Annotated in this window: 50 protein-coding genes (2 of these 50 running past the window's edge); 26 read left to right on the forward strand and 24 right to left on the reverse strand. The window is 70.2% G+C overall.

Features of this window, described 5'->3' with window-relative positions; all coding sequences use genetic code 11:
• From H4W31_RS36930 to H4W31_RS36950, 5 genes are all read left to right on the forward strand, one after another.
• Positions 1–110 carry the end of a LacI family DNA-binding transcriptional regulator gene (locus H4W31_RS36930; RefSeq protein WP_225945876.1) on the forward strand. The gene continues 925 nt to the left of window position 1, outside the view, so only the last 110 of its 1035 coding nucleotides appear in the window; the start codon falls outside the window, past its left edge; it ends in the stop codon at positions 108–110.
• A gap of 416 nt (positions 111–526) precedes the next feature.
• Complete coding sequence (locus tag H4W31_RS36935; RefSeq protein ID WP_192770831.1) at positions 527–1465, forward strand: alpha/beta hydrolase fold domain-containing protein; 939 nt, start codon at positions 527–529, stop codon at positions 1463–1465.
• Between the two features lie 204 nt (positions 1466–1669).
• Positions 1670–3865 (forward strand): discoidin domain-containing protein, encoded by a 2196-nt coding sequence (locus tag H4W31_RS36940; RefSeq protein ID WP_192770832.1) that lies wholly within the window; start codon positions 1670–1672, stop codon positions 3863–3865.
• A gap of 220 nt (positions 3866–4085) precedes the next feature.
• The gene (locus H4W31_RS36945) at positions 4086–4577 is read left to right on the forward strand and encodes a SigE family RNA polymerase sigma factor (protein WP_225945877.1); all 492 of its coding nucleotides are present in this window, start codon (positions 4086–4088) and stop codon (positions 4575–4577) included.
• A gap of 18 nt (positions 4578–4595) precedes the next feature.
• Complete coding sequence (locus H4W31_RS36950; RefSeq protein ID WP_192770833.1) at positions 4596–5459, forward strand: hypothetical protein; 864 nt, start codon at positions 4596–4598, stop codon at positions 5457–5459.
• Between the two features lie 56 nt (positions 5460–5515).
• Here the strand turns inward: H4W31_RS36950 and H4W31_RS36955 are convergent, their stop codons facing one another.
• The 4 genes from H4W31_RS36955 to H4W31_RS36970 form a co-directional block, all read right to left on the reverse strand.
• On the reverse strand, positions 5516–7591 hold the full coding sequence (locus H4W31_RS36955; RefSeq protein ID WP_192770834.1) for an ABC transporter ATP-binding protein: 2076 nt from the start codon (positions 7589–7591) through the stop codon (positions 5516–5518).
• A 13-nt stretch (positions 7592–7604) separates the two neighbouring features.
• A complete protein-coding gene (locus H4W31_RS36960) occupies positions 7605–8525 on the reverse strand; it encodes an ABC transporter permease (RefSeq protein WP_192772695.1) in 921 nt (306 codons plus the stop codon).
• Between the two features lie 2 nt (positions 8526–8527).
• A complete protein-coding gene (locus H4W31_RS36965) occupies positions 8528–9487 on the reverse strand; it encodes an ABC transporter permease (protein WP_192770835.1) in 960 nt (319 codons plus the stop codon).
• Positions 9488–9562: 75 nt separating this feature from the next.
• Positions 9563–11368 carry a peptide ABC transporter substrate-binding protein gene (locus H4W31_RS36970; protein WP_192770836.1) on the reverse strand — a complete coding sequence of 602 codons (1806 nt, stop codon included), beginning with the start codon at positions 11366–11368 and terminating at the stop codon, positions 9563–9565.
• A 282-nt stretch (positions 11369–11650) separates the two neighbouring features.
• Here H4W31_RS36970 and H4W31_RS36975 point away from each other — a divergent pair, with 282 nt between their 5' ends.
• From H4W31_RS36975 to yaaA, 4 genes are all read left to right on the forward strand, one after another.
• Positions 11651–12796 carry an ROK family transcriptional regulator gene (locus H4W31_RS36975; RefSeq protein ID WP_192770837.1) on the forward strand — a complete coding sequence of 382 codons (1146 nt, stop codon included), beginning with the start codon at positions 11651–11653 and terminating at the stop codon, positions 12794–12796.
• A 12-nt stretch (positions 12797–12808) separates the two neighbouring features.
• Complete coding sequence (locus H4W31_RS36980) at positions 12809–14278, forward strand: M81 family metallopeptidase (protein WP_192770838.1); 1470 nt, start codon at positions 12809–12811, stop codon at positions 14276–14278.
• The gene (locus H4W31_RS36985; RefSeq protein ID WP_318783633.1) at positions 14275–15267 is read left to right on the forward strand and encodes an ROK family protein; all 993 of its coding nucleotides are present in this window, start codon (positions 14275–14277) and stop codon (positions 15265–15267) included. The genes H4W31_RS36980 and H4W31_RS36985 overlap by 4 nt, the downstream gene beginning before the upstream one ends.
• 68 nt (positions 15268–15335) lie before the next feature.
• Entirely contained in the window at positions 15336–16133 is a 798-nt protein-coding gene (gene yaaA / locus H4W31_RS36990) for a peroxide stress protein YaaA (RefSeq protein ID WP_192770839.1), read from the forward strand.
• Positions 16134–16185: 52 nt separating this feature from the next.
• Here the strand turns inward: yaaA and H4W31_RS36995 are convergent, their stop codons facing one another.
• The 3 genes from H4W31_RS36995 to H4W31_RS37005 all read right to left on the reverse strand — a co-directional run bounded on the left by H4W31_RS36995 (position 16186) and on the right by H4W31_RS37005 (position 18114).
• Entirely contained in the window at positions 16186–16509 is a 324-nt protein-coding gene (locus tag H4W31_RS36995) for a plasmid stabilization protein (protein WP_192770840.1), read from the reverse strand.
• A gap of 38 nt (positions 16510–16547) precedes the next feature.
• Positions 16548–17396 (reverse strand): glucose 1-dehydrogenase, encoded by an 849-nt coding sequence (locus H4W31_RS37000; protein ID WP_192770841.1) that lies wholly within the window; start codon positions 17394–17396, stop codon positions 16548–16550.
• Between the two features lie 184 nt (positions 17397–17580).
• On the reverse strand, positions 17581–18114 hold the full coding sequence (locus tag H4W31_RS37005) for a MarR family winged helix-turn-helix transcriptional regulator (protein ID WP_192770842.1): 534 nt from the start codon (positions 18112–18114) through the stop codon (positions 17581–17583).
• Positions 18115–18223: 109 nt separating this feature from the next.
• Here H4W31_RS37005 and H4W31_RS37010 point away from each other — a divergent pair, with 109 nt between their 5' ends.
• The 4 genes from H4W31_RS37010 to H4W31_RS37025 all read left to right on the forward strand — a co-directional run bounded on the left by H4W31_RS37010 (position 18224) and on the right by H4W31_RS37025 (position 23578).
• A complete protein-coding gene (locus H4W31_RS37010; RefSeq protein WP_192770843.1) occupies positions 18224–20548 on the forward strand; it encodes an LLM class flavin-dependent oxidoreductase in 2325 nt (774 codons plus the stop codon).
• 34 nt (positions 20549–20582) lie between these two features.
• Positions 20583–21131: a GNAT family N-acetyltransferase gene (locus H4W31_RS37015; RefSeq protein ID WP_192770844.1), complete on the forward strand. Its 549-nt coding sequence runs from the start codon at positions 20583–20585 to the stop codon at positions 21129–21131.
• A gap of 121 nt (positions 21132–21252) precedes the next feature.
• Entirely contained in the window at positions 21253–22332 is a 1080-nt protein-coding gene (locus H4W31_RS37020) for a cupin domain-containing protein (RefSeq protein ID WP_192770845.1), read from the forward strand.
• A 1-nt stretch (position 22333) separates the two neighbouring features.
• Positions 22334–23578: a flavin-dependent oxidoreductase gene (locus H4W31_RS37025; protein ID WP_192770846.1), complete on the forward strand. Its 1245-nt coding sequence runs from the start codon at positions 22334–22336 to the stop codon at positions 23576–23578.
• A 27-nt stretch (positions 23579–23605) separates the two neighbouring features.
• On the opposite strand, the gene H4W31_RS37030 is transcribed toward H4W31_RS37025, so the two are convergent.
• The 3 genes from H4W31_RS37030 to H4W31_RS37040 all read right to left on the reverse strand — a co-directional run bounded on the left by H4W31_RS37030 (position 23606) and on the right by H4W31_RS37040 (position 27430).
• A complete protein-coding gene (locus tag H4W31_RS37030) occupies positions 23606–24505 on the reverse strand; it encodes a hypothetical protein (protein WP_192770847.1) in 900 nt (299 codons plus the stop codon).
• A 208-nt stretch (positions 24506–24713) separates the two neighbouring features.
• Entirely contained in the window at positions 24714–26252 is a 1539-nt protein-coding gene (locus H4W31_RS37035) for an alpha/beta hydrolase (protein ID WP_192770848.1), read from the reverse strand.
• Between the two features lie 146 nt (positions 26253–26398).
• The gene (locus tag H4W31_RS37040; RefSeq protein ID WP_192770849.1) at positions 26399–27430 is read right to left on the reverse strand and encodes a medium chain dehydrogenase/reductase family protein; all 1032 of its coding nucleotides are present in this window, start codon (positions 27428–27430) and stop codon (positions 26399–26401) included.
• Positions 27431–27583: 153 nt separating this feature from the next.
• Between H4W31_RS37040 and H4W31_RS37045 the strand changes: the two genes are divergently transcribed.
• From H4W31_RS37045 to H4W31_RS37055, 3 genes are all read left to right on the forward strand, one after another.
• Positions 27584–28231, forward strand: a complete 648-nt coding sequence (locus H4W31_RS37045) for a TetR/AcrR family transcriptional regulator (protein ID WP_192770850.1) — start codon at positions 27584–27586, stop codon at positions 28229–28231.
• Positions 28232–28540: 309 nt separating this feature from the next.
• Positions 28541–29317, forward strand: coding sequence for a hypothetical protein (locus tag H4W31_RS37050; protein ID WP_192770851.1), 777 nt, complete (start codon positions 28541–28543; stop codon positions 29315–29317).
• A gap of 26 nt (positions 29318–29343) precedes the next feature.
• Positions 29344–30192, forward strand: a complete 849-nt coding sequence (locus H4W31_RS37055) for a hypothetical protein (protein WP_192770852.1) — start codon at positions 29344–29346, stop codon at positions 30190–30192.
• A gap of 152 nt (positions 30193–30344) precedes the next feature.
• Here H4W31_RS37055 and H4W31_RS37060 read toward each other — a convergent pair whose 3' ends face one another.
• Both H4W31_RS37060 and H4W31_RS37065 read right to left on the reverse strand, forming a co-directional pair.
• Positions 30345–31283, reverse strand: coding sequence for an NADP-dependent oxidoreductase (locus H4W31_RS37060; protein WP_192770853.1), 939 nt, complete (start codon positions 31281–31283; stop codon positions 30345–30347).
• A gap of 51 nt (positions 31284–31334) precedes the next feature.
• Positions 31335–31973, reverse strand: coding sequence for an HD domain-containing protein (locus H4W31_RS37065; RefSeq protein ID WP_192770854.1), 639 nt, complete (start codon positions 31971–31973; stop codon positions 31335–31337).
• Positions 31974–32422: 449 nt separating this feature from the next.
• Between H4W31_RS37065 and H4W31_RS37070 the strand changes: the two genes are divergently transcribed.
• Together H4W31_RS37070 and H4W31_RS37075 are read left to right on the forward strand one after the other, a co-directional pair.
• Positions 32423–33487, forward strand: a complete 1065-nt coding sequence (locus H4W31_RS37070; protein WP_264084268.1) for a GlxA family transcriptional regulator — start codon at positions 32423–32425, stop codon at positions 33485–33487.
• 15 nt (positions 33488–33502) lie between these two features.
• Positions 33503–33847 (forward strand): hypothetical protein, encoded by a 345-nt coding sequence (locus H4W31_RS37075; protein ID WP_192770855.1) that lies wholly within the window; start codon positions 33503–33505, stop codon positions 33845–33847.
• A gap of 389 nt (positions 33848–34236) precedes the next feature.
• On the opposite strand, the gene H4W31_RS37080 is transcribed toward H4W31_RS37075, so the two are convergent.
• Both H4W31_RS37080 and H4W31_RS37085 read right to left on the reverse strand, forming a co-directional pair.
• Positions 34237–34578 carry a cupin domain-containing protein gene (locus H4W31_RS37080; protein ID WP_192770856.1) on the reverse strand — a complete coding sequence of 114 codons (342 nt, stop codon included), beginning with the start codon at positions 34576–34578 and terminating at the stop codon, positions 34237–34239.
• Between the two features lie 24 nt (positions 34579–34602).
• Positions 34603–34875 carry an antibiotic biosynthesis monooxygenase family protein gene (locus H4W31_RS37085; protein WP_192770857.1) on the reverse strand — a complete coding sequence of 91 codons (273 nt, stop codon included), beginning with the start codon at positions 34873–34875 and terminating at the stop codon, positions 34603–34605.
• Positions 34876–35017: 142 nt separating this feature from the next.
• Here H4W31_RS37085 and H4W31_RS37090 point away from each other — a divergent pair, with 142 nt between their 5' ends.
• The 3 genes from H4W31_RS37090 to H4W31_RS37100 all read left to right on the forward strand — a co-directional run bounded on the left by H4W31_RS37090 (position 35018) and on the right by H4W31_RS37100 (position 37430).
• Positions 35018–35467, forward strand: a complete 450-nt coding sequence (locus H4W31_RS37090) for a hypothetical protein (RefSeq protein ID WP_192770858.1) — start codon at positions 35018–35020, stop codon at positions 35465–35467.
• Positions 35468–35647: 180 nt separating this feature from the next.
• Complete coding sequence (locus H4W31_RS37095; protein WP_192770859.1) at positions 35648–36178, forward strand: hypothetical protein; 531 nt, start codon at positions 35648–35650, stop codon at positions 36176–36178.
• Positions 36179–36509: 331 nt separating this feature from the next.
• A complete protein-coding gene (locus H4W31_RS37100) occupies positions 36510–37430 on the forward strand; it encodes a hypothetical protein (protein ID WP_192770860.1) in 921 nt (306 codons plus the stop codon).
• Positions 37431–37483: 53 nt separating this feature from the next.
• Here the strand turns inward: H4W31_RS37100 and H4W31_RS37105 are convergent, their stop codons facing one another.
• Both H4W31_RS37105 and H4W31_RS37110 read right to left on the reverse strand, forming a co-directional pair.
• On the reverse strand, positions 37484–40471 hold the full coding sequence (locus tag H4W31_RS37105; protein ID WP_192770861.1) for a glycoside hydrolase family 3 protein: 2988 nt from the start codon (positions 40469–40471) through the stop codon (positions 37484–37486).
• An 86-nt stretch (positions 40472–40557) separates the two neighbouring features.
• The gene (locus tag H4W31_RS37110) at positions 40558–42567 is read right to left on the reverse strand and encodes a glycoside hydrolase family 31 protein (protein WP_192770862.1); all 2010 of its coding nucleotides are present in this window, start codon (positions 42565–42567) and stop codon (positions 40558–40560) included.
• A 405-nt stretch (positions 42568–42972) separates the two neighbouring features.
• Here H4W31_RS37110 and H4W31_RS37115 point away from each other — a divergent pair, with 405 nt between their 5' ends.
• From H4W31_RS37115 to H4W31_RS37125, 3 genes are read left to right on the forward strand one after another with little or no spacing between them, the layout of a single operon-like run.
• Positions 42973–44274, forward strand: coding sequence for an ABC transporter substrate-binding protein (locus tag H4W31_RS37115; RefSeq protein WP_192770863.1), 1302 nt, complete (start codon positions 42973–42975; stop codon positions 44272–44274).
• The gene (locus H4W31_RS37120) at positions 44271–45254 is read left to right on the forward strand and encodes a carbohydrate ABC transporter permease (protein WP_318783634.1); all 984 of its coding nucleotides are present in this window, start codon (positions 44271–44273) and stop codon (positions 45252–45254) included. The genes H4W31_RS37115 and H4W31_RS37120 overlap by 4 nt, the downstream gene beginning before the upstream one ends.
• Positions 45254–46153 (forward strand): carbohydrate ABC transporter permease, encoded by a 900-nt coding sequence (locus tag H4W31_RS37125; RefSeq protein WP_192770864.1) that lies wholly within the window; start codon positions 45254–45256, stop codon positions 46151–46153. The genes H4W31_RS37120 and H4W31_RS37125 overlap by 1 nt, the downstream gene beginning before the upstream one ends.
• A gap of 45 nt (positions 46154–46198) precedes the next feature.
• Here H4W31_RS37125 and H4W31_RS37130 read toward each other — a convergent pair whose 3' ends face one another.
• The 3 genes from H4W31_RS37130 to H4W31_RS37140 form a co-directional block, all read right to left on the reverse strand.
• Positions 46199–46981, reverse strand: coding sequence for an ABC transporter ATP-binding protein (locus H4W31_RS37130; RefSeq protein WP_192770865.1), 783 nt, complete (start codon positions 46979–46981; stop codon positions 46199–46201).
• 25 nt (positions 46982–47006) lie between these two features.
• Positions 47007–47795 carry an ABC transporter permease gene (locus H4W31_RS37135; RefSeq protein ID WP_192770866.1) on the reverse strand — a complete coding sequence of 263 codons (789 nt, stop codon included), beginning with the start codon at positions 47793–47795 and terminating at the stop codon, positions 47007–47009.
• 197 nt (positions 47796–47992) lie between these two features.
• Positions 47993–49003: an ABC transporter substrate-binding protein gene (locus H4W31_RS37140; protein WP_192770867.1), complete on the reverse strand. Its 1011-nt coding sequence runs from the start codon at positions 49001–49003 to the stop codon at positions 47993–47995.
• Positions 49004–49456: 453 nt separating this feature from the next.
• Here H4W31_RS37140 and H4W31_RS37145 point away from each other — a divergent pair, with 453 nt between their 5' ends.
• Together H4W31_RS37145 and H4W31_RS37150 are read left to right on the forward strand one after the other, a co-directional pair.
• The gene (locus tag H4W31_RS37145; protein WP_318783635.1) at positions 49457–50200 is read left to right on the forward strand and encodes a GntR family transcriptional regulator; all 744 of its coding nucleotides are present in this window, start codon (positions 49457–49459) and stop codon (positions 50198–50200) included.
• 37 nt (positions 50201–50237) lie between these two features.
• Complete coding sequence (locus H4W31_RS37150) at positions 50238–51173, forward strand: DUF6282 family protein (protein ID WP_192770869.1); 936 nt, start codon at positions 50238–50240, stop codon at positions 51171–51173.
• Positions 51174–51197: 24 nt separating this feature from the next.
• On the opposite strand, the gene H4W31_RS37155 is transcribed toward H4W31_RS37150, so the two are convergent.
• The 5 genes from H4W31_RS37155 to H4W31_RS37175 form a co-directional block, all read right to left on the reverse strand.
• Complete coding sequence (locus tag H4W31_RS37155; RefSeq protein WP_192770870.1) at positions 51198–51938, reverse strand: anti-sigma factor; 741 nt, start codon at positions 51936–51938, stop codon at positions 51198–51200.
• Positions 51935–52561 carry an ECF RNA polymerase sigma factor SigK gene (gene sigK / locus H4W31_RS37160; RefSeq protein ID WP_192770871.1) on the reverse strand — a complete coding sequence of 209 codons (627 nt, stop codon included), beginning with the start codon at positions 52559–52561 and terminating at the stop codon, positions 51935–51937. The genes H4W31_RS37155 and sigK overlap by 4 nt, the downstream gene beginning before the upstream one ends.
• Before the next feature lie 75 nt (positions 52562–52636).
• A complete protein-coding gene (locus H4W31_RS37165; RefSeq protein WP_192770872.1) occupies positions 52637–54181 on the reverse strand; it encodes a HoxN/HupN/NixA family nickel/cobalt transporter in 1545 nt (514 codons plus the stop codon).
• Positions 54178–55476, reverse strand: a complete 1299-nt coding sequence (locus tag H4W31_RS37170) for a tetratricopeptide repeat protein (protein ID WP_192770873.1) — start codon at positions 55474–55476, stop codon at positions 54178–54180. Before H4W31_RS37170 ends, H4W31_RS37165 begins: the two co-directional genes overlap by 4 nt.
• 69 nt (positions 55477–55545) lie before the next feature.
• Positions 55546–56976, reverse strand: partial view of a DUF4331 domain-containing protein gene (locus H4W31_RS37175; RefSeq protein ID WP_192770874.1) — the 3' portion only. 279 nt of this gene lie beyond the right edge of the window; the window shows 1431 of its 1710 coding nt (coding positions 280–1710); its start codon lies beyond the right edge, outside the window — the gene reads right to left on this strand; it ends in the stop codon at positions 55546–55548.

Raw genomic sequence — 56976 nt, forward strand, 5'->3', positions numbered from 1 at the left:
TCGAGTTGCTGCTGGCCCGGACCGCCGATCCGGACCGTCCGGTGCGGAACGTCACGGTGCCCGTCGAGCTGATCCCACGCGGCTCCGGCGAACTCCGGCCGCCGCCGTGAGGACCGGCCACCGACGCCCGCCCGGCGATCCTGCGGATAACGTTATCCGCCGCCGACCGGACCGCCCCGTCGACCGGACCGCCCCGCCGACCGGACCGCCCCGCCGACCGGACCGCCCCGCCGACCGGACCGCCCCGCCGACCGGACCGCCCCGCCGACCGGACCGCCCCGTCGACCGGACCGCCCGATTGACCGGGAACCGGCCCCGGGGACGCGGCGGCTTCCGACGGGTGGGGGCTGTACTCGGTGGGCCCGTCGGCGAAGACTCGTAGCGGCTACGAGTCACCGACGTCGAAGGGAGAACCGGCCGCCATGCACGCCACGCCACTGACGCCGCTGCACGCCGTACCGGGCGCCACCGGGAAGCCGTACCCGTTTCCCACCTCCGCCCGCGCGACACCGGTCGGGGGCGGCCGGTGATCCCCGACCTGGCCTACCGGCCGGCCGAGCCGACCGACCACAGGGGACATCTGCTGGACCTCTACCTGCCGGCGGATTCACCGGGCGACCGGCCGCTCATAGTCTGGACCGGCGGTTCCGGCTGGATGCGGGACGACGGCAAGGACAGCGCCGGTCCGATCGCCGCGATCTTCACCGCCCGGGGCTACGCCGTGGCCGGGGTGAGCATCCGGTCCAGCGGCCAGGGTGCCTTTCCGGCCCAACTGCGGGACATCAAGGCGGCTATCCACTGGCTACGCAGCCACGCCCGGCGGTACCGGCTCGATCCGGAGCGGTTCGCCGTCATGGGCGATTCGTCCGGCGGCTGGACGGCGGCGATGGCGGCCCTGACCGACCACGACGCTCCGGCGCTGGCGAGTCGGGTCCAGGCCGCGGTGGCGTTCTACCCGCCGACCGACTTCCTCCGGATGGACGAGCAGATGCTGCCCGGCGCCTGTCGGGAGTTCAACCGGGACCTGGGCATCACCGGCTGCCACGACGATTCCCGGTCGCCGGAGTCGCTGTTGCTCGGCGGTGCCATCCGGACCCGCCCGGAGGCGGCCGCCGCGGCGAACCCGGTCCGGTACGCGACGCGCTCCGCTCCACCGTTGCTCCTGCTGCACGGCCAGGCCGACCGGTTGGTGCCGCACGGTCAGAGCGTGCTGCTCTACGAGGCGCTGCGGGACGCCGGTGCCACCGTCACGTTCCACTCGGTTCCGGGCGCCGGCCACGACTGGCGGGCGGTGCTGGATCCGACCAACCACGACGCCCACCGGGTGTACCGGGCCCGCTCCGGTCGTGAGCAGGTCACCATCGGTCGTCCCGGTCCCGGCTGGGACGACGTCGACCGGTTCATCCGGGACGCCCTGGCGGTACGCCCGCAGGACACCGCCGACCGGGGCGGGCCACGTCCCTGACGGGATCGACACCTGCACACCGGCCGTCGGGTGGGCGTATTCGCAGGTCGTACGAGGTCGGGTGATTTCTCCGGCCGGCCGTCGACCTGACATTGACAGCGTTCGCTGATTGGTTCAGAGTATCGAAGAGAGCGCTCTCTCGTCAGTTCGTCACAGGCCCGCAACCTGCCCGTCACGTTGCGGCCCTCACCTATGGGAGCACTGATGAATAGCGCTCTGTCCCCGCCCCACGTCCGACCACAGTGGCTCAGCCGATGGCGTGCCCTGACCCTGTCGGGCACGATCCTGGCCCTGCTCGGCGGCTATCTCGCCGTCACCGGTACGTCGGCCGACGCGGCCGAGACCCTGCTGTCCCAGGGCCGGGCCGCCACCGCCTCGTCGACGGAGTCCGCCGCCACCCCGGCGTCGGCCGCGGTCGACGGTAACGCCGGCACCCGCTGGTCGAGTGCCTTCGCCGAGCCCCAGTGGTTGCAGGTCGACCTCGGTGCCGTCGCGCCGCTGAGCCGGATCGTGCTGACCTGGGAGGGCGCCTACGCCCGCGCCTTCACCCTCCAGACGTCGACGAACGGTTCGGCCTGGACGACCGTACACACCACCACCAACGGCAGCGGCGGAACGCAGGAGATCGCCGTCACCGGCAGCGGCCGGTACGTCCGGCTCAACGCCACCGCGCGGGCCACCGCGTACGGCGTCTCGCTCTGGGAGTTCCAGGTGTACGGCGAGTCCGGAACCAGCGCCTGCGGCACCGGCAACGCCGCACAGGGCCGGCCGGCGACCGCGTCGTCGACCGAGTCCGCCGCCGCCTACCCCGCCTCCTCGGCGGTCGACGGCAGCACCGGCACCCGGTGGGCCAGCCTCGCCGCCGATCCGCAGTGGTTGCGGGTCGACCTCGGCTCGACCCAGTCGATCTGTGGCGTGACCCTCAACTGGGAGGCCGCGTACGCCACCGCGTTCCAGATCCAGACCTCGGCCGACGGCTCGAGCTGGACGACGGTGCACAGCACGACCAACGGCACCGGCGGGACCCAGGTCCTCACCGTCGCCGGCTCCGGCCGGTACATCCGGATCCTCGGCACCCAGCGCGGAACGGCGTTCGGCTACTCGCTCTGGGAGTTCGCGGTGCGGACCGGCACCGGACCCGGCAACCCGCCGACCACGCCACCGCCGACCACCCCGCCCCCGACCACGCCACCACCGACCACGCCACCGCCGGGCGGCAGCGTGCTGCTGTCGTACCAGAAACCGGCAGTCGCCTCGACCAGCCAGAACGACGGCGCCTGCTTCGAGTGCCTCCCCGCGCGGGCCTTCGACAACGATCCCGCCAGCCGGTGGGCGACCAGCGCGACCACCGGGTGGGTCGATCCGGGCTGGATCTACGTCGACCTCGGCGCCACCGCCACGATCAGCCAGGTGGTGCTGCAATGGGATCCCGCGTACGCCGCCGCGTACCAGATCCAGGTCTCGCCGAACGCCAGTACCTGGACCTCGATCTACTCCACCACCACCGGCCGGGGCTTCAAGGAGACGCTGAACGTGACCGGCACCGGCCGCTACGTCCGGATGTACGGCACGGCCCGGTCGAGCCAGTACGGCTACTCGCTCTACGAGTTCAAGGTCTTCGGTACCGGCGGTAACCCGACCGCACCGCCGCCGATGCCCCCCGACCCGACGTTCCCGGCGAACCAGCTGGTCTGGAGCGACGAGTTCAACGGCGCGGCCGGCAGCAAGCCCGATCCGGCGAAGTGGACGATCGATCCCGGCACCGGCCAGAACAACGAGATCCAGTACTACACGAACAACAACAACGCCTCGATGAACGGCACCGGGGCCCTGGTGATCGAGGCACGCCGGGAGACCGCCGGTGGCCGGGACTACACGTCGCACCGGATGAACACCGGCGGCAAGTTCACCGTCCAGTACGGCCGGATCGAGGCCCGGGTCCAGGTGCCGAAGGGCAACGGCCTGTGGCCCGCCTTCTGGATGATGGGCGCCGACTTCCTCACCGGGCGTCCGTGGCCGTACAACGGGGAGATCGACATCATGGAGGTGCTCGGCCGGAACACCTTCGAGGGCTACTCCACCCTGCACGCACCGCAGTACAACGGCGGCGCGGGGTACGGGCAGAAGTATCCCGCCCCGGGTGGCGTCGACTTCGCCGCCGGTTTCCACGTCTGGGCCGCGGAGTGGGACAGCCGGGGCATCACGTTCAAGGTGGACGGCCAGACGGTCTTCTACGCCAGCAAGGAGACGGTGGAGTCGACCCGTGGCCCGTGGGTCTTCGACCACCCCTTCTACCTGATCCTCAACCTCGCCGTCGGCGGTGACTTCCCGGGACCGGTCGACGCGACCACGCCGTTCCCGTCCCGGATGCTCGTCGACTACGTGCGCGTCTACCGCTGAACGGCGGGTGGCCGGTACGGCGCACCGGCCGCCCAGCACCGCCCTCCCCGCACCGCCCTTCCGTCATCGTCCGCCCGGCACCAGCCGCCCACGATGTCCACCGCCGTGCCACCTCGACCACCGTCCCCGGTACCGGGGAACGAACTCCGCAGCCGTGCAACCTTCGACGGGGCGGGTCCGGTCGTACCGGCAACACGAGCGGGAGGAACGGAGGCTGGACTTGCAGAAGGCTGAGGAAGACGATTTCCACACGTTCGTCGCGGCCCGGATGGACCGGTGGCGGCGCAGTGCCTTCCTGATGTGCCAGGACTGGCACATGGCCGACGACCTGGTGTCGATCACCGTCACCAAGCTGTTCCGGAACTGGCGCAAGGTGAACCGGGCGGACAATCCCGACGCGTACGCCCAGCGGGTACTCAGCCGCTCCTGGCTCACCGAACGACGCCGGCCGTGGCGCCGGGAACGCCTGCCGGACGGCCTTCCCGAGCCCCGGTGGTCGCCGCCGGATCGGGCCGACGACCGCGAGTCGCTGGCGGAGCTGCTGCGATCGCTGGGTCCACGGCAACGGGCGGTACTCGTCCTGCGCTTCTACCTCGACTACTCGGTCGAGGAGACCGCCAGGATCATGCAGGTGTCACCGGGCACCGTGAAGAGCCAGTCCGCGCGTGGACTCGTCGCGCTGCGCGCGCTGTCGGCGTCGATCCGCAACTGAGAGAGGGGATCAGCGGAGATGAACCAGCAACTCTTCGACGAGGTCGTCGGTACGCCGCCGCCCTCCACCGTCGACGTCGTCGCCATCGTGGCGCGGGAGAGGCGGAGAAGCGCCGTACGGCGGATCGGCGGGACCATGGCGGCGGTGCTCGGACTGGCGGTCTCGGCCGGAATCGTCGCGGCCGGCCAGCACGGACCGGCCGGGGTGGCTCCGCCGCCCGTCGCGGCGGACAACCGGTTCCAACTGGTCGCGAACGACCGCGACTCGGCCCAGTTGACCGCGAAGCGGCTGGCCGAGGCGCTCGACGCCGCGCTCAGGAACGCGGCGCCGGACGCCCGGTGGATCCGTTCGAACATCTTCTCCGACGCCGCCCCGGACGGGCAGCCGCCCCGACTGTTCACCGACAACACGCTGAAGCAGCACGAGCAGATGTTCAGTGGCGGTACCGGGGTGCTGGCCGACGGCCGCAGGGGCATGCTCGCGCTGCACATCCTCAGGTTCGAACCGGTGACCGGAAAGCGCTGCGACGAACCGAAGTGTGTCGCGGCGCGGGCCCTGCCCAGGGAGGATCCGAACAAGAAGCGCGAGCTCTTCCTCAGCTGCCGGGGCGAGACCGGCTGCACCGAGCGCACCGGCCCGAACGGCGAGCGGATGACGATCCGGACCGACTTCACGAAGCTGAAGCGGTTCCCCGGTCCCTGGAAGGCCGCCAACTTCCAGGTGTACGTCGAACTCGTCGACGGCCGGCTACTGAACCTCGTCAGCACCAACGAGTACGGCGTGGGAGAGCGGGAGTCCACCCTGCAACAGCAGGACCCGCCGCTGACGTCGGCACAGCTCACCCAGATGGCGATCGAGGTGACCGGCCGGATCAGGGCCTAGCCCCGACACTGCCGCGCGGCCCGGCCGATGGATTCCGAATCGGTCGGGCCGCCCGGTCACGCCTGGCGCAGCGGGAAGTGACAGGCGACCTGGTGGACATCGCCGGCCAGCGGTGGCTCCGTCTCGCAGATCTCCTGCGCCAGCGGGCACCGGGTGCGGAACCGGCACCCGGTCGGCGGGTTCAGCGCACTGGGCAGCTCACCCTGGATGGTGACGCTCTCGCGTGGCCCGGCGAGGTCCGTGCTGGCGGACGGAACGGCGTCGATCAGCGCCTGCGTGTACGGGTGCCGGGCGGACCTGACCACGTCGTACGCGGGACCGACCTCGACGAGCTTGCCCAGGTACATCACGCCGATCCGGTCCGCCATGTAGTCGACGACGGAGAGGTCGTGGCTGATGAACACGTACGCCAGGCCCAGTTCGCGCTGGAGGTCCCGCATCAGGTTGAGCACCTGCGCCTGGATCGACACGTCGAGCGCGCTCACCGGCTCGTCGCCGACGATCAGTCGAGGTTGCAGGGCCAGGGACCGGGCCAGCCCGATGCGCTGCAACTGGCCGCCGGAGAACTCGTGGGGATACCGCTCCAGCACCCGCCGGGAGAGTCCCACCTGGTCGAGCAGCGTACCGATCCGGGCCCGGCGCGCGGCCGTGTCACCCACCTGCTGGATCTCCAGCGGTTCGGCGAGGATGGCGTCGACCCGCATCCGCGGGTTCATCGCCGCATAGCTGTCCTGGAACATCAACTGGACCTGGCGGTGCATCCGGCGGCGGTCGCGCCGGGGCAGCCGGGCGATGTCCGTGCCGTCGAGGACGATCTGACCGTCGGTCGCCCGCTCCAGCCCGACGACCAGCCGCCCCACGGTGGACTTGCCGCAGCCGGACTCGCCCACCAACCCGAACGTCTCGCCGGGACGGACCTCGAACGAGACGCCCGCCACGGCGCTGACCCGCCCGGAGGTCCGGCGCAGCAGACCACCCGTCGTCGCCTCGTAGTCCTTGACCAGACCCCGGACCTCCAGGATCGGCTCCGGCGCCGGCCCGGAGGCGTCCGCCGCCGGCGCCGACACCGGCGCCGTCCGGGCCGCCGGGGCGGCGGTGGTCAGGGTGACCGGGTGCAGGCACGCGTGCTGGTGGCCGCCCGTCGACAGGGTCACCTCGGTGGTACGGCACTCGTCGGTCACGAACCGGCAGCGGGGGGCGAACCGGCATCCGGTCAGCGGTCGGGACAGGTCCGGTGGCAGCCCGGGAATGCTGTAGAGCCGCTCGTGTACGCCCGGTTCGCGCACCGCCGACTCCGGCAGCGCCTCCATCAGCGCCTCGGTGTAGCGGTGCCGGGGCGTCCGGAACAGCTCACCGGTGGCGGCGGTCTCCACCACCCGGCCCGCGTACATCACCGCGACCCGGTCCGCCCGGCCGGCGATCACACCCAGGTCGTGGGTGACCAGGATGACCGCCATCCCGAACTCTTCCCGCAGGTCGTCGATGAGTTCGAGGATCTGGCGCTGGGTGGTCACGTCGAGCGCGGTGGTCGGCTCGTCGGCGATGAGCAGGCGCGGCGAGCAGATCAGGGCCATCGCGATGGCGACCCGTTGCCGCATCCCGCCGGAGAGTTCGTGCGGATAGTTGTCGACGATCTTGTCCGGCCGGGGCATCCCGACCCGGCGCAGGATGTCGATCGCCCGCTCCCGGGCCTGCGCCTTACCGACCCCTTCGTGCACCCGCAACGGCTCGGCGACCTGGGTACCGATCCGCATCGTCGGGTTGAGCGAGGTCAGCGGGTCCTGGAACACCATGCCCATCCGGACGCCACGGATCCGCCGTACCTCGTCGGTCGGCAGGGACCGCAGGTCACGGCCCTCGAAGAGGATCTGTCCGCCGACCACGCTGCCGCCCGGGGGCAGCAGGCCCATCACCGACAACGCGGTCATCGTCTTCCCGCTGCCCGACTCGCCGACGATGCCGAGGGTCTCGCCGGGGCGGACCTCCAGGCTGACGTCGTCGAGGGCGTGCACGGTGCCGCGACGCAGCGCGATGTCGGTGTTGAGGTTCTGCAGTCGCAGCAGGGGCTGACTCTCCCCCGCGTTCCGGGTCGCCTCGTGGTTCCGGACGGTTGGCTCGATCGGTGCGCTCATTTCCCTGCTCCTGCTAGCGTCGCCGGAGGCGGACCTCGAAGGCGTCCCTCAGCCCGTCGCCCATGAAGTTGAAGGCGAGCACGATGAGGATGATGGCGATTCCGGGCGGGTACAGCAGCCACCAGTGACCGCTGTACGTGTCCGCGAGACCGTCGGAGAGCATCCCACCCCAGTTGGCCGCCGGCGGCGGAACGCCGAGGCCGAGGAATGACAGGTAGGCGACGTAGAGGATGGCGTCGGCGACCTGGAAGGTCGCGTTGACGATCACGGTTCCGATGGCGTTCGGGACGATGTGCCGACGTACCGCGCGGCCACCCGTACCGCCCATCGAACGCATCGCCTGGATGTACTCGCGGGAACGCAGGCTCAGCGCCTCGCCACGGACCAGCCGGGCCGGGCCCAGCCAGGCGAAGGCGCCGATGATGAGGATCAGCATCGGCACGCTCGGGGTGACGATGGCGGCCAGCAGCATGAAGAGGAACAGCGACGGGATCGACATCATCGCGTCGACGACCCGCATCATCGCGGAGTCCACCCAACCGCCGGCGAATCCGGCGACGGCTCCCCACAGCGTGCCGAGGAAGGTGGCGAGGATGCCGGCCGCGAGCCCGACGATGATGGAGGTCTGTCCGCCGAGCATGAGCCGGCCGAGCTGGTCGTAGCCGACGCCGTCGGTGCCGAGCGGGTGCCCCTGTTCGCCGGGTCCCAGGTGCACCGCCGCGAGATCGGTGTGCACCTGGTCGGTGTGGTAGACCAGCGGCCCGAGGAAACAGACCCCGGCCAGCAGGATGAACAGGCCCAGGCCGACCAGGGCGAGCCGGTTCTCGCAGAAGACCGACACCCCCTGGCGCCACAGGCCCCGGACCGGTACGTCGTCGGCGTCGACCGTGGGCGGTGGCGCACCGACCGGTACGCCGGGCACCTCGGGCAGCATGGTCACGAGGTCCTCCCCCGAAGTCGGACCCGGGGGTCGACGGCGGCGTAGAGCAGGTCGGCGAGCAGCGCACCGAGCACCGTCGCGACCGAGATGATCAAGGTGACCCCGAGCAGGATCGGGAAGTCGCGCTTCAGCGCCGCCTGCCAGAACAGCTGACCCATTCCGGGGAAGTTGAACAGCGACTCCACCACCAGGGCCCCGCTGAACAGCGCCGGCAGGTACATCCCGAGCAGGGTGATCACGGGGAAGAGACCGTTGCGCAGGGTGTGCAGGACGACGACCCGGCGCTCCGACAGCCCCTTGCTCCGCGCGGTACGCACGTAGTTCTCGTTGAGGTTGTCCACCATGGAGGAGCGGATGTAGCGGGAGTACACCGCGATGGTGACGATCGCGAGCGTGACGGTGGGCAGTACGAGCCCGGCCGGCTCGGCGAGCATCTCCCCCAGGGTGAAGCCCTGCGGCGCCTCCGGCGGCAGGATCGGCCAGACCTGCGAGAAGAGGATGATCATCATCAGGCCCATGAAGAAGATCGGGGTGGCGTACGCCAGCAGTGACAGCGAGGTGATGGTGTAGTCGGGCCACCGGTTGCGACGTACCGCCTGGATCACGCCGAGCGGGATCGCCACCACGACGGCGAGCAGGGTCGACAGCAGCGACAGCACCATGGTCTTCGGCAGCCGCTGGGCGATGGCCTCGGTGACCGACTGGTTGAGCTGGAACGAGTAGCCGAGATCTCCGTGCAGCAGGCGCTGTACGTACATCAGGTACTGCTGGACCCAGGGCCGGTCGTAGCCCATCTCGTGGTTGAACGCCGCCAGTTGCTCCAGCGTCGCCTCCTTGCCCAGCGCGGAGCGAGCGGCGCCGCCCGGCAGCAGGTGCAGGATGATGAACGCGATCACCGTGACGAGCACGATGACGATGAGGGCCTGGCCCAGGCGTGTGATGAGGTACCGGACCACTGGGCGGCTCCTCCCCCTCCTCGAAGGGCTCCGGTGGCGCGGTCAGGCGCCACCGGAGCCGGGACGGTCAGTGGGTCAGTTCTTCCAGGACCAGTCCTGGAAGTAGAAGTAGTTCATCGGGTCCTGCGGCTCGACGCCCTGCAACCCCGACTTGTACGCCGAGATCTGGTACACCGGGTTCGGCATCCAGAGCACCGGCAGGTCCTTGGCGAGGAAGTCGTTGTACGCCTTCAGCGCGCTCTCGTCGGCGGAGAACTGGGTCGCCTCGATCAGCCGGTCCGCCTCGGGGTTGCTGTAGCTGCCCAGGTTCACCGGCGCACCGGTGGAGAAGAGCCGCTCGCCGCTGGCGAAGACCGGGTAGTACCAGCTGCCCTGCGAGCCGAAGAAGGACATGTCCCACGAGCAGGTTGCCTCGGTCGGCTTGCAGGCCGGGGTGACCGCGACCGAGTCGGGCACCTCCTTGATGGTCAGCTCGATGCCGAGCTTGGCCATCTGCGACTTGATCTCGGCGAACATCTTGGTGGTCGCGGCGAACCCGCTCTGGCTGGTGACCGTGAACGCCAGCGGCGTGCCGGCGGCGATGCCCTCGCCACACTGGTTCTCGGCGGCACCCGGTGTCTGGCAGACGGTCTTGCCGTCCGGGGTCACCTTCCAGCCGTGGCCTTCGAGCAGTGCCTTGGCCTTGGCCGGGTCGAAGGAGTAGGCGCACCCGCTGGCATCGGTGGTGCCCGGCTTGAGCGGCACCGGGCCACAGCTCGGGGCGGCCATGCCGGACCAGATGACCTTGTTGATCGTCGGCTGGTCGACGAGCATCTGCATCGCCTGGCGCAGGTACGGCTGCTTGAACAACACGCCCGTCTTGGGGTTGTTGAAGTTCAGCTGCAGGTAGGTGGTGGACCAGCCGTACCAGGGTGCGACCTTGTAGTCCTTGGACTCGAGGTACGACTGCTGGGACAGGTTGGCCGGCGGGATGTACCCGTAGTCGATCTCACCGGCGCGGAGCACGTTGAACTCCGCGTCGTCACTGGTGAACGGCCGCAGGACGACCTTGGCCAGCTTCGGCTTGTCCGAGCCCGAGTAGGTCGGCTGCGCGGCGAGCACGACCTCGCCGTTCGGCACGTACTTGTCCAGCTTCCAGGGGCCGCTGGTGACCTTCCACAGCTCGTTGGTCGCGTACGACTTGGGGTCCTTCGACGCCGTGGTGAGGAAGTCGAAGACCTTCTTGGCGCCCTCGGGGGTGCTGGCGAGGTTGCCGACGGTCGCCGTCGCGGAGTCCTTGTCCCAGGTGTGCTGGGGCAGCGGGACGATCCGGTTGAGCTGGTTCCCCACGAACCACGCGGTGTTGTAGGCCTGCGTCGTCGTGATCGAGAAGGTCTTCTCGTCGACGATCTTCCAGTCGGCGATGTTGTCCGGGAAGCCACCGGCCCGGTACGACGCCCACTTGTCCTTGTTCGCGGTGACCAGGTCCCACCAGAAGTCGATGTCCTTGGTGGTGACCGGCTTGCCGTCGGACCACGTGTTGTCCTTCAGCGTGATCGTCAGGGTCTTGCCACCGTTGCTGACCACGGGCGCCTCGGCCATCGAGCGCGCGGAGTTGATGTTGTACTGCGCCGAGCCGTCCAGCTGGTACTCGTACAGGTGCCGGTACAGCGCCGTCGTGAAGGTGGCGTTCTCGCCCTGGGTGAATCCGGGGGCCGAGATGGGCAGGATCCAGTTGGGGGTCCGGAAGGCGACCGTGACGGTGTCCTTCCCCTGACTCCCGCCCTGGGCGCCCTTCGAACCGCTGTCGCCGCTGCAGGCGGCCAGTCCCGCGCCGATGGCGAGCACGCTGGCTATGGCCACGGCGCCGCGCAGGGCGCGCCGGTGGAATCTGCTCCTCATGAGTCTCCTCGATTGATCTACACGGGCCCCGCGTCGTCGGGCGTCAGAGGCGTCGCGTCCAGCCGCCTGGTGCTGCTCAAGCGGTCGATGCGGAGAATGTATAGCGAGCAAAGTTAGGAGTCAACGAAACTAACTCAGTTTGTTCGCCAACTTCGGTCAGGTTACGATCGAAGTCGTCGAAGCATCTCCGGATGACCTTCGCCGCGACCCCTGCTCGAACCCCGGCCACCGCACCCGACAAGCTGAAGCGGCGCCGGACGACCGGCCCTAAGGAGGAGAGGCATGTCGGATCCGATCTCCGCCACCCTGCGGGACCAGACGCTCAAGCTGCTGGCCAACGGCGAGGCCACCTCCCGTGCCGATCTCGTCGAGGCGCTCCAGGTGGCCCCCTCGACCGTCACCGGCGTCGTTCGGCGACTGCTGGAGGAGGGCGCGATCCTGGAGGAGGGCGTGGGCCGCTCCACCGGCGGGCGACGGCCCCGGATCCTTCGCCTACGCGAGATCGCCGGGGTCTTCGCCGTCTCGGAGCTGGGCGCCCAGCACGCCCGGATCGGCCTGTGCACCCCCGACGGGCGACTGGTCACGGCCGAGGAGGTGGCCATCGACATCGCGGCCGGGCCCGCCGAGGTCTTCGACGCGGTCGCGCAGGCGTTCGGCCGGATCCAGGCGACGACCGCCCCCGGCCAGGCGCTGCTCGGGATCGGCGTGGCGCTGCCGGGACCGGTCGAGTTTCCCCGTGGCCGGCTGATCGGCCCGGCCCGGATGCCCGGCTGGAGCGGTGTCGACGCACAGGTCGAGCTGAGCCGACGCTTCCACGTGCCGGTGGTCGTCGACAACGACGCCAAGGCCGCCGCGATCGGCGAGCACACCGCCCGGGACCGGGAGACCGGGGACATGATCTACGTCAAGGCCGGTACCGGCATCGGCGGCTGCCTGGTCACCGGTGGGCAGGTCTACCGGGGCGGTCGCGGGCTCAGCGGCGACGTCACCCACGTACGGGTGGCGGACAGCGGCGAGCGGCACTGCTCCTGCGGCAGCCGGGGCTGCCTGGAGACCGTCGCCAGCGGTGCCGCCCTGGCCTCCCAGTTGGCCGAGCGGGGCCTGCCGATAACCACCACCCATGACGTCATCGCCGCGGTCACCGACGCCGAACCGACGGCGGTGACGTTGGTCCGGCACGCCGGTGGGCTGCTCGGGGTCGCGCTGTCCGGCCTGGTCAACTTCCTCAACCCCGACGCCGTCGTCATCGGTGGAGCACTGTCCAGCCTCGACGTCTACGTGGCCGCCGCCCGGGGGATGCTCTACGAGCGTTGCCTGCCGTCGATGACCCAGTCCATGTCCATCGAGGCCAGCGTCGTGGGCCCGGATGCCGCCCTGGTCGGCCTCGGGCGCCTGGTACGCACGGCGGCCGACGTCCGTCCCAGCTGAGGAGCTCCATCAGTGCCCCGTTCCCTCCGGATCGCCATCGGCGGCATACACATCGAGTCCAGCACCTTCTCGCCGCATCTGAGCACCGCCAGCGACTTCGAGGTGACCCGTGGCGATGCGCTGACGGCCCGCTACGCCTGGCTCTCGCCCCTCGCGCCGTGGGCCGCCGAGATCGAGTGGGTTCCCCTGGTGCACGCCCGGGCCCTGCCCGGCGGCGCGGTCGACGCCGCGGCCTACGACGCCTGGTCGGCGGAGATCCTGGACGGCCTGGCCCGGGCGGGCACCCTGGACGGCGTCCTGCTGGACATCCACGGCGCGATGAGCGTCGTCGGCCGGGACGACGCCGAGGGTGACCTCGTCACCGCGATCCGATCGGTGATCGGGCCGGAGCCGTTCGTGTCCGCCGCCATGGACCTGCACGGCAACGTCTCACCCGTGCTGTTCGCCGGCTGCGACCTGCTCACCTGCTACCGCACCGCGCCCCACGTCGACGTCTGGGAGACCCGCGAGCGCGCCGCCCGCAACCTGGTGGACGCGCTGCGCCGGGGACAGCGCCCGCACAAGGCCCTGGTGCACGTACCGGTCCTGCTGCCGGGCGAGATGACCAGCACCCGGGTCGAGCCGGCCCGCGGACTGTACGGGCGGATCGCCGAGGTCGAGGCCCGGGACGGGGTCATCGACGTCGCCATCTGGATCGGCTTCGCCTGGGCCGACCAGCCCCGCTGCCGAGGCGCGGTCGTCGCCACCGGCACCGACGCGGCGGCCGCGACCGAGGCCGCCCGGGAACTCGGCGAACAGTTCTGGGCGGCCCGGGAGGAGTTCACCTTCGTCGCCCCCACCGGCCCGATGGACGAGTGTCTCGACACGGCCCTGGTCGCGGTCGCGGATCCCGCCCGGCGCCCCTTCTTCATCAGCGACTCCGGCGACAACCCGGGAGCCGGCGGCGCCGACGACGTCACCTTCGCACTGTCCCGGCTGCTGGCCCGGCCCGAGATCCGGGACGGCTCGGTCCGGGCGGTGTTCGCCTCGCTGGTCGACCCGGAGGCCGTGGCGCAGGTCGCCGACCGGTCACCCGGCACGCCGGTCGAGGTACCCGTCGGTGGCCGCATCGACCCGCGGGATCCGGGGCCGCTCCCGCTCGCCGGTGTCCTCGAGGCGGTCGCCGAGGACCCCGACGGCGGCCGGTGCGTGAGCATCCGCGTCGGGGGGCTCAGCGTGTTCGTCACGTCCCGCCGGATGCAGTACCGGCAGTTGGCCTCGTACGCCCGGTTGGGTGTCGCGGTCGACGAGGTGGACCTGGTCGTGGTGAAGATCGGCTACCTGGAACCCGAACTCTTCGACGCCGCCGGCGACTGGCTGCTCGCCCTGACCCCGGGCGGCGTCGACCAGGATCTCGAACGGCTGCCGTACGCGCACCTGGTGCGGCCGATCTTCCCGCTGGACCGTGACTTCGTCGCGGACCTGACCGTGGCGACCCGGTGACCGCTCCGACCCGGTCCGGCGGGCCGATCTCGACGGGCTGCGTACTCGCCGTCGACGTCGGCGGGACCACCATGAAGGGCTCGCTGTTCGACGAGGACGGCCGGATCCGGCACACGGTGGTCGTACCTTCGCGGGCGGACGCGGACCGCGATCCGGTGGACGCGGTACGGGCCCTGTGCCGCCGGCTCCGGGACGACGCGCTCGCCCTCGACGCCCCGCCCGTCGGGATCGCGGTGGTGACCCCGGGCATCGTCGACGAGGCCGCCGGGATCGTGCGGTACGCCTCGAACATCAGGTTCCGCGACGTGCCGCTGCGGGCACTGGTCCGCGACGACCTCGGACTGCCGGTCGCGATCGGGCACGACGCCCGGGCGGCCGGCGTCGCCGAGGCGGTGGCGGGGGCCGCCCGTGGGTTGGACAACTTCCTGCTCCTACCGCTGGGCACCGGCATCGCCGCCACCGTGGTGGTGCACGGCGAACCCGTGCCCGGTGCGACCTCGTCGGCCGGCGAGGTCGGCCACATGCCGGTGTACCCCGGCGGGGAACCCTGTCCCTGCGGGCAACGGGGCTGCCTCGAGGTGTACGCCTCCGCCGGTGGGCTGGCCCGGCGCTACGCCCGGCTCGGCGGCACCCCGGAACTGGACAGTCGGGCGATCGCCGCGGCCACCGCCACCGATCCGCTGGCCCGGTCCGTCTGGGACACCGCCACGCACGCCCTGGGGACCGCGCTGGCCACCCTCACCCTGACCCTCGACCCGGCCCGCATCGTGCTCGGCGGTGGACTCGCCGAAGCCGGCCCGCAACTCTTCGACCCGGTGCGCGACGCGCTGCGCTCGGCGCTGGCCTGGCGGGCCGCGCCCGAGGTGCTTCCGTCCGCCTTCGGAGCCGTGGCCGCGCAGGTGGGCGCCGCCGTCCTGGCCCGACGCGCGGCGGGGCTGGCCGTACCCGAGGGTTGGGCCGCGCCCGTCTCCGAACCCGTCGCCGGCTGAGTCGGGGCGTCGCCGGCCGGGCCGGGTCACCGAGATCGCCGCCCGGGCCGTGCGTAGGCTTGCCGGTTGTGCTGATCCTGCTGCCTCCCTCGGAGGGAAAGACCGCGCCCCGGTCCGGCCGCCCGGTGGACCTGGACTCGCTGAGCCAGGGTGCGTTGACCCCGGCCCGGGAACGGGTCGTGGACGCGCTGGTCGCGCTCTGTTCGGGCGGGGACCGGGAGCGGGCCCGGGGCGTGCTTGGGCTGGGCCCGGGGCAGGACGAGGAACTGGATATCAACGCGGGTCTGCGCACCGCTCCGACGGGGCCCGCCGCCAAGATCTACACCGGGGTGCTCTACGACGCGCTGGGCCTCAACACCCTGACCGGCGCCGCCCGGGCCCGGGTCCGGCGCTCCGCCCTGATCTTCTCCGGGCTCTGGGGAGCGATCCGGGTCGACGACCGCATTCCGGCGTACCGCTGTGCGATCGGGGTCAACCTGCCCGGGGTGGGCGGGCTGGGATCGTACTGGCGGAAGCTGCTGGAGCCGGTGCTCGCCGAGGCCGTCGACGCCGGGCCGGTCCTCGACCTCCGCTCCAGCGGGTACGCGGCGACGTGGCGCCCCACCGGTCGGCTGGCCGAGCGGACGGTGGCCGTACGGGTGCTGCACGAGCAGGTGGTGAACGGCGAGACCCGGCGTTCCGTGGTCAGTCACTTCAACAAGGCGACGAAGGGGCGACTGGTCCGGGACCTGATGCTGGCCGGAGCGGCACCCCGCTCCCCCGGCCGGCTGGTCGAGGCGCTGCGCGACCTGAAGTACACCGTCGAGGAGCAGCCGTCCGCCGCCGGCCGACCGCGTCAGCTCGACATGGTCGTCGCCGAACTCTAGGACGACGGAAGTCGAGCACGGTGGGCACGACGGCGGAGGTCCGGGCCTCGCCTCAGTGGGCCAGCGCCTTCTCCAGTTGGGCCTTGCTCATGGTCGAGCGGCCCTTGATGTTCCGCTTCTTGGCCTCGTTGTAGAGCTGCGCCCTGGTGCGGCCCTGCGCACCCGTGTGGGACCGCTTGCCGCCCCGGTGTCCGGACGAGACGTCCTTGATCGACAGGTTGCTGGCCGTCTTCGCCTCGCCGGAGCGCGCACGTTCCTTGTTGACGGTACGCGCGGCGATCTCCTCGGCGCGCTCGGTGGACTCGCCGCGCTTCTTCGCACTGGCCTTGATGTGCTTGTACTGCCGTTCCCTCTTCGGGCTGGACCCTGCCGGCATGACCGGCTCCTTTCTCCTCGGGGGGTCGTGACGACGGATCAGAGGATGGGCTTGCCGCCGGTCACCGGGATCATCGCGCCGGAGATGTAGCTGGCCTCGTCCGAGGCGAGCAGGACGTACGCGGGTGCGACCTCTTTCGGCTGGCCGGGGCGGCCCAGCGGAGTGTTCCTGCCGAACTTCTCGACGTGCTCCGGCGGCATGGTGGACGGGATCAGCGGGGTCCAGATCGGGCCGGGCGCGACGCTGTTGACCCGGATGCCCCGGTCGCCGAGCAGTTGGGCGAGGCCGGCGGTGAAGTTCGCGATCGCGCCCTTGGTGGTCGCGTACGGCAACAGCGTCGGGCGGGGCATGTCGGAGTTGATGGAACTGGTGTTGATGATCGACGCCCCGGCGCCGAGATGCGGCAGTGCCGCCTGTACGAGCCGGAACATCGCCGTGATGTTGATGTCGAAGGTGCGCTGCCACTCCTCGTCGCTGATCTCTTCGACGGTCTCGTGCGTCATCTGGTACGCGGCGTTGTTCACGAGTACGTCGATCCGACCGAACTCCTCGACCGCCCGGTCCACGATCGTCCGGCACATCGCCGCGTCGCCCACGTCTCCCGGCACCAGGACGGCCTGTCGACCCGCCTCCTCGACGAGCTTGGCGGTCTCCCGGGCGTCGTCGTGCTCGTTCAGGTACGAGATCAACACGTCGGCGCCCTCGCGGGCGAACGAGATGGCCACCGCCCGGCCGATACCGCTGTCGCCCCCGGTGATCACGGCCTTCTTGCCCGCCAGGCGTCCGGAACCCCGGTAGGACTCCTCGCCGTGGTCGGGTTTGTGCCGCATCGCGCCCAGGGTGCCGGGTGGTTGCTGTGCCGGCTCGGACTGCTGGGTGTCGGCCATCGGGCTGCTCCTTCCCGCCGGGTGCTGGCGCCTCGCCGCAGGTGCGCCGTCGCGATCCCGTGGACGGACCGGCGAGCACGAGCACCCGGAGTATCTCCACCTTGGCCGCAGAACGGCCCGGTACGGGCCAAACTGCCCGGGCCCGATGGCCGCTAAACCCGGCCCCGCGCGACCGGAAGCCGGGTCAGGGAACGAACTGGTCGGCGGGGGGATCCAGGACGTCCCGCACCGCGACACAGGGATCCGTGCCGGGTGCGGCGGCGTGGATCGCCTCCGCCGCGCGGCCCGCGGCGTCCCGGAACGCGCCCTGCTGGTCCTCGGGAAGCCCGGCGAGCACGTGCTGCTCGGCGAGCCCGACCCGGCGTTCGGCGTCCGCCAGCACCGCGCGTCCCCGCTCGGTGGCGACGACCCGCCGGGCCCGCCGGTCGCGGGGATCCAACTGCCGCTCGATCAGGCCGGCGGACTCCAGGTCGTCGATGAGGTAGGTGAGCACGCTCCGGTCGATCGCCAGCCGGGTCGCGAGGGCGCCCTGGGTCGGCACCTCGTCGTGTACGACCACGGTGAGGATGTGGTAGCCCCGGCTGCCGTGCGGCAGGTCCCGGAGCGTCTCCTCGACGCGTTCGTGCCAGCGGCGCAGCACCATCCCGAGCGACCAGCCGAGATTCGTGGCCGACCGGCGGGCCTCCGGGAGGGCGGCGTCATCTCCATCGGCGGACATACCCCGAGCCTAGCAGTGGTCTGTTGGCCACCATATGAGTTGGCCGACAAAAGATTTGCTGGCTAGACTTCTTGTTGCGCCAACTATCACCGTGGGCAAGGAGAGGGCAATGCCCGATTACGGCCATGAGCTCCTGTTCGGCACGTTCCTCACGCCGAGCGCGAACGATCCGGACCGGGTCGTGGCGCTGGCCGAGCTGACCGAGTCGGCGGGACTGGACCTGGCCACCTTCCAGGACCACCCCTACAACCCGGACTTCCTCGACACCTGGACCCTGCTCAGTTGGGTCGCCGCCCGCACCGAGCGGCTCCGCGTCTCGGCGAACGTGCTGAACCTGCCGCTGCGCCCACCTGCCGTACTGGCCCGCGCGACGGCGAGCCTGGATCTGCTCTCCAACGGACGGTTCGAACTCGGGCTCGGCGCCGGAGCGTTCTGGGACGCCATCGAGGGCATGGGCGGAGGCCGGCTGTCCGCCGGGGACAGCGTGGCGGCGCTGAGCGAGGCGATCGACGTCCTGCGCGGCGGCTGGGACACCTCCACCCGAGGACCGCTGCGACTGCGGGGCGACCACCATCGCGTACCGGGAATGCGCCGTGGCCCGGCGCCGGCACACGACATCGGCATCTGGCTGGGGGCGTACAAGCCGCGGATGCTGGCGCTGACCGGCCGCAAGGCCGACGGCTGGCTGCCGACCCTGGAATATCTGAAGTCCCCGGACCGGGTCACGGCGAACCGCCTCATCGACGAGGCGGCGACCTCGGCGGGACGGGACCCACGGCAGATCCGGCGGCTGCTCAACCTCTTCCAGGTCGACTTCTCCGCCACCGACGGCGGGGTCCTGCGGGGAACGCCCGCGCAGTGGGTCGATCAACTGCTCCCACTCGTCCTCGACGAGGGGTTCAGCGCCTTCATCATCGGCCGGGACGACCCGCGCCTCATCCAGACCTTCGGCCACGAGGTCGCCCCCGCGCTGCGCGAGGCCGTCACGAAGGAGCGTACGACGACCGCCGCTGCGACCGGGCCGACCGTTGCCCTGGCCCGACACCGACCCGGCGTCGACCGCGCCGCGCTTCCCGCTTCGCTGGCCAACGGGGCGGTCGAACCGGGCGACCCCGAGTACGAGCGGGTCCGGCACAGCTACAGCCGCCAGGGTTCACCGGCGGTCGTGATCCGTCCCCGCGACGCCGCCGAGGTGATCGACGCGGTGACGTACGCGCGCACCCAGGACGTACCCCTCTCGGTACGCAGCGGCGGCCACGGCATCAGCGGCCGGTCGACCAACGACGGCGGCATCGTGCTCGACCTGTCGAGGATGAACCGGGTCGAGGTGCTCGACCGGGCGACCCGACGGATCCGCCTCGAACCCGGCGCCCGCTGGGGTGAGGTCGCCCAGCGGCTCGCCCGCGACGGCCTCGCGATGAGCTCCGGGGACTACGGCGACGTCGGCGTCGGCGGGCTCGCCACCACCGCCGGGATCGGCTTCCTGGTCCGCCGGTTCGGCCTGACCATCGACCACGTCGTGGCCGCCGAGATCGTGCTCGCTGACGGCACCCTGGTACGCGCCGACGGCGAGCACCACGCCGACCTGTTCTGGGCGATCCGGGGCGCCGGCGGCAACTTCGGTGTCGTCACCGCCCTGGAACTGGAGGCGTACGAGGTCGGCAACGTCGTCCACGCCCAACTCGCCGTCGACGCGACCCGGGTCGCCGAGCTGCTCCGCCGCTGGGGCCGGCTGGTCGAGGACGCGCCACGGGAACTCACCAGCTTCCTCGCGCTCTTTCCCGGCCGCCGGCAGAACCCGCCGATGGCCCAGGTCACCCTGGTCTACGCCGGAGACGACATCGAGGCGGCCGAGAACGCGCTGACCCCGTTCCTGGAGATCGGCCCGATCCTCGACCAGCAGGCGCAACTGGTGCCGTACCCGGCGATCGTCGCCCCGGCGCACAACCGGCACCACGGCCAGGGCCTGGCCGACGTCCACAGCGGCCTGCTGCGGCACGTCACCCCGGAGGCGGCCGACTCCGTCGAGACGATGATCCGTTCCGGTGACGTACTGGTCATGCAGTTCCGCTCGGTCGGCGGCGCCGTCAACGACGTGCACCGGGACGCGACGGCGTATCCGCACCGGACCCAGAACTTCTCGGTGCTCGCCGCCACCGTGCCGGATCGCCGGGCCCGGCTCGACAAGCTCTGGTCCGACCTGTCCGGGCACCTCGACGGGATGTACCTGAGCTTCGAGAGCGACACCCATCCGGCTCGGCTGCTCGACGCCTTTCCCGAGCCCACCCTCGGCCGGCTCCGTCGGCTCAAGGCCGCGTACGACCCCGACAACGTCTTCGACCGCAACTTCCCGATCCCCCCGGCGACCGGCACGGACCCGGACGAGGACGCCGACCGCGCCGGAGAGCCCCGTCGGGCGGTGGTGGTTGAATGACCGCCTCTGACCACGCCACCGCTGGGGAGAAGCCGTGACCCTGACGAGTCGTCTCGCCCGCCGGGCGGACCTGCCCACCCTGCTGCCCCTGATCGCGGCCGCGATCGCGGAGTTGCAGAAGGGGTTCCTCGACGACGCGCAGATCGAGTCGAGCCGGTCGATCATGGGCATCGACACCCAGCTCATCGACGACGGGACCTACTTCGTGGTCGAGTTGGACGGGCAGATCGTGGGCTGCGGCGGTTGGAGTCGACGGGCCACCCTCTACGGCGGCGACCACTCCCAGGGCCGGGACCCGGCGCTGCTGGATCCAGCCCGGAACCCCGCCAAGGTCCGGGCGATGTACACCGATCCCCGGTTCGCCCGACGGGGCGTCGGTCGGTTGATCCTCTCGCTCTGTGAGGCCGCCGCCGCTGCCGAGGGGTTCGGCGCGCTCGAACTCATGGCCACGCTGTCGGGCCGGCCGCTGTACGAGGTCGCCGGGTTCGTACCGATCGAGCAGGTCGAGGACCCGGCCGGCGGTACGCCCGTACGACTGGTCCGGATGCGCAAGCCGATCTCCGCTCCGGTCGCCCACAAGTAAAGATCTCCGTCGATTTTTCTCTCCAGCAGAATCATTGGCGGATGTCGTTCTGTGTGGCGGGCATCTCTCCCTATAGTCGTCGCAAGCGCGCCGGCACCGGACCCACGGGAGAGGACCGACCATGGCCACGAGACGATTTCCGGCACCGACCGACACCCCCGACCCCGCCGCCCTGGACGAGTTCTACGCCGACGTCGCCGAGGCAGACCTCCAGCCACTGTGGATGCAGGAGGGTCTGATGCCCCGCACGCCGCCCCTGCACGACGTGCCGTTCCGCTGGCGGTGGAAGCGGCTGCGGGCCCTGGCGGTGCGGTCCGGCGAACTCGTGCCGATCGACCGGGGCGGCGACCGCCGGGTGCTCGCCTTCGCGAACCCGGGCGGTGACGGCCTCCCGTACGCGACGAGCACGCTCTGGGGTGCGGTGCAGTACCTCGGTCCGGGCGAGGTGGCACCGGCGCACCACCACACGCCCGGCGCGCTGCGGTTCGTCCTGGAGGGGAACGGCGTCTGGACCCTCGTCAACGGCGACCCGGTGTCGATGAGTCCCGGCGACCTCGTCCTGACCCCGAGCTGGTGTTGGCACGAGCACCACAACCCGGGCAGCGAGCCGATGCTGTGGTTCGACGGCCTCGACATCCCGATGGTGCGGGCGATGGACGCGATCTTCTTCGAGGACGGTCCGGACCGGATGACCAACCGAGCCGTCGATCCGACGTCCCGCTCCGAACTGCGGTACGCCGGAGCCCCCGGCCTGCTACCGCTGGACGCCGAGGCGCCGCCGGCACACTCCTCGCTGCTCGCGTACCGCCGGGCGGACACCGACCGGGCGCTGACCCGACTGCTCCAGGCGGGCGCCGAGCGGCACGCCGCGGTGCGCTTCGCCGATCCGACCTCCGGAGCCGACGTGATGCCGACGATCCGATGCAGCATGCACCGCCTGCTGCCCGGCGCCCGTACCCCGACGATCCGCCGGACGGGCTCGTCGATCTGGGTCACCTACTCGGGCGCGGCGACCGCGCTGATCGACGGGCAGCGGTTCGACCTGGAGCCGGGTGACGTCTTCGCCGTACCCTCCTGGGCGCCCTTCGACCTCTCGGCGACCGAGCCGACGGACCTGTTCAGCGTCTCCGACGCGCCGGTGCTGGAGGCGATGCGCCTGGCCAGAACCGAGACCCTCCCCGCCCAGCAGGAGAGATCCTGAGATGCGGCCGTCCCGTCCCCACGTGGTCATCGTCGGCGCGGGAATCGGCGGCCTCACCCTGGCACTCGAACTGCACGACGCCGGCATCGACTGCCAGGTGTACGAGGCCGTCCCGGCGGTCACGCCGATCGGCGTGGGCATCAACGTCCTGCCGCACGCGACGGCGGTTCTCGCCCGGCTGGGGCTGACGACGCCGCTCGCCGAGGCCGGCGTCACCACCCGGGAGTCGGTCTTCTACAACCGCTTCGGGCAGCTCGTCTACCGTGAGCCCGCCGGCCGGTACGCCGGTTACGACTCGCCGCAGTTCTCCCTCCACCGCGGCGACCTGCAACGGGTACTCCTCGACGCGGTACGGGACCGCCTCGGGCCGGCCGCGGTACGGCTCGGCCACCGGTGCACCCGGGTGACCCAGGACGACGACGGCGTACGGGTGAGCTTCCGGGGCGTACCCGGCGACGAGGCACTTCCCGACGTACGGGGCGATGCGCTCGTCGGCTGCGACGGCATCCACTCGGTGATCCGTCGACAGCTCCATCCGGGCGAGGGAGAGCCGGTCTACAGCGGGGTCAACATGTGGCGCGGAGTCACCCGGTGGCCGTCCTTCCTCAGCGGGGCGAGCATGGTCCGCGCCGGCTGGCTGGCCAGCGGAAAGATGGTGATCTACCCGATCCGGGACGCGGTCGACGAGGCGGGGAACCAGCTCGTGAACTGGGTCGCGGAACTGGAGACGCCACACCACCAGCGACGCGACTGGAACCGGGTCGGCAACCTCGACGACTTCGCCGACGCGTTCGCGGACTGGCACTTCGACTGGCTCGACGTGCCGGCCCTGCTGCACGCGTCGGAGGAGGTACTCGAGTATCCGATGGTGGACCAGGAGCCGTTGGACCACTGGACCCTCGGCCGGATCACCCTGCTCGGCGACGCCGCCCATCCGATGGTGCCGCGTGGATCGAACGGAGCCGGCCAGGCGATCCTGGACGCCCACGCGCTGCGGGAGGAGCTGCACCGCACCGACGACGTGGGCGCGGCGCTGAAGGCGTACGAGTCGCGCCGTCTGCCGGCCACCGCCCGGGTCGTACGCACCAACCGCAGCCATCCGCCGGATGCGATCCTGCGCGAGGTGTTCACCCGTACCGGCGACCGGCCGTTCGCGCGGATCGAGAACGTCATCAGCGTCGCGGAACTGGCCGCGATCTCGAACCGCTACCGGGAGGTGACCGGCCACCCCACCGCGACTCGATGACGCCGGCCACGGTCCGCCGATGCCAGATCAGTCGGCGACGCCCGCGAGCAGTCCCCGGCAGACCTTCGACAACGCGTACAACTCGTTCCTGGTCTCCACGAGCCGCCGCCACCGGCAGTCCTCCTGCACCGGCATGAGGCCGTCAAGCAGCTCCCGCAGGGGCGCCAACTGCTGGACGAACCGGTCCTCGGTCATCCGTCCCGTGAAATCGGCGTAGGTCATACAGGTCGGCCCCTCCACGCCGTCGACAAACAGCAGTTCGCCGAGGGCCCGCTGCTGTAGCCGGAAGACCTGCGCGTCTCGTCCAGCGGACGACCAGGGCGTCGGGTACGTCGCCAACGCGGACGCCACCGCCTCGATCCCGCCGAAGAGCGCATCCTTCTCCTCCTGTGAGCGGAAGAGTTCGAAGTTCAGCGAGCGACGCAGTAGCTGGACGTAGCTGAAGTACGCCGAGAAGAGGTACAGCGTCGAGCTGCGAAGGTAATCGTGCGACATCGACCAGGAATCAGGCCTACGCCAGCCGGGCTCGAGTGCCGGGTAGGCGCCGCCCTCAAGAACGTTGCCCAGCCGACTGTTCAATTCGTCGGCGGCCATCAGGATCGGGGTGGTCCACTTCAGTGCTTCCCTGCGAACCGCCTCGCGGCGACTACGCTCCTCGGCCTGCCTCGCCACTTCGGTGTCACGCTCCACCTCGTGCCGCGTGGTCGCGGCCAGGGACGGCAGGGTCACCTGCTGCATCCGCTCCACCTCCACCCGCACCGACTCGGCCAACTCGCGCTTCCGGACGAACTGGAAGGTCAGCCACGCCGTGAGTGGACTGAGCACGACGGCCAGCAACGGCAGCACCAGTGTGATCATCGGCGTCGCCTGGGACTCCTCCGCCGCCAGCAGTTCCGATCCCAGCAGGGCGAGGTCGACGGTGACCATCAGTTCCAACCATCCTCACATCGCAGGAAGACTCGGTACCGAGCGGCGATTACGACGACAATCGACCGCTCGCCACCCCGGATCGGCGACCGGTCCGCACCGAGGCCGTCAGGTGGAAATATGTCAATGGGCCACCCTAGCGACCGACCATCCTAACCGGACACCACCGTCCGGGTAGGCCGGTCAATGCCGACCGGCGGCGCATCGGTCAGGTGATCGGCAGCGCGGCGGCGACGGGCCAGGCGACCATCAGTGCGCCGGCCGGGATGGTGCGCCACCAGGGCATCCCGGTCAGCCACGCCACGCCGGCCACCACGAGGTACAGCGCGAGCAGTGCCGCGAGCAACGGCGTGATGAGCGCGAGGAAACCGGGGGCCAGGCCGACGGTGGCAGCCACGGGCAGTGGTAGGCAGACTGCGGCCAGGACCGCGAGACTCCATGGTGGACGGGAGACGGCGTGCACCCCGCCGAGCAGGGCTCCGGTGGCGAGGGCGAGCACTCCGATCAGCCACCAACGCGACCCGTGCGGCGTCACCGAGGTCAGGCCGAGATGGATGGGTACGACGACCGCCGCGCCCGCCCCCACGGCCAGCGCGACGACGGTGGCTCCCGCCGTCCACGATCTGCTGTGCAGCCGTCCGGCGCCGGCCGGTCCCCGCAGATCGCCCTCGGGCCGACGGGTACCGGCCTGGCGGCGGGCCAGCACCGCTACCGATGCGAGGGTGGCCCCGGCGAGCGTGAAATAGCCGACGAGGTAGCCGGAGACCGGCGCCGGCAGCATCCGGGCCGACACCCAGCCGCCGACCAGCGCCGGTACCGGGGCGGCCAGCACCGCACCGGCAAGCCGCCCCATCGGTAGGCGGATGGGCGGTACCGGCCCGGCCGGTGGCGGGGGCGCCGCACCTGCCGGTGGCCGGACCAGTACGGCGATCACCAGGAGCAGCATTCCGATCAGGCTCAGCCCAGCCGCTGCCACCCGGCGCTTGCCGGCGATCGCCGATCGCTCCGGCTGGTGCCGCAGGGCATCGTCGAGCCAGCGCGCCGCCTCCTGGTGGGTACGGTCGGCGTAGAGCACCCCGACGTGTTCGACGAACGCCACCCGCACCATCCGGCGTCCGGCGGTGTCGCCGGCGAGCGCCGCCGCCGAGACGGAGCGAATGCCGGCCGGCTCCAGCGCGCCGACGATCAGCAGTAGGTGGCGGGGGCCGGGCTGCAGCGCGGCTGCCGTACCGTCGCCCAACGAGATCGCCACGGTGGCGGCGATCAGTGGGTCCCCGGCCCCGACCCGGACCACCGCCGCGGCTCCCATCGAGTGGCCGAGCAGCGCCACCCGCGCCGGGTCGACCTCGGGCAGGCTCCGGACGTACCGCACGACGGCCGCGAGTTGCCGGTCGATCTCGTCCGGCCCGGTCATTGGCCGGGTGTTGGCCGCGTGTCCGGCGAGATCCGGCAGGGCTACCACGTACCCCCGCCGCACCAGCGTGTCGGCAAACGGTCGCATCAGCCGCCCCGAGCCGGCGTAGCCGTGGGCGACCACGACGGCGGGTCGTCCCGTTCCGCCGCCGACCGGGCGGACGATCTCCACCGGTACGTCGGCGACGTGCACGGACGCCGAGCGCAGGTCCCGCCCGGCGGACCAGATCCCCAGTGCACCGGCCACGAGCAGCAGCACACCGAGAAGCAGCCCCGAACGCCACAGCACCGATCGGATGCGTACCAGGTTCACGAGCCACCGCTCGATCGACATGCGCTGCACCGTACCGACGTGTCGGGAACCCCACCGGGACGGCCGGCGGGAATCTCAGATCCGGCCGGCGTCGGCGGACATCGGGCCGGCAGGTGCCGGCATGGTGTCGCTGGGCTGGGACGTCGTCCTCGCCGCGTCGGCGCGAGTTACGGGTTCAGGACGATCTTCCCGGCGACGGTGCCGGACTCGGCCAGCCGCATGGCTTCGGCGACCCGGGCGAGCGGCAGTTGGGCGGCGATCTGGGCGGTGACGTCACCACGCGCAAGTGCCGCGAACACCTGGGTGAGGTCGGCACGCAACTGGGCCCGGAACCGGTTCTTGGCCAGGGCCCGACCGGCCCAGATGTTGAAGAAGTAGGCGTGGCGGCGGTTGGGCAGGGTGTTCCACAGCCCGACCCGACCGAGCAGTTTGACTACGGGCCACTGCTTTGAGCCCGTGTCGTCGCGGGTGGAGGCGCTGCCGTACGACACGAGCGTGCCGCCGGGCGCGAGGAGTCCCCAGGAGTCGACGATGCCGCGACCGCCGACGTGGTCGAAGACGGCGTCCACGCCCTCGGGGCGGAGTTCGCGGACCCGGGCGGCGACGTTCTCGGTGCGATAGTCGATCGGGAGAACGCCTCGGTCCCGCAGGGCGTCGTGGTGGCGGGCGGACGCCGTACCGATCACGGTCACTCCGGCGGCCTGGGCGAGTTGCACCAGCACCGAGCCGACGCCGCCGTTGGCGCCGTGCACGAGGATCGTCTGCCCGGTGCGGACCCGCGCCTTGCGGTGCAGCATCTGCCAGGCGGTGATCCCGTTGACCACCATGGTCTCCGCCTCCGCCGGGCCGATCCCGTCGGGCACCGGCACCACGTCGGCCGCGTCGACGAGTACGTGGCTGGCCCAGCCGCCGACCTTGACCAGCGCGGCCACCCGGGTGCCGGCCAGGCCCGGCTCGACCCCCTCGCCGGTGGCGAAGACCGTGCCGACCAGGTCGTAGCCGGGTACGAACGGGAACCCCGGTTGGTCGTAGTAGCGGCCACGGCGCATCTGTTGCTCGGCGAAGGAGATCCCGGTCGCCTCCATCGCGATCACGACCTGGCCGGGGCCCGCAGCCGGTACGGCACCGCGCCGGATCTGCAACCCTTCCGGCTCCACCTTGCCGGGCAGTACGACCTCGACCAGTCCTTCGACGTTCATGACGACCTCCATCGCATGCGGCCAACAACTTAGTGACTCTCGCTTCCGTGACAAGTTCTAACAGAACACGCCAGGAAGAGTCAAGAAGTTTCGTGATAGCCTCTAACTAGATCTTGAGGGGCAGGGTCACCTGGCACGGAAGGGCGGCAGATCATGGCGGAGGCAGGCACGAGGACTCCCCGCGAGCGCTACCGCGCCCAGGTGCGTACGGAGATCAAGGAACACGCCTGGGCGCAGATCGCCACCGCAGGGGCGTCCGCGCTCTCCCTCAACGCGATCGCCAAGCAGATGGGCATGACCGGTCCCGCGCTCTACCGGTACTTCGCCAGCCGCGACGAGTTGATCACCGAACTCGTCACCGACGCGTACCGAAGTCTTGCCGACACCTTCCGCGCGGCCGCCGAGGCCGGCGCCGACCTGAGCACGCTGGCCCACGCCCTACGCGGATGGGCGCTGGACGATCCCCAGCGGTACTTCCTCGTCTACGGCACACCCGTCCCCGGCTACCACGCACCGGACGGCGTCACCCGGATCGCGTCCGAGATCATGACGCCCCTGCTCGACGCCTGCGCCGCGCTGCCCTCGGACCGCCCCGGTACGCCCTTCGACACGCACCTCGACGACCACCGGGAGTGGGCGGCCAGCCACCCCGCCCCGTCCGTGGCCCTCCACCGCGCCCTGGTCTTCTGGACCCGACTGCACGGCATCCTGTCCCTGGAACTCGCCGGCCACTTCACCGGGATGGGCTTCGACCCCGCCCGACTGTTCACCGCCGAACTGGACAACCTGTCGGCGCCCTGACCACGCCGGGCGGGCCGGCAGGAGCAGGGGTTGACTGCGGCGACTCCGCCGGCTGCTCGCGAGTCAGGCGACGCCATCGACAGTCTCGTGGGCGGCGCCGTCTCCCCGGTCTCGCACCCACCACAACGCCGGCCCGCGCCGGCCGCGCTGTCCATTGGGCACCGGTGGCGCACCCCGCTTCGGCCTGGTCCTGGGCCCCCCGACGGCGCGTCCAGTCATATTCCAGTCGTGCATGACAACGTGCTTTCGAACCAGGGCGGCATCGACGGGCTTGACCTGGTCGCGACCCCCAGCGGAGGGAGACTTTAGGTGAGAGCCAGATTGTTACGTGGCATCGCCATGACGGCACTGGCGGTGGTGGTGCTGCTGCCCGGTGCGGCCACGCCGGTGCAGGCGACCACCGGCCAGGCAATCAAAAAGGTGGGTGAGGTCGCCTTCCGACTGTTCCTGGACGCCCGCCAGGGCGACCTGACCGAGCAGCAGCTCATCCAGGCACTGCAGGAGTTCGTCGCGGTGGTGGGCGAGGCCGAGGACGCCATCCTCACCCACCTCGACGCGGTCGCCTCGGCTCCGTGGGTCGGCGCCGCCGAGCACGCGATCCTGGAAGTTCCTTCCCTACCCCTGCTGACCGAGGACGCGCTGCTGGACTACGCGCTGGAGGTCGCCCTGCACGCGCGCCAGGCCAAGAGCGTCTTCGACGCCGTGGACTCCGACTCCGAGGCCGACCACCTCGGCTTCGCCGTCTACTCGCTCTACTCGGTCGGGCTCGAGGCACGGGTCGCGGCCGGGCTCGGCACGAGCACGTACATGCCGAACTTCCGGACGGCGATGCAGGCGATCGTCGACCGGCTGAAGCCGAGGTGCACCTCACGGGAGGGCGACATGGATTACCATCCGTCGATTTACCACGTGGTACACACCTGTACCACGCCCCACGGCCCCCGCACCTTCCAGGACTACCAGGTCAGTGGCGAGTGGCGGGAGGGACCGTGGACCGGGGCGACGCTCGAGGCCGCGGCCGGCGCCGGCACGAGCTGGGAAGTGGCCAGGGACGCCCTGCAGCGGATAGACAACGGGGGCCGGTGAAGATGAGGACCAGGCTGAAAAAACTGATGGTACGAGGGCTCGTCGCCACGGTGGTGGCCACCGGGATCGCGGTGCCCACCGCCCCTCGGCCGGCACAGGCGGTGGACCCGTCCACGATCATCGCGGTGGCTCAGTTCGCCTACGCCGCGTACTCCCTCTACAGCGGCTCGAAGAGCGGAGAGCTGACGCTGGAGCAGGCGGTCACGATGATGGTCAGCGAGGTCCGCCGCTCCGAGCAGGCGATCAAGAACCACATGGACGCGCTGACCGTCGCCGAGGTACGGGGCTGCACCGAGCACGCCATGCTGGAATTCGTCGAGAGCCAGGACTTCCCGATGAGCCTCAAGCAGCGGTTCGCGCAGGACGCCACCGCCTGCGTCACGGCCATCAACGTCCGTTACGACGTGGTCGGGCAGAACTTCAACTTCGAGGCGATGCGCGACCTCGGCGTCCTGCTCACCTCGCTGGGGCCGGTCGCCTTGGCGGCGCGGGCGCAGGCCAACCTACAGACCGCGCAACTGGAGCAGTACCTGATCGCCGCCTTCGCCAAGATGCAGAACACGTTCCAGGTGTTCTGCCACGAATACTTCGATCGGTTCGCCCTTCCGATCCCGAACGAGGAGGAGGTGTGGCAGATCTATCCCGAGCTGTACATCCCCGGCTACTTCCAATGTGTCGAGCACGCCAATGGACCCATGGCGGGGCGGCATGAGTACGCGCTCTGGCGCTGGGGACAGTTCGCCGGGTACCGCGATCCGGCCAACCCGGGCCAGATGCTGAACTACTACCCGCACTATCAAGCGCTTCGCGACGAGGTCGCCCGGAGATCGCTGTCCGGGATCCTCGCGGCGGCGCTCACCGAGCTGCGGTCCTGACCGGACAACCTCGCCAGCGACGGGCCTCCCCTGCCGAGCGCGGGGAGGCCCGTTCCACTGACTCCGTCGGGCACCAGCACCGTGGCGTTTACGGTCGCCTTAGACCCGGGCAGCGATCAGGTCGAGCGCGCCGCTGGCGATCCGCAGACCGATCACGAGTGCTGCGCTCCTTGGTCGTCCGCGACCTGAATGATCGTCTTGCCGGGCGCGTGGCGGTGGCGGGCGAACGCGGCGGCCGTTTCGGAAAGCGGTCGTACGGCGCCGACAATGGGACTGAGCCGTCCGGCCCGCAGTCTCGCGGCGAGGTCGGTCAGCCGGGCACGATCGGGTTCGACGACGAAGAAGACGGCTCGCCCGTCCTTGGGCTGCACGGCAGGGGGCATGGCGATGGTGACGAGGGTGCCGCCTGGGCGTACCAGTCTGGTCGATCGATCGAGGATGTCGCCCCCGATGACGTCGAACACCACGTCCACCTCGCCGACCTGCTGCAAATCGTCGGCGGCCAGGTCGAGGAAGCTCTGTACGCCGAGGCCGAGCGCGACATCACGATCGCCGGCCCGACCGGTGCCGATCACACGGGCACCCACCTCGCGGGCGAGTTGGGCGGCGATCGAGCCGACTCCGCCCGCGACGCCGTGAATGAGGACGGTCTGACCTGTCGTGAGGTGGCCGTGGTCGAACAGTCCCTGCCATGCGGTCAGTCCGGAGATGGGCAGCGCGGCGGCCACGGTGTGCTCGATGTCGGCCGCGAGGGGGGCGAGGTTGCGAGCCTCCACCGCGGCGTACTCGGCCAGGGATCCGTTGCGGGTCCAGTCGGTCAGTCCGAACACCCGCTGGCCCACGGTGAGGCCGGTGGTGCCGTAGCCGAGCTCGACCACAGTCCCGGACAGCTCGTGCCCAGGGATGCTGGGTGTCCGGTCGCGACCGGCGCGATCAGACCACGTTGCCGGCCAGTCAAGCTCCCCCGGAGTGAAGCCCGCGGCGTGCACACGCACGATGACGTCGTTTTCCGCGGCGTGCGGGTAGGGCATGTCGGCCAGGGTGAGGCCGCCGACACCCGCGTCGCGGTCTCGCACGGTGATCGCTCTCATGCTCGAAGCCTTTCAAAACGTTCGCCGTCGGGCGGCCTTGTGGATGTCCGGTCAGCTCGGCCAGGGCGAGCCAACGACGCGCTCGACCGTCGTCACGCGTCGGAAGCCGGGGATGAAGTGTTCGAGTACGTCGGAGTTCACGGTGCCGTTCGTGGTCTCGGGGCGGTTCTTGAGCCCGTCGACGTAGGCTCGCAGGAACTCGTTCTTGAAGTCCCCACGCGGGTGGACGGCAAGGATTTCGTCCAGTTGATCGTGGTCCAGTCCGTCCAGGCCGAATCCGAGCACATCGGTCAGGACGCCGAGCTGCGTAGTCGCGATCTCCGGTCCCATCCGGTCGGGGATGCCCGGCGTGGTGTGCAGCGCGATCGCCGTCCAGACGGTCTCGGCGGCGCTCGTCGAAAAACCCTGGTCCGAAAGGAACTTGCGCGCGTGGTCGGCACCATCGACTTCGAAGCGCTGCTCGGCCTCGGAGAAGGGGGTCAGGAGTCCGGTGTCGTGGAAGATGGCCGCCAGGTAGAGCAGCTCCGGGTCGGGTTCCACACCGAGCTTCTGCGCGTGGATCAGGCTGAAGAGGAAGACTCGTCGGGAGTGGTGATAGATGAGTGGGCTGGTCATTTCCTGGACGTGCCGGGTGGCTTCGGCGACCGCCGCTGTCTCAGGAATCACCAACCCCGCGATGACTTCTGCCATGACCTCTGACTTCCGGGAAGTGGGTGGACTCTGGACCACAGGCCGCGGGTCCGACTCCATGCTGCCCACCCATTGGCGCGTGGCGCCGCCTTCGTCCGGCCAGGAATCACCTATATCCGGACGGGGGCGAGATCGCGGCCAGGTGCCCCTCCACTGGTAGCCGGAAACTCCGCGCTGTGGGTCACAACTCGACTCCATGGGATTGCCCGGAGATTTGTCGACAGACGCCCTTTCTGGCTCGAACGAAATGCAGGACGCCAATCGTCGCAGTCGGTGGCGGACGACACCGGGCTCCTCGCTGCTCACGATCAGGGTATGCCCGTGCTCAGCCAAAGGTAACGGAGGGTTTGTGACAGGTAATGGTCGTAACGTGCCGCCGCGGTCGAACAACCCAGCCCTGAGGATCCCCGTGATCTGCGGTGACTGTGTGCTACCAATGGACGGTGCCCATGCCTCCTGCGCCGCCGAGCCGACGACGGTCGGTGCCGCCGGGGTCGGGCTGGTCACCGCGCGGATCCGGCTCCGGCGGGACCGAGGTGCCGAGCGCTGCCACCCATCGCGTCGCCGTCTTGGTCTACGACGGAGTGACGTTGCTGGACGTCGCCGGTCCAGCGGAGGTGTTCAAGGAGGCTAACCGGTTCGGTGCCGACTACCGAATCGTGCTGCTGTCGCCCACCGGTGCGGACGTCACGTCGAACCTCGGGGTCCGGATCGGGGTCGAGGGCGCCGTCTCCGCAGAGCCGGCTTTCGACACGTTACTGGTGGCCGGGTCCGACCTCTATCCGCGCGCCCATGTTCCCGGCTCTCTGGCGGACGCCGCGCGGATACCGGCAGCGGTGGCCGGCCGGGTCGCGTCGATCTGCACCGGGGCGTTCGTCCTCGCCGCCGCCGGCCTCCTCGACAACAAGCGTGCGACAACGCACTGGCAGGTCGCACACGAACTCGCCTCCCGGTGTCCGGCATGCCGCGTCGAGCCCGACGCGATCTACGTACGCGACGGCACCACGTACACGTCGGCAGGGGTGACGGCCGGCATCGATCTGGCGCTCGCTCTCGTCGAAGAGGACCACGGCGCCGACCTGGCACGCGACGTCGCCCGCGCTCTGGTGGTGTACATGCAGCGTGCGGGTGGCCAGTCCCAGTTCTCGGCACCGCTGCAAGGACCGCCGCCCCGCTCGCCGGCTCTCCGCAAAATCACCGACTTGGTGACGGCGGATCCTCGAGGAAATTACTCGCTCGGTGAACTCGCGAAACACCTCAACGTGAGCACCCGGCACCTCACCCGGCTCTTCCACGACGAGCTGTCCACGACACCGGCCCGGTATGTGGAAACCATCCGATTCGACCTGGCTAGGGCACTCCTCGACCAAGGACACACCGCGACACAGGCCGCGACCCTCGCCGGGTTTCCCAGTTACGAAAGCATGCGACGGGTCTTCACCAGGAACCTGTCGATCAGCCCCGCCGCCTACCAACGCCGGTTCGGAACGGCCCGCCGCGCCAACGCGGGCTAGTCTAGGATCGCCTGCATGGACGCCGCGCGGCGCCGGCAGTTCGCACACCTCGGCGATGCGAAGAAGGAACTCCTCGCCTGGACCACCGCCAACGCCATACCGCTGGTCCGGGTGGAGTTCGTCGTCCCGTTCGTCGAGACCGACTTCGACGCCAGTGTCTGGTTGTTCTACGACACCGACGCCAGCGCGGAACTATGCGCCAGAACCGGCGTGACCGCCGACGTCGAGCAGAAGTTCATGTCGATCCTCTCGGACGACGGCTACCCGGCCGGATGGCTCGCCGAGACGTCGTTCCAGGTCGACTCGCACGAGAACGTCGAACGCAACTTCGAGGGCAGCTACTTCTACCGCCTCCGATAGCCCACTAGGCCTGGCTCCCGCTGGTCCGGTCCGGACCTCGGCGTGCAGGACTGACAGGGCGGTGGTGGATAGGCGCGTGCCCCCTACGATCGCCGGATGAGAACTTCCGCCGAGGTGGACGACTGGCAGCCACCGCAACGGCCCGATTGCCTGCCACGAGCATCTTGAAGATGTGCTCACGCTGGTCATCCCCAACCCGGACTGGGACGAAGATCCCACCTTTGGGCAACTGCTCGAGGCCGAATCGCTCGGTGTGCAACAGGTGAACCCGATCGCCGACACATTCCACACGCGGTCGGGGTCGGGATACTTGTCGTCGTTGCAGTCCTTGTCATCTAGGTGCAGCTGAAGCGGCGGCGCTGAAGGCCGGTCAGTGACCGCCCCCCTCGTCAGTGGGCGGGCACCGACACGCAGACCATTGTGGTGTCCTCGAGGGCCTCGACGACCCCGGGCGCCTGCTCCGGAACGTGGACGAAATCTCCTGCGCTCACCGTCACGGCTTCGCTGTCGGTGCCCACTCGTAGCGCTCCGCTGAGCACCACCCAGACCTCCGCATAGGAGGCGGGAAGGTCGGCGCGTGCCCCCGCGTAGAGGAACGCTGTATAGGCGCTCATCGAGCGGCCCACCTCTTTGCTGAGGGCAGGTGCAATGAGGATTCGGTCGCCGAAGCGGACGGCGTCGTCGCCGATCGCCGAGCTGAACCTGCGGGCCCGCGGGGGCGTGACATCCATGCCGGCACCTCTCCTGTGTAGTGGTCAGGCATCGAGTTCGGCTGCGGCGACGGCATGCACGGGCGGCGCCTCGATGCCGAGCTCTCGTGCGATGGCAGGGATGTCAGGGTCCGCGAGGAACTCGTCGTAGTCCTCCGCGTCCCAGTCGAAGACGGACCACACCCGGTGCGCATCGTCGGGATCGAAATAGACCCGGGCACCCCGGCAGCCGTGCTCCCGGCGCTTTTCCGCGCCGATGGTCTCGAAGACCTCCAGGAACCGATCGGGGTCGGTAACCCTGGCGATGGTGATAATCACTACCTGCTCCTCAGCACCGTGGACGACTTCCCGCCAGTCGATCGAACCCTAAAACCTCAACTCTCGTTGAGGTCAAGTTGGTGCGTGACATGGAGGACGACCAGGGCTGCGGTGAAGATACCCCGGCGCCTACCATCGCCGGATGGGAGATTTCTCCAAGATGGACGACTGGCAGCCGCCACAACCGCCCGACTGCACCTGCCACGAGCATCTGGAAGATGTGCTCACGCTGGTCATCCCGAACCCGGACTGGGATGAAGACCCGACCTTTGAGCAACTGCTTGAGACCGGGTCACTCGGCGTACGACCGCTGGACGCTAAAGAGCGATTCATGACCGTCTTCGACGAGGAACAGAACGAGTCCCAGCTTGGTCCACTGCACTGGGGAATGTGGGCGGCCGATGAGGTCTATGGCTGCTATGCCGATGACGCCGCGCTGCCCGTCGACAGGTCGATCGCCGCCCAGCCGGGCGTGGATCTGGTCGAGTGGTATGACCGGGAGGAGTTCCTGATCGGAGCGTCCGGTCTATGCGAGAGCGGACTGCTCGCTGCGATCGCGCGGGCGCTGCACGACCCGAAGGTACGCACCTAGTACCGCAACGGCGCGTGCCGAGGTCAGCTCGGTGAATGCGGTCTGAGGCCTGCCACGGGTAGGGTTTGTGTCTCACGCAGCCCCAAGATCCGCTTGGAGACCGTTCGGATGCCGCCTATGTCACCGGGATTCGGTGCCGGTCGTCCCTTGCGTCCTCAAGTCCTCCGCCTTGCGATCGGAATGCAGGCGGCGCTGTGCATCCTGGTCCCGTTCGCGATCGTCGTCGTGTGGCTCAACTACCGTCACAACGTTGCCTTGACCAAACTCACTCTCGAGCGGCTCGGCATGAGCCACGAAGGCATCGTCGCCAACGCTAAGGGTGGCTTCGGGCTGGCGTTCGCCGGCGCGGCCACCTTCATCCTGGGGCCGTTCCTTGTGATGGCCTCTGCCGCCCTGTATCCGATCTGGCGTCGCTCGCGTGCGGCTTGGACGACCAGCAGCGTCGCTGCGGGGCTGTTGGCTGGAGCGTGTGCGCTGCTGCTCCTCGCCCTGTTGGTCTTCCAACCGTTCGTCGGCTTTGACGGTGACTGGGATCTGGCGGCTGCACCAAAGGTCGTTGCGGAGTACGACCTGGTGGCCGGCCAGAATCCCAGGCATTGGCACCAGTGGGCGCTGCTGAGCCTGCCGGCACTCGGTGCCATCGCCATATTGACCTGCGCGCTTCAGGTCCATTGCCTACGACGTCCCTCGGAGACGGGCTGGATCAGCTGAAGGAGGCGGCCGGGCTGGCCGCGCGACTCGACATGACCTTGCTCCAGCTGTATCCGGAGGACACCGCAGCCAGCCAGCCCTACTTCGTGGATCACTGTCGTCCCACCTGGACACGCCGAACTCGGGTTGGTCAGCTCTCGGGAGAGAATCCTCACGCAGCGCACACCACGCTCGTCCACGTTGCCGGCACCGTCGTCCCAGATATGCAGATTTCGATGGATAACGTAACCGTGATGTCGTCGCAGAGCTGTGAACAGCCCACATGGGACAGCGGGCGGCGATCTTTGTCGCTACGCTCCCGGTAGCGTAATTATCACGGGGGGTTGCCGACATGCGCCGTGCGTTTCTGCGTGCCACCACAGCGATTCTGCTGCTGACCGGCGTCATCGCGGTGCCCGCCGCCGGGGCCGGGGCGGCCTCCATCGGCCCGTACGTCGACATCAGTCCGCCGGCCATCGTCGGTGCCGGGCTCACCGCGACCGAAGTCCCGGTGCAGGTCGTCAACACCGGCGGCACCGCCCATTTCGCCGTACGGCTGCGGCTGACCGTCACCCCGGTGGCCGGCAGCGCGATTCGACCGCTCGCCGACACGCTGAACCTGACGTACCAGTTCGGTAGCCAGTATCGGCAGCTGAGCTACGAGACACACGGTGACGCCCTCGTCGCCACCACCCCGAATCTGGCCGGAGTCGAGGCCGATGGCACCGCCACGATCCGCCTGCGGGTGTCCACCCGACCGACCAGCGCCGCCCCGCATGTCGACGAGGTGACGGTGGAGGTGTCCACCGAGGCACTGGACGAGTACGGCACTCCGTTCGCGGCCGACCCCGGGCCGGACCGGATGACGATGGTGGAGCCCCGGGCCGAGCTGTCCGGTTGGCCTGCGCAGCTTCCCGTGGGAACGCCGGCCGTCGTCACGATGACACTCAGCAACACCACGCCGCTGCCGTATCTGATCCTGATGCCGGCCCTGGCCATGTACCGCTCCGGCAACGACCAGGTGACGGTCGAGCGGCTCGACGGTCAACAGTGGACGCCAATCGCCGGACCGAGCAACATCTACTACTGGTGGTACGCCGATGGCTACCCGAGCCTGCAGCCCGGGGACACGTACACGGCGACCTTGCGAATCACCTTCACCGATGACTCGGCAGTCGGCGAGCAGGGCTTCGTCTACCACACCGGGTATACCTACTTCGGCGCTCCGATCGCGGCGGACCTCCATCCGTACACGATCGTGGCACGCGACTGACGATACTGACCGGCGTCCTGCGGGGGCGTCAGGCTGTCCTACTCGCCGCGCGGTCAGCCGATCGAGAAGGTGGCCAGTCGCAGGTCCCCGCCGAACACCAGGTAGACGTCGCGGACGCCGCCGACCCCGGTCAGCCCGGCGGTGCTGGTGGCGTACCGGTAGACGTCGCCGGTGTTGGCCACGGTGGCCCGGCCGAGCAGCCGCCCCGTTGGTGAGTCGAGCCGGACCTCGATCGTCGCGTCTCCGGCGTCGGCCCGAGCCGCGCTCGCGGTGAACGTCCCGGTCCCCTTCCCGAGTTTCACGTCGTCGAACCGGATCCAGTTCCCGGCGCGCACGGCACCGACGGCGGTACCCCGCTCCTTGCTCTCGTCGACGAGCTGGATTCCGGCGTACCCGTCGAAGTTCTCGGCCCGGGTCGGCCGAGAAAGGTCGCGCGGCGGGATCGTCTCGCCGCGTACCCGCAGGGTGGCCCGCTCCCGGATGTCGGCCGACGAGGCGCCGACCAGCAGGTCGTAGTCGGACGTCTCGACGACGGACCGGCTCCGGGTCACGTCCCAGTGCGCCAGGTCGGCGGCGCGCAGCGTCAGCCGTACGGTCTTCGTCGCACCAGGCGCCAGCGACACCTTCTCGAAGGCGCGCAACTGCTTGACCGGCACCTTGTCCCGGGACGTGCGCTGGTGGGTGTAGAGCTGCACCACCTCCGCACCGGTACGTCGACCGGTGTTGGTCACGTCGACGCTCACCGTAACCGTGTCACCGGCGCCGATCGCCGGGCTGCTCAACCTCGGCCTGCCGTACCGGAAGGTGGTGTACGACAGTCCGTGGCCGAACGCGAACAGCGGCGTACCCCGGTAGTAGAGGTACGTCTGGTCGGTGTCGATGATGTCGTAGTTGAGCGCGTCGGGCGGCAGGTCGTCGTCGGAGCGGTACCAGGTCTGGGTCAGCCGCCCGGCCGGGTTGTGGTCGCCGAAGAGCACGTCCGCGACCGCCTGGCCGGTCTCCGAGCCGGCGTGCGTCGTCCAGAGCAGTGATCTGGGCTGGCTGCGCATCGTGGTGGGGTAGCTGCTCTCCAGCACCACGACGGTGTTCCGGTTGGCCCGGGTGACCGCCTCGATCAGCTTCTGCTGGCTCTCGCCGAGCGCGGTGCTGGTCCGGTCGTGGATCTCCCGGCCGTAGACGAACGGGTTGCTGCCGACCACCACCACCGCCACGTCGGCGTCGGCCGCCGCCGCGACCGCGCTTCCCGCGCCGCTGTTGACGACCTCTCGGGCGAACCGGGCGGCGTCGGCCTTCGCGCCGGTGCCGACCGTGCCGTCCGGGGCCACCGTGACGTAGTGCTCGGGGATCCACCACCAGCTCTCGGCGGTTTCGTAGCCGACGTACTGGATCAGGTAGGTGCCGTCGTCCTGCCGCTCCAGCCGGAACTGCTGTTGCACGTACCAGCCGTTCGGCGCCTGCGCCGAGGTGTTGAACGGGCCGAAGTTGCCGGTCAGGTAGCGACCGTTGGCCGCGTTGCGCAGCGTGCTGTAGTCGCCCATCCAGTCGTTGACGTCCCACTGCCCGGCCGGCGTCGGGGTGCCGGCGGACGCGACGACGCTGTCCCCGGCACCGGTTCCGGTCGCGCTGAGGTACCTGCCGCTGGCGACATCCCGCAGCGCCACCCGGTCCAGGCCCTCCACCCCGGTCACCGTGCCGGCGGAGCCGAGCCGGTTGCGGATCCCGTCCAGCGGCGTCACCTGGTACGGCAGCTTTCCGCCGTACCAGTCGCTGAAGAGTGTGTCGTGCAGCGGGCCGACGACGGCGACCTTCCCGGTCCGGGCCGGGTCGAGCGGGAGGGTGTTGCCGGAGTTGCGCAGCAGCACCGCCGCCGCGTCGGCGGCCTGCCGGTTCAGCGCCCGGTGGGCCGGGCTGTCGATCACGTCGGCGGTGATGTCGGCGTACGGTCCACCGTCGGGGTCGAACTCGCCGAGCCGGAACCGGATCGACAACGCCCGCCGCACCGACCGGTCCACGTCGGCGACGGTCAGCAGTCCCCGGTCCAGCGCCAACTTGAGGGTGTCGACCATCCGCCGGCTGTCGCTGTTGTCCACGGTGAAGCTGTCGAGTCCGGCCTTGAGCATCGCAGCGTACGCCTGCGCCTCGGTCGGATCGTCGAAGTAGTGCTGGGCCTCGGTCAGCGCGTGCGGCGCCCAGGCGTCGCTGACGTTGAACAGCTCCCGGTCGGTCCAGGACCGGACGACTTCGGCCAGGTCCGGGTCGACGTGCGTCGGACGACCGTTGACCTTGTTGTACGACGCCATCACCCCGGTGACGGCGTCGGCGGCGATGGCCGGCCGGAACGCCGCCTCGTCGTACTCGTGCTTGACCCGGGGCGGCAGGTTGGACGAGGTGAGGCTGCGGTTCACCTCGTTGTTGTAGGCGTAGTAGTGCTTCAACACCGGGGCGGTCTTGAGGTGGTCCGGATCGTCCCCGGACAGGCCCCGGCCGTACGCGGTGGAGATCTTGCCGGTCAGCGTCGGGTCCTCGGAGTAGCCCTCCTCGTTGCGGCCCCAGCGCGGGTCGCGCAGCAGGTTGACCACCGGGGCCCAGACCTGCAACCCCCAGACGGTCGGGTCCACGCTGTGGTAGCCGCGCAGTTCGTCGCCGGTGGCCGAGCCGACCCTGCGGACCAGTTCCGGGTCCCAGGTGCTGGCCAGCCCCAGCGCCTGCGGGAACACCGTGCCCTCGGCGAGCACCTGGTTCCAGTTGTCGTTCAGGTTGTTGGACCAGGCGACCCCGTGCAACGCCTCGGTACCGGTCTTGAAGAACCCGATGTCGAGCCGGGGCACGGCGGCCTGGGCCTGGTGCAGCAGGGCCAGCTTCTCGTCCAGGGTCAGCCGCCCCACCAGGTCGTCGAGCCGGGCGTCGAGGGACAACTCGGGGTTCCGGAACGGCAGGGCGTCGGCCGGCTCGGCGGTCGCCTGGCCCGGCATCGCCAGCGCGGCGACCAGACTCAGCACCAGCACCGACCCGATCCTGCGGCTCCGCAGCGCATGCCTCATCAGGTGTCTCCTCAAGATCCGTCGACGGGTTGACGGGTTAACAGGGGGCCCTTTCTATACAGAAAGCGATATGAAGGGGCCCTTCCTTACGGCTTCAGCAGGGTGGCGAGGTGGGGTGCGGCGGGGTGTCGGACGAGGACGGGGATGTGGCGCAGGGGTGCGGCGGCCCGGATGGTCTGGCCGCCGGAGTGGGTCCGGCCGGTGTACGGGTCGAGCCAGTCGATGCCGGCCGGCAGGTAGACGTCGCGTTCACGTTCGCCGGCGGCGGTGACCGGGGCGACCAGGAGGTCGGGGCCGAGCAGAAACTGGTCCTCCACCGTCCAGCTCACCGGGTCGGAGGTGAAGTCCACGAAGAGCGGACGCATCGGCGGCAGACCCTGCTCGTGCGCGACCCGCATCTGCGCCATGACGTACGGCCGGAGCCGTTCCCGCAGCCGCAGCACGTCGACGATCACGGCGTACGCCTCCGGGCCGTACGACCACACCTCGTTCGGGCCGCCGGTCATCTCCGGGCCCAGCGGCTTCTTCGGCAGTCGGAAGCCGTGCAGCCGGAACAGCGGGCAGAAGGCGCCGTACTGGAACCAGCGGATGATCAGTTCCCGGTAGGCCGGCGAGTCCGGGTCGCCGCCGTGGAAGCCGCCGATGTCGGTCGTCCACCACGGAATGCCGGAGAGTCCGACGTTGAGTCCGGCGCGGATCTGGGTCCGGAGCGAGGCGAAGGTGGCGGGGATGTCCCCGGACCAGAGCGCGGCGCCGTACCGCTGGCTGCCGGCCCAGCCGGAGCGGCAGAGCGACACCACCTCGTCGTCGCCGGCACCCAGCATCCCCTCGTAGAAGGCCCGGGCGTGTTCGACCGGGTAGAGGTTGGCCACCTCGGCACCGGGTCCGGCGTGGAAGCGCAGGTTCGCGTGGTGACCGGGACGGATCTCGGGCTCGCAGGCGTCCAGCCACCACACCTTGATCCCGAGGTCGTGGTAGTTGCGCCGGACCCGGCTCCAGATGAACTCGCGGGCCTGCGGATCGGTGGCGTCGTAGAACGCGACCGGCATCTCGGTGCCGTAGCCCTTGTCGATCCAGGGTGCGTGGAACGGCACCCCGGATTCGGTGCCGACCAGCAGCCCCCGGTCGGTCAGTTCCCGGTAGTTCTCGCTGAGCGGGTTCACCGAGGGCCAGATCGAGACCATCACCTTGACGCCCAGCTCGTCCAGCTCGCGGACCATGCCGGCCGGATCGGGCCATTCGACCGGGTCGAAGGTCCACGATCCGAGGTGGGTCCAGTGGAAGAAGTCGATCACGATCACGGACAGCGGAAGGCCACGGCCCAGGTGTTCCCGGACCACGCCGAGCAGTTCGGCCTGGTTCCGGTAACGCAGCTTGCTCTGCCAGAAGCCACTGGCCCAGTCGGGCAGCGGCGGTGCGTGGCCGGTGGCGTCGGCGTACCGGGCCATGATCCCGGCGGGGCTGCCGGTGGTGACCCAGTAGTCGATCTGGCGCGCGCTGTCGGCGACCCACCGGGTGCCGTTCTCGGCCAGTTCGACCCGCCCCACGGCCGGGGAGTTCCAGAGCAGCCCGTAGCCCCGGCTGGAGAGCAGGAACGGAATGTTGATCTCCCCGTTCCGCTGGACCAGGTCGAGGACCAGGCCCTTCTGGTCGAGCCGGCCGTGGGTGTGCTGGCCCAGACCGAAGAACCGCTCCCCCGGGTACGCCTCGAACCGCTGCTCCAGCCGGGCGTACCCGTTGCCCTGGCTCAGGAACAGTCGGGCACCCGGCCACCAGAAGTGTGCCCGCTGCTCGGCGAGCAACTCCTCGCCGGTGTCGGTGCGCTCGAACCGGATCCGCGCCTCGACCTCGGCCTCCTCCTCCCGCCGCTCGACCACCACGGTCAGCCCGCCGTTGACCAGTCGACCCCGGTCGTTCGCGGTCGTCACCACGGTGTCGGTCGGTTTTGGCGACAGCAGCGCACCGGGCAGGTCCGGGATGACGCGGTGCTGGCCGACCCGGACCCGGACGCTGTCGGCGCCCCAGGACTCGATCCGGAGGACCTCGTGCCCCGTGGTTACCTCGATCGATCGGTGGTCGGTCCGGAAGACGGTCATCGGGCCTCTCTTCGCCAGTCCACCCGCCGGCGGCATTCCCGCCGCCCGCGCAGCCGCCCGGCGGGGACCGGCCCGGGGGTCGGCGGGGTCCCTCGGACGGTCGATCGTCGAAGCGCCTCGACGGAGGATAGACAGACATGACTGTCAGGCACAATCGGCCGCCCGGTCCGCCGACCTGCACTGCCGGTCGATCCGGACAACCCGGCACCGGCGTCGGGAAGGCGCCGGGAAATCGGAACTTCATCCCGTTGACATTGACACCCGCCGGTACCTACGTTCAGTGCGGAAGCGCTTCGACAGGCAGACGTTCAACTAATTTCTGGCCGGGGCCGACGGCACTCCTCGACCGCACCATGCCGGGTGTCCCGTGGAGAGAACCGCCAAGTCGTTCCCGGAAGGAAGACCATGTTCAGAGCGAAAGCGGGGGCCGCGGCCGGAGCACTGCTCGTGACCACGGCCCTGGTCCTGGCCGCGTGCGGGAACGATCCCGGCTCCGAGGAGTCCCCCAGCAGCCTGACCCTCTGGCACTACGAGGGGCCGAACAGTGCGATGGGCATCGCCTGGGCCGAGGCGATAAAGCAGTTCGAGGCCAGCCACCCCGGAGTCACGGTCAAGTTCGAGGAGAAGGGCTTCGAGCAGATCCGGCAGACCGCCGGGCAGGTGCTCAACTCGGACGAGGCACCGGACATCATGGAGTACAACAAGGGCAACGCCACCGCCGGCCTGCTCGCCAAGCAGGGACTGCTGACCGACCTGACCGCCGAGGCGGGCAAGCGCGGCTGGACCAAGCTGCTCGGCCCCAGCCTCGCGACCACCGCCCGGTACGACGCCGAGGGCATCATGGGCGGCGACACCTGGTACGGCGTACCGAACTACGGCGAGCTGGGCGACCTCGTCTACTACAACAAGGAACTCTTCGCCGAGCACAACGTGCAGGTGCCCACCACCCTCGCCGAGTTCGAGGCGGCGATGGACGTCTTCGTCCGGGCGGGCGTGACACCGCTGTCGGTCGGCGGAGCGGAATATCCTGCCCAGCAGATCCTCTACACTCTCGCGCTGTCCCAGGCCAGCCGCCCCTTCGTCGACAGTTTCCAGCTCTACAAGGGCAAGGTCGACTTCCACGGCCCCGAGCTGACCTTCGGGGCGAACCGGTTCGCCGAGTGGGTCCGCAAGGGCTACATCGCGAAGAACTCGGCCGGGATCAAGGCCGAGGACATGGCCGTGGCCTGGACCCAGGCGAAGTTCCCGATGGTCATCTCCGGTAGCTGGTGGTACGGCCGGTTCGTCACCGAGGCCAAGTTCGACTGGGCCGCCTTCCTCTTCCCCGGCAACACCCTGCACCCCGGCTCGAGCGGCAACCTGTGGGTCGTACCGGCCAAGTCCAAGGCGAAGTCCCTGGCGTACGACTTCATCGACATCACCATGAAGCCCGAGATCCAGGCGCTGCTGGGCAACAACGGCGGCGTACCCGTGGCGGCCGACGCGTCGAAGATCACCGACGCCAGGAGCAAGGCACTCGTCGACCTGTTCAACGGTGTGGTGTCGGCCGACGGCCTCGGGTTCTATCCGGACTGGCCGGCCCCCGGCTACTACGACGCCCTGGTGGCCGGCGGACAAGACCTGATCAACGGGTCGAAGAGTCCGAGTTCGGTCCTCGACGACCTGGCCAAGCCGTACAACGACAACCTCGCGGACATTGGCAAGTGATCCCGAGCGCGGTGGGTGGCGGCGCCGACCTGGCGTCGCCACCTGCGGCGGAGCCGCGACGACGTACCCGGAACGGGCCGCGCCGGTCCGCCCGGCACCGGGGCTACCTGGTGTTCCTGCTGCCCGGGATCGTGCTCTCGACCGCCGTCATCGTCGTGCCGGTGTTGATGACCCTGGGCATCAGCTTCACCCGCTGGCAGGGCATCGGCCGACCGGAGTGGATCGGCCTGGACAACTACACCCGGCTCTTCTCCGACGCGAACTTCTGGGCGTCGTTCCGGAACATCGGGCTGGTGATCGTGGCGATGGCGGTGGTACCGACCCTGCTGGGCCTGCTGCTCGCCTCCGCGCTCTACGACCACGTAGGTAAGGCGTACGGCGGCCGTGCCGCGAGCGCGCTGCGGTCCGGCCTGTACCTGCCGCAGATCGTGCCGGTGGCGGTCACCGGAATCATCTGGGCCTGGATCCTGCACCCGGACTACGGCGCGCTCAACTCGATCCTGACCGACCTGCACCTGGAGACCCTGGCCCGGAACTGGCTCGGCGATCCGAAGTACGCCCTCTACAGCGTCATGGCGGTGCTGATCTGGATGCAGCTCGGCTACCCGGTGGTGATGTTCATGGCCGGCCTGCAACGGGTCGACCCCGAACTGTACGAGGCGGCCGACCTCGACGGCGCGTCCTGGTGGCAGCGCTTCACCCGGATCGCCGTGCCGCTGATCCGGCCCGAGGTGTACGTCGTCCTGGTGACCACCACCATCGCCGGGTTGAAGATCTTCGGCCAGATCTTCGTGCTGACCCGGGGCGGTCCCGGCAACGCGACGCTGGTGCCGTCGTACTTCGCCTACCGGAACTTCTTCGAGCGGGCCGCGGTCGGGTACGGCTCGGCGATCTCGACCGTACTGACCGTGAGCATCGTGCTGCTCACCTACCTGTTCCTGCGGCTACAGACCCGCGACGAGCGGCTCGGAGGCTGGTGATGGCGATCGCACCGGCATCCGCTCGCCCGCACCGCGACGAGCCACCGGCGGGGCGCCACCCCGATCCAGCCCCTCGCCGCCGGAGCCCGGCCCGGCACGTGGTGCTCCTCGGACTGATCGTCGGAGTGCTGCTGGTCCTCGCGCCGATCCTCGTGATCGTGCTGAACGCGGTGAAGAGCCCCGCTGACTACGCGAGCAACGGGCCGATGGCGCTGCCGGACTCGTTCCATCTCCAGGGCATCGTCGACTTCTGGAACCGGGTCGACTTCGGCCGGAAGCTGCTCAACAGCCTCGTCGTCAGCGGCAGCGTGGCGATCCTCGGCGTCGGGCTGGCGGTGCTCAGCGCGTACGCCCTCGGCATCGGGCGGGTACGCGGGCGGATCTGGTTCCTGGTCTTCTTCCTGGTGGCCAATCTCATTCCACAGGAGATGCTGGTCTACCCGCTGTACTACCTCTCCAAGTCCCTCGGCCTGTACGACTCGCTCCTCTCCGTGATCATCATCTTCACGGTGATCCAGGGAGCGTTCGGGACGTACCTGTTGTCGAGCGTCTTCGCGCAGTTCCCCCGGGAGCTGCTCGACGCCGCCGAGGTGGACGGGGCCGGCCGGTGGCGGGTGCTGTGGCAGGTGGTCGTGCCGGCCAGCCGGCCCACCCTCGCCGTCCTGGTCACGTTCTTCTTCGTCTGGACCTGGAACGAGTTCTTCCTGCCGCTGGTCTTCCTGATCTCCAACGACAACCAGACCGTCCCGGTCGCCCTCGGCGTCCTACAGGGCCAGCGGACCATGGACGCGACCACCACCAGCGCGTCCGCGCTGCTCGGGATCGTGCCGGCGGTGGTCTTCTTCCTCGTCTTCCAACGGACCCTGACCCGGGGTGTGATGTCCGGCGCCATCAAGTGACCGTCGGTCCGGCCGGCGGCGGGCGCCGGCCGGACCAATCGGGTATCAGCCGGGAACCGAGGTCTTCGGCAGGTGCTCGGTGCCGAGCAGCAGTTGGTGCAGTTCGGCGGAGGCGCCGGCGACCTCCTCCATGTGGGCGTTGTGCCCGAAGGACCGCGGACGCGGGATGTCGATCTCGACCAGCTTGCGCACCCGGCCGGGGCGGGCACTGAGCACCGCCACCCGGTCGGCGAGCAGGACCGCCTCCTGGATGGAGTGGGTCACGAAGATCACCGTGGTGCCGAGCTGGATGTGGATGCGCTGTAGCTCGACGGCCAACTCCTCGCGGGTCAACGCGTCCAGCGCCGAGAACGGCTCGTCCATCAGCAGCACCTTGGGCCGCTGGATGAGGGCCCGGCAGAGCGAGACCCGCTGCTGCATGCCGCCGGAGAGCTCGTGCGGCAGCCGATCGGCGAATGCCTCCAGACCGGTCATCTCCAGCAGCCGCTGGGCGTGGTCGCGGTGCTTGGCCCGCTGCCAGCGGAAGATCTCGACCGGCAGCATCACGTTCTCCCGTACGCTGCGCCAGGGCAGCAGTGCCGGGCGCTGGAACACCATTGCCACGTCGCGGCGGGGCCGGGCGACCCGTTCGCCGGCGACCAGCACCTCGCCCTGGCTCGGCCGGATCAGCCCGGCGACGATCCGCAGCAGGGTGGACTTGCCACAGCCGGACCGGCCGATCACTGCCAGGAACTCGCCGTTGCCGATCTCGAGGTCGATGTTGTGCAGCGCCTCGACCGTCCCGGATTTCCCTTTGAAGGTCCGGGAGAGCCCGGCAATCTTGATCATTGTGTTCTCCTTGGACCTGTTCCGATCACGACGAGGTCGCTCGAGCCCACGGCAGGAGCATCCGCTCCAACGCCACGATCAGGTAGAACAACCCGGCGCCCATGAGGGCGAGCAGGGTCAGCGCGGCGAAGGCGAGCGGCGTGTCGGCGGACTGGCTCGAACTGACGACGACGGAGCCGAGTCCGTTGGCGGGGTTGGTGAGTTCGGCGATGACCGCGCCGATGATGGCCAGCGAGGACGCCACCTTCAGACCGACGAAGATCTGCGGCAGCGCCCAGGTGATCCGGACCTTCACGAAGGTCTGCCACCAGGAGGCGGAGAGCGAGTGGGACAGTTCACGCAGATCGTTGGGGACCGAGGTCAGCCCGGCCATGGTGGAAACCAGGACCGGGAAGAAGCAGAGCAGCACGACCATAACGATCTTGGCCTGGGTGTTCAACCCGATCCAGACGATGAGCAGCGGGGCGAGTGCGGCCTTCGGCACCGCGTTGACCGCGGCGATCAGCGGCATGGTCATCCGCTCGACCGTGCGCGAGGCGGCGAACAAAACCGCGACGGCGGCGCCGCCGATCGCGCCGATGGCGAAGCCGATGGCCGTCGTCATCAGGGTCACCCCGGCCTGTTCGATCAGGTGGCCGGGTAGCCGCTGGAACGCCTCCACGACGTCCTGGGGTGCGGGCAGCCAGAAGGATTCGATGCCGAAGGCGAAGGTGATCAGCCACCAGAGGGAGAGTGCCAGCACCACACCCAGAACGGGCAGCCCGGCGTTGAACCACATACCTCGCGGCCCGGCGTCGGTCGTCTTGTCAGTCATGGTGGATCCCGTGGGTCCTTTCGGGCGTCGGGGCAGGCGGCAGCGGCCGTGCCGGGCAAGGGGCCCTCGGCGGTGAGGCCGAGGAGGGACGGCGGTCACTCCGACCACCGTCCCCGTTGTCCGTCAGGTACGTCCGACCGCCGACGCGGGCATCTCGACAGCGGTCGAGATCGTGTTGGTTGTCGAGGCCGGCGTCGTCAGCTCTTCGGTACGAAGCCGAAGTCGACCACACCCTTCGGGTCGAGCCCGGCGGGCATCAGTCCGGAGCCCTGCAGGATGGCGATGGTCCGTGCCACCCGCTGCTCGTCCATGAAGCCGATCGGGGCACCACCGGCCGGCTTGACGTACGGCGTCATCGCCGTGATCTCGCCGACACCGGCCGCCACCGCGTAGCTCGGCTCCGCCTTGTTCAGGATCTTCGCCGCCTCCTCCGGGTTGTCGATCGAGTACTGCAGGCCCTTCAGCACGGCGGTGTTGAACCGGCGAACCAGGTCCGGGTCCTTCTCGATCAGGGCGGGGGTGGTGATGATGGCGTTGCCGAACAGGTCCCGCAGGTAGTCGCTGTACGGCAGCACGACGACCTCCTTCTTCGACGCCGTCGCCAACGCTCCCCGGCTGAGCAGGAACGTGCCGAGCGCGTCCACCTGCCCGCTCGTCATCAGCGAGTTGAGCGCCGTGGGCTGCACGCCCTTGATCGTGACGCTCTTCGGGTCGAGGCCGGCCAGCTGGGCGTACGCCGGGAAGAGCAGTTCGGTCACCGAGCCCTGACCGGTGGCCATGGTCTTGCCGGCCAGGTCCTGGACGCTGCTGATGTTGGTGTCCTTGGTGGTCATCACCGAGATCAGCGTCTGCTGATGCACCGCGGCGATCGCCCGCCAGTCGGTGAACTCGCCCTTGCCGGCCTGGATCACCGCACCGGTGAAGTCGAGCGAGGCGAACTGGACCTGCCCCGCCTTGAGCGCCGTGAGGTTCGGCCCGTTACCCGCACCCTTCTTGATGTCGACCTCGATGCCGACCTCGGCGAAGTAGCCCTTCTCCTTCGCCACCCAGGCGAAGGCGTCACGGCCCACGGCACCGAAGGCCGTGATGTAGGCGACCTTGTCGGTCTCCTGGGTTGACGCGCCGCTGTCGTCGCCGCTGCTGCAACCGCTCACGGTCAGTGCCGTGGCCAGCAGCGCCGCTGCCAACACGCGAGAGCGTCTGAACATGTATGCCTCCAGCTTTTAGCTTGTGGATGGACGGACGCCAGCGCACCCGCAGGGGTGCCCCTCCGCCTGATCGACGCCCGATCCGCGCCGGCCTCGCCCGGTCGAGAATCGTAGATGACTCATGTCCGGCTTGTCACCGACGGGATCGGGTTAAATTCTGTGTTCTAAAGCGGTAATTTCACGCTCACAGAAGCTCTTTCAGCAGGTCAGGGCGTTGTTGACAACGAGCATCCTGACGACAATCCTGTCTACAAGATTGTTGATGATTCGGGAGACAATGTTGCGGCTTGGCAAGGTCCATCGAGGACGATGGGATCCGTTGGGGACTCCACACACGACCGTTTCGGGCACACCGACCCTGCTCACCCCCCGTGCACGGGAGCGCGGTGCGGCGGACGTCCGGCCGGAATGGGTACCCGCCGGAAACCGTCAGACATCGACGGTGACCGTGCGGTGAGCGGCGCCACCCCACCACCGACAACCACCTCGCGGCGAGCATCGGGCACCCCGCGCCGCCGCGCGGCCCGCTCCGCCGACGAGGCGTACCAGGAACTCCGCCAGGCGATCTACCGGGGCGAGCTGATGCCCAACGAGCGACTGATCGAGGTCGAGTTGGCAGCCCGGCTCCAGGTCAGCCGGGGCGTGGTACGCACCGTGCTGGTCCGACTCGGCCAGGACGGGCTGGTCGTACTCACGCCGAACCGGGGTGCGCACGTCCGGCTGGTCACCGAGGAGCAGGCGGTCGAGATCCTCCAGGTCCGGGCCGTACTGGAGGCACTCACCGCGCGCCAGGCGGCGCTGCACGCGACCGACCAGGAGATCAGCGCGATCCGTCGGGTGCTGAACCGGATGACCCGGAAGCTGGAGCAGGACGACCTGCTCGGCTACTCGGAGGGGAACGCCAACCTGCACGCGTCGATCATCGCGGCAGCCCGACACGAGACCACCGCCGGGCTGATCGCCGGGCTACGCGCCCAACTCGTCCGGTTCCAGTACCGCACGATCCTGGTGCCCGGCCGGCCCGCCCAGTCGCTCGGCGAGCACGCCGCGATCGTGGAGGCGATCACCAACCGCGATCCGGACGCGGCCGAGGCGGCCATGCGGCGACACCTCGGACACGTCGAGTCCACCCTGGCGAACACCGCCACGGCACTCCACCGCACGGCCGGCCCGCCCGACGGCACCCGTACGGCCTGAACCGGCCGTACCCGTACCCCTTTCCCCAAGGAGCGACATGTCAGATCACCCCGTCCCGTCCCCGCACGCCCGTCGCCTGGTGCAGGGGGCGTACGACACCCACGTGCACATCGCCCCGGACGTCATGGCGCGCCGGATCGACGACGTCGACCTGGCCCGACGCTTCGCCGAGGTCGGGCTCGCCGGCTTCGTACTGAAGTCGCACTACGTGGCGACCGCGGAACGTGCGGCGGTCGTACGCAAGGTGGTCCCCGAGGTGGACGTGCTCGGCGCGATCACCCTGAACGGCTCGATGGGCGGGATGAACCCGGCCGCGGTCGAGATCGCCGGCCGGCTCGGCGCACGGATCGTCTGGATGCCCACCGTGGACTCCGGCAACCAGCGCCGCAGCACCGCCACCGACCTGCCCGGGGCCAAGCCTGCCATGTGGGGCGCCCTCCAGGCCGACCTGCACGCCCAGGGCATCGTGCCGGACGTCGTCGAGGTGGTCGACGCCGACGGCCAGGTACTCGAACGGGTCCGGCAGGTGCTGCGGGTCATCGCCCGGCACGACCTCGTGCTCGCCACCGGGCACCTGGCCGGTGCCGAGATCCTCGCGCTGACCCGGGCCGCCACCCAGGAGGGCGTACGCCGGATCGTGGTCACCCATCCCGAGTTCACCTCGCAGCGACTTCCGGTGGAGCGGCAGCGGGAGCTGGCCGAGGCGGGCGCCCTGCTGGAGCGCTGCTTCACCACCCCGTACACCGGGAAGGTCGGCTGGGACGAGTTGTTCGCCAACATCCGGGCGGTCGGCCCCGAACACTCCGTACTCTCCAGCGACCTGGGGCAGCCGTTCAACCCGCCGGTCGAGGACGGACTGCCGCTCTTCGCCGACCGCCTGCTGGCCGCCGGCTTCACCGAGCAGGAGGTGCACACCATGGCCGTGGTCAACTCGCGGCGCCTGGCGGCGGCGAGCGCGACGGTGCCGGCGTAACCGGGTTGCCCGGGGCCGACACCGTCAGGTGAACGGCACGATGACCAGCGGTGTAGTGCTGGGTTGCGCGGAACCTCCGGCCGGTTCGACCGTCACCGCGACCGCGCTCCGACCCCGTACCCCGCTGAGCAGCGCCGTGTCGCCGGTGGCCCCGGCCGCCAGCACGTTCGCCGGACGAGCGGTGGCCCCGTCCATCAGCCACAACTGGTACGCCCGGTCGGCCGGGATCGGTGGGGCGTCGGCGAGCAGCGCCAGTCCGGCGTCCCGGCCCGGGGAGCTGAACACGGTGAGCCGACCGCCGCCGGACAGCTCGGCACCCCGTACCGCCAGGTCCGGCTGGGCGAGGACGGTCCGGATCCGCTCGGTCTCGGCGCGGGCGGCGGCGGTGCTGGCCCGCTCGTCGCGTACCCGTTGCTGTGCGACGGTCCAGGTGACCGCGCCGGCACCCGCGGCCAGGACCGCGGCGGCGACCGCGACGGCGCTCAGCGTCCGCCAGCGCGATCCGGCCGGCCTACCGTCCCTGGCCGGCCGGCCGCCCGGCCGCACCTGACGGGTCCGGGACACCTCGGCCAGCACCTCGGTACGCAGTCCCGGCGGCGGCACCGACCAGGCGCCGTCGGCCAGCCGGGCGGCGGTCTCCCGCAGTTCGCCGACCTCGCTGGCGCAGGACGGACAGTCGGCCAGATGCCGGCTGAACGCGGCCCGTTCGATGTCGTCCACGGCGTCGAGCACGTACGCCCCGACCAGGGTGTGGATGTCGGTCATCGGGCCACCGCCATCGAGAGACAGTCACGCAACCGGATCAGTCCGTCGCGCATCCGGGTCTTCACGGTCGGCAGGCTCGTGTCGAGCAACTCGGCGACCTCCCGATAGGTGTGCCCGCCGTAGTAGGCAAGGGTTATCGACTCCCGCTGGAGGTCGGTCAGGTCGCGGAGGCACCGCCGTACCTGCTGTTGCTCCAGCCGTCGGGTCGCCTGCTCCTCCACGTCGTCATGGGGTGTCTCGGTCGGGACCCCGGCGGCGGCCCTGCGCTGCCGGTCGGCACTGGCCTGCTCGGAACGGACCCGGTCGACCGCGCGCCGGTGCGCGATGGTGCACACCCAACCGGTCGCCGAACCGCGTTCGGGATCGAACCGGGTAGCGGTCCGCCACACCTCCACCAGCACCTCCTGGGCCACCTCCTCGGCCTGTGCCGGATCCCGCAGCACCCGACGGACCAGCCCGTACACCCGGGGTGCGACCAGGTCGTAGAGCCGGCCGAACGCCGCCTCGTCGCCACGGGCCACCGCCGGCAGCAGGGCGTCCACGTCCTCGGCGCGACCGGCGTTCCCGGTCGGCACCGGAACAAGGTGGTCGGGCCGGCGCCGCGCGCCGCTGGGATCCGTCATGAGACCAGCCTTCCGTCGCCCCCGACCGGGGCGCATAGAGGTATTTGACACGGTGACGCCCCCGTTGGATACCCGTCAGGCGAACGAGGTCAGGCCCCGACCGGCGAGAACCAGTCCGACGACGAGGACCAGCCCGGCGGTCGCGGTCGGCACGGCGGACGACAGCGTGGCCAGTCGGTGCCACCGGCGCCCGCCGCGTCCGCGCCGGCGCCGGTCCCAGCGTTCCCGCAGCCGGATCACCAGCAGGCCCGCCGCGGTCAGCGTCGCCGCCATGCCGACGCCGTATCCGATCACCAGCAGGACCCCGAAGCCGGTACGCCCGAGCCCGATCGCACCGAGCAGGATGACCAGGGCGGACGGGCTGGGTACCAGGCCACCCGAGATGCCGATGCCGAGGATGCCGAGCCGGCTCGGCCGGTCCCCCGGATGCCGATGGTGGTGACCGCCGGGCCGGTGATCGTGGGCGTGATCGTGGTGCCCGTGGTGGTGGCCGTCGTGATCGTGGTCGGGGCCGCCGTGGGTGTGCGGGCGCGGGTGAGTGTGACCGGAGGTGGTGCGGCGCCGTCGGCGGCGCCAGAGGTCGACCAGCATGCCCAGGCCGACGACGGCGATCAGCGCGCCGCTGAGCACGCCGAGCCAGCCGAGCACCGTCTCGCCGACCAGCCCCGCGACGCTGGTCAGGAGCAGTCCGAGCAGCAGTACCCCACCGGTGTGGGTCAGGGTCACCGTCGCACCGACCGTGACCGCGTCGCGGGGCCGGCCGGCCCGCCCGGCCAGGTAGGCGGCCATCACCGTCTTGCCGTGGCCGGGCAGCGCGGCGTGCGCCGCGCCGAGCACCAGCGCCAGCAGCACCGCGAGTACGCCGACCAGCGGGGTCAACCGCTGGCTGCCGACGATGTCCCGCAGGGTCCCCTCGGCTCGCGCAGTCCAGCCGGTACCGGCCGGGATGTTCCGGCCGGCGGTCGTCGTGCCACCGGCCGCCGCTGCGCCGGTGGCGTCGGGCTCGACCCGCAGCCGCGCCGACCGCACGTCCAGCGGCGAGCTGAGCAGGTCCTCCGGGTACGTCCGGAGCCCACCACTGACGCTCTCCACCGGCAACGGGGAGTCGACGATCCGCACCCCGTGCCCGACGGCGGTCAACTCGCGCCAGCCCACCCGGTCGGTCCGGAACCGGTTGACGATCCCGACCGTCGTCGCCGAGTCGAGTGTGGCGTCGGCGACCAGCCGGCAGCGCAGTCTGCTGGTCGGCAGGCCGGCGGCACCGTCGGCGTACGCGAGGGCGCTGTCGTCGACCGTCCAGTCCAGCCGTCGGCCCGCCACCACGACCTCGAAGTCCCCGGCGAGGGTGCCGCAGTCGGCCGTCGCCCGGGCGGCGCGTTCCGGCCCGCTCGGCGTACCGTCCCGATCGGTGTCCACCGCCGAGGACTCCTGGAGCGTCGGCAGCTCGGCGAGGTCGATCTCGGCGGCCACCTCGACCCGGTCGGGATGCAGGTGCACCGCCGCGAGTTGGTTGACCGAGAAGTTGCCCAGCGGGTGGGCCTGGGCCGGGCCCGGCGGGGCGACGAGGAGGCAGCCGAGTCCGCCGGACAGGCCCGCGAGGACGAGTGCGATCCGGTTCATGGCGTCCCCAGTCCGGCGAGGGTACGCGCGGCGGCCGGCGCGTCCAGCGGCGAGAAGTACGGGTTGATGTGGAGGGCCCGAGCAAGGTCGCGGCGGGCCGCATCCCGGTCACCGAGGGCAAGTTCGATCATGCCGAGGTGGTACGCGTACTTGGCGTTGTGGGCACCGAGTGCCTCGGCGCGGCGGGCGTACCCCAGTGCATCGGCGTACTTCCCGTTGGCGTGCAGCGCCCAGCCGAGCATGTCGGCGACCTCGGCGAACTGTCGCCGCTGCCACTCCCGTCGGGCCAGCGCCAACGCCTCGGCCGGCTGCGACCGGGCCAGCGCGATGGCAGCTCCGGCCAGGTCGTCCGCGCCCCCGTTGTCGGTGAAGAGCCGGTGGGTGGCGGCGGCGAGGGCCAGCTGCGCCTCGGCCTCGGCGCCCCGCCCGGCCGCCATCAGCAGTTCGGCGTACTCCAGCAGGTATCCGGGGGTCGGCGAGCGGCTGGTCAGCTCGGCGTACCCGGCGAGTGCCTCACCCTGCCGGCCCCGGGCGGCGGCCACCTTCGCCCGCCCCTGGATCAGCGGCGGATATCCGGAGCCGGTCGCCGTGTACTCCCGCTCCGCGCCCGCGAGGTCGCCGGAGTGCCAGGCCAGTTCGCCGAGCTGGTACCGGCAGAAGGCGACCTCGGCGGGGTCGAAGGCGGCCGCCAGTGCCTGTCGCATCAGGCCGGTCGCCTCGGCGGTACGGCCGTGCTGCTCGTGGTCGTACGAGGCCCGGGTCAGCGCGCTCAGTCCGGGGCGGAGGTCGAGCAGGTCCTGCACGGCACGGGTCGCCGCGTCGGGGTGCCCCAACTGGGTCTCGGCGTCGGCGAGCACCGCATAGGCCTCGGCGCTGTACGGGTTGCTCCGCAACGCCTTCCGGGCCCAGTCGGCGGCACCGGTGAAGTCGTGTCGGGCGTTCGCCAGGGCGCCGAGGCCGGCCATCGCCGCGCTGTTGTCGTCGGCGCGTACCGCCAGGGACTGCCGCAGCGCGCCGTCGGCCCTGGCGAAGAAGGTGGGATCGGCCGTCACCCGGGCCTGCTCCAGGTAGGCCAGGCCGAGGGTGGCCCAACTGCCGTGGTCGCCCGGGACCCGGCGGAGCTGTTCCTGGGCCCGGTCGATCGTCGCGGCCAGCCGATCCACCTGCGGTACGACCTCGCCGGTGGCCGGTGCCGACGACCGCAGACCCAGGACGCCGCCGATGCCCAGCAGCAGCACCGTCGCGAGTCCGAGAATCGCCAGGGACCGCAGCCGGATTCGTGGTAACCGCCTCATATTGTGCTCCTCGGATCTCCGGGGCCGGGGGCCCGGCTGCGCGTACGCCGCCGCGCCCCCGGACAGGGTCTACAGCGGCTGGGTCGGTTCGGCGGCGGTGGGACGTCGGCGCTGGCGCAGTAGGCCGACCAGGATCAGCGTGCCCAGCGCGGCGGCGATCCCGACCAGGCCCCAGGCGGTCGTCTTCGCGACCATCACCGGCATCGGGTCACCGTCGTCCCGGGTGGCGAGACCGGCGAGGCCGGCCGGTGTCATCGACGGTTCGGGTTGGGCCGACGCGTCCGGCTGGTCGTCGGTCGTCGCCCCGGCGCCGGTACCCCCGCCCTTGTTGACCGCGCCGACGTTGGGCAGGGCGAGGTACGGGAAGGAGCCGGTGAACCCGTTGTCGTTCGCGTCCACCTTGTCCCCGGCGGCGAGCGCGTCGACCAGCTTGCCGGTCTGCGCCGCCCCCTCGACCGCCTGGATCGCGATGTCCACGGCGTCGTCGGTCAGCCGGCGGCCGTTCGGGAAGCCCTGCAGGTCACCGGCGAGTACGCCGAGCCGGTCCGGTGTTTTCGTCACCGGGGTCGACAGGTTGAGCCGCAGCATCTCGGACGGTTGGAACCGGCTCGCGGTCACGTCCCGGTTGTTCAGCTGCGAGTTGAGATCGACCTTGATCGGACCGTTCGGGGTCCTGGTCGTGATGCCGGTAAGGAAGATCTCCACCAGGTCGTTTCTCGGCGTGGCCGGCGCCGGTACGCCGTAGATGCCCTCGATCAATTTCGGCAGTTCGGGATCGGTGACCCGCTTGACCACCGCCGGAATCGTCGCGTCCTTCTCCGGTGGCAGGGAGTTGAAGGCGTCCTTCAGGTTGGCCGGCAGGACCACCTCGTTGACCAGTGGGTTTCCCAGTCGGGACACCTGCACCCGGTCCCGGCCCTCGGGTGCGTCGCCGGCCTTGCCGGACATCCGTACCCGGGCCCGGTCGGTGGTGGTCCAGACGCCGACCACCGGATTGCGCTTCGGGTCGCCCTTCAGCGCCACGTCGGAGAACGGGACCTGCAGGGCGATGCTGTTCACGTTGTAGCCGGCCAGGGTGTCCTGACCGGTCTCGCTCAGGTCGCCGCCGTAGAGCAGGTCGAAGACCCGCAGGTCCAGGAAGAACGGGTCGTCGGCCTGGCCGGCGAACACCTTCCATCCGCCGGGCAGGGTGGTGGTCGCCTGCTGGCGCAGCTTGGCGTACTCCGGCATCGAGGCGTTGCCGATCCGGGACGGCGCCACCGGTCCGCCGGTCACCCTGGTCTTGAACGGTTCGCCGTCGAACTTCGACTCCAGCTTGTACGTCTGCCGGAACAGCAGGTTCTCGTCGTCGAGCGAGGTGACCGGGCCGTTGTTGTAGAGGAAGGTCGAACCGCCCCGCTTGTCGACGTTCTGGAACGTCCACCGGAACGTGGCGTCGGCCTTGGCGTCACCGTCGTTGTCGACGTTGATGTTGTACGCCGCGTCGGTGGCGAACGGATA

This window comes from Plantactinospora soyae, from assembly GCF_014874095.1.
GTDB lineage: Bacteria > Actinomycetota > Actinomycetes > Mycobacteriales > Micromonosporaceae > Plantactinospora > Plantactinospora soyae.

Bases quoted from the DNA above. Each gene is read 5' to 3' on its own strand.
- H4W31_RS36970 (WP_192770836.1), bottom strand. From the start codon at position 11,368: ATGAGGAGCAGATTCCACCGGCGCGCCCTGCGCGGCGCCGTGGCCATA.
- H4W31_RS37030 (WP_192770847.1), bottom strand. From the start codon at position 24,505: ATGGTCACCGTCGACCTCGCCCTGCTGGGATCGGAACTGCTGGCGGCG.
- H4W31_RS37065 (WP_192770854.1), bottom strand. From the start codon at position 31,973: ATGGCAGAAGTCATCGCGGGGTTGGTGATTCCTGAGACAGCGGCGGTC.
- H4W31_RS37090 (WP_192770858.1), top strand. From the start codon at position 35,018: ATGGGAGATTTCTCCAAGATGGACGACTGGCAGCCGCCACAACCGCCC.
- H4W31_RS37105 (WP_192770861.1), bottom strand. From the start codon at position 40,471: ATGAGGCATGCGCTGCGGAGCCGCAGGATCGGGTCGGTGCTGGTGCTG.
- H4W31_RS37130 (WP_192770865.1), bottom strand. From the start codon at position 46,981: ATGATCAAGATTGCCGGGCTCTCCCGGACCTTCAAAGGGAAATCCGGG.
- H4W31_RS37075 (WP_192770855.1), top strand. From the start codon at position 33,503: ATGGACGCCGCGCGGCGCCGGCAGTTCGCACACCTCGGCGATGCGAAG.
- H4W31_RS36975 (WP_192770837.1), top strand. From the start codon at position 11,651: ATGTCGGATCCGATCTCCGCCACCCTGCGGGACCAGACGCTCAAGCTG.
- H4W31_RS37140 (WP_192770867.1), bottom strand. From the start codon at position 49,003: ATGTTCAGACGCTCTCGCGTGTTGGCAGCGGCGCTGCTGGCCACGGCA.
- H4W31_RS37045 (WP_192770850.1), top strand. From the start codon at position 27,584: ATGGCGGAGGCAGGCACGAGGACTCCCCGCGAGCGCTACCGCGCCCAG.
- H4W31_RS37100 (WP_192770860.1), top strand. From the start codon at position 36,510: ATGCGCCGTGCGTTTCTGCGTGCCACCACAGCGATTCTGCTGCTGACC.
- sigK (WP_192770871.1), bottom strand. From the start codon at position 52,561: ATGACGGATCCCAGCGGCGCGCGGCGCCGGCCCGACCACCTTGTTCCG.
- H4W31_RS37110 (WP_192770862.1), bottom strand. From the start codon at position 42,567: ATGACCGTCTTCCGGACCGACCACCGATCGATCGAGGTAACCACGGGG.
- H4W31_RS36950 (WP_192770833.1), top strand. From the start codon at position 4,596: ATGAACCAGCAACTCTTCGACGAGGTCGTCGGTACGCCGCCGCCCTCC.
- H4W31_RS36955 (WP_192770834.1), bottom strand. From the start codon at position 7,591: ATGAGCGCACCGATCGAGCCAACCGTCCGGAACCACGAGGCGACCCGG.
- H4W31_RS37020 (WP_192770845.1), top strand. From the start codon at position 21,253: ATGGCCACGAGACGATTTCCGGCACCGACCGACACCCCCGACCCCGCC.
- H4W31_RS37000 (WP_192770841.1), bottom strand. From the start codon at position 17,396: ATGGCCGACACCCAGCAGTCCGAGCCGGCACAGCAACCACCCGGCACC.
- H4W31_RS37135 (WP_192770866.1), bottom strand. From the start codon at position 47,795: ATGACTGACAAGACGACCGACGCCGGGCCGCGAGGTATGTGGTTCAAC.
- H4W31_RS36960 (WP_192772695.1), bottom strand. From the start codon at position 8,525: ATGCTGCCCGAGGTGCCCGGCGTACCGGTCGGTGCGCCACCGCCCACG.
- H4W31_RS37095 (WP_192770859.1), top strand. From the start codon at position 35,648: ATGCAGGCGGCGCTGTGCATCCTGGTCCCGTTCGCGATCGTCGTCGTG.
- H4W31_RS37165 (WP_192770872.1), bottom strand. From the start codon at position 54,181: ATGAACCGGATCGCACTCGTCCTCGCGGGCCTGTCCGGCGGACTCGGC.
- H4W31_RS37070 (WP_264084268.1), top strand. From the start codon at position 32,423: ATGCCTCCTGCGCCGCCGAGCCGACGACGGTCGGTGCCGCCGGGGTCG.
- H4W31_RS37010 (WP_192770843.1), top strand. From the start codon at position 18,224: ATGCCCGATTACGGCCATGAGCTCCTGTTCGGCACGTTCCTCACGCCG.
- H4W31_RS37155 (WP_192770870.1), bottom strand. From the start codon at position 51,938: ATGACCGACATCCACACCCTGGTCGGGGCGTACGTGCTCGACGCCGTG.
- H4W31_RS37005 (WP_192770842.1), bottom strand. From the start codon at position 18,114: ATGTCCGCCGATGGAGATGACGCCGCCCTCCCGGAGGCCCGCCGGTCG.
- H4W31_RS36940 (WP_192770832.1), top strand. From the start codon at position 1,670: ATGAATAGCGCTCTGTCCCCGCCCCACGTCCGACCACAGTGGCTCAGC.
- H4W31_RS37125 (WP_192770864.1), top strand. From the start codon at position 45,254: ATGGCGATCGCACCGGCATCCGCTCGCCCGCACCGCGACGAGCCACCG.
- H4W31_RS37150 (WP_192770869.1), top strand. From the start codon at position 50,238: ATGTCAGATCACCCCGTCCCGTCCCCGCACGCCCGTCGCCTGGTGCAG.
- H4W31_RS37115 (WP_192770863.1), top strand. From the start codon at position 42,973: ATGTTCAGAGCGAAAGCGGGGGCCGCGGCCGGAGCACTGCTCGTGACC.
- H4W31_RS37035 (WP_192770848.1), bottom strand. From the start codon at position 26,252: ATGTCGATCGAGCGGTGGCTCGTGAACCTGGTACGCATCCGATCGGTG.
- H4W31_RS37060 (WP_192770853.1), bottom strand. From the start codon at position 31,283: ATGAGAGCGATCACCGTGCGAGACCGCGACGCGGGTGTCGGCGGCCTC.
- H4W31_RS37080 (WP_192770856.1), bottom strand. From the start codon at position 34,578: ATGGATGTCACGCCCCCGCGGGCCCGCAGGTTCAGCTCGGCGATCGGC.
- H4W31_RS37025 (WP_192770846.1), top strand. From the start codon at position 22,334: ATGCGGCCGTCCCGTCCCCACGTGGTCATCGTCGGCGCGGGAATCGGC.
- H4W31_RS36995 (WP_192770840.1), bottom strand. From the start codon at position 16,509: ATGCCGGCAGGGTCCAGCCCGAAGAGGGAACGGCAGTACAAGCACATC.
- H4W31_RS37170 (WP_192770873.1), bottom strand. From the start codon at position 55,476: ATGAGGCGGTTACCACGAATCCGGCTGCGGTCCCTGGCGATTCTCGGA.
- H4W31_RS37040 (WP_192770849.1), bottom strand. From the start codon at position 27,430: ATGAACGTCGAAGGACTGGTCGAGGTCGTACTGCCCGGCAAGGTGGAG.
- H4W31_RS37055 (WP_192770852.1), top strand. From the start codon at position 29,344: ATGGTACGAGGGCTCGTCGCCACGGTGGTGGCCACCGGGATCGCGGTG.